This window comes from Thalassococcus sp., from assembly GCF_982780845.1.
Genome location: NZ_CEYADA010000004.1, coordinates 113,267 through 170,174, shown reverse-complemented (window position 1 = coordinate 170,174; position 56,908 = coordinate 113,267). Strand labels below are relative to the sequence as shown.

The 56,908-nt window shown below is 57.0% G+C and carries 57 protein-coding genes and 1 tRNA gene (2 of these 58 cut by a window edge); 23 read left to right on the top strand and 35 right to left on the bottom strand.

The genetic code is table 11. The annotated features are described in order from the left end of the window. The 3 genes from AC4FIA_RS06350 to AC4FIA_RS06340 form a co-directional block, all read right to left on the bottom strand. Positions 1-27, bottom strand: the 5' portion of a protein-coding gene (locus AC4FIA_RS06350; RefSeq protein ID WP_490365140.1) for a universal stress protein. 399 nt of this gene lie to the left of the window's left edge; 27 of the gene's 426 nt are visible here — the first part of the coding sequence; the start codon lies at positions 25-27; its stop codon lies off the left edge, out of view. A gap of 14 nt (positions 28-41) precedes the next feature. Beyond that, positions 42-2,678 (bottom strand): TRAP transporter permease, encoded by a 2,637-nt coding sequence (locus AC4FIA_RS06345; protein ID WP_490365139.1) that lies wholly within the window; start codon positions 2,676-2,678, stop codon positions 42-44. An 80-nt stretch (positions 2,679-2,758) separates the two neighbouring features. Then, on the bottom strand, positions 2,759-3,721 hold the full coding sequence (locus tag AC4FIA_RS06340; RefSeq protein ID WP_490365138.1) for a TAXI family TRAP transporter solute-binding subunit: 963 nt from the start codon (positions 3,719-3,721) through the stop codon (positions 2,759-2,761). A gap of 141 nt (positions 3,722-3,862) precedes the next feature. Between AC4FIA_RS06340 and AC4FIA_RS06335 the strand changes: the two genes are divergently transcribed. After that, positions 3,863-4,726 (top strand): MurR/RpiR family transcriptional regulator, encoded by an 864-nt coding sequence (locus AC4FIA_RS06335; RefSeq protein WP_490365137.1) that lies wholly within the window; start codon positions 3,863-3,865, stop codon positions 4,724-4,726. Between the two features lie 6 nt (positions 4,727-4,732). Here the strand turns inward: AC4FIA_RS06335 and AC4FIA_RS06330 are convergent, their stop codons facing one another. Together AC4FIA_RS06330 and AC4FIA_RS06325 are read right to left on the bottom strand one after the other, a co-directional pair. Further along, positions 4,733-5,845 carry a serine/threonine protein kinase gene (locus AC4FIA_RS06330; protein WP_488047935.1) on the bottom strand — a complete coding sequence of 371 codons (1,113 nt, stop codon included), beginning with the start codon at positions 5,843-5,845 and terminating at the stop codon, positions 4,733-4,735. A gap of 106 nt (positions 5,846-5,951) precedes the next feature. After that, on the bottom strand, positions 5,952-7,151 hold the full coding sequence (locus AC4FIA_RS06325) for an acyl-CoA dehydrogenase (protein WP_490365136.1): 1,200 nt from the start codon (positions 7,149-7,151) through the stop codon (positions 5,952-5,954). Between the two features lie 99 nt (positions 7,152-7,250). On the opposite strand from AC4FIA_RS06325, the gene AC4FIA_RS06320 reads away from it, so the two are divergent. Next, positions 7,251-8,162 (top strand): LysR family transcriptional regulator, encoded by a 912-nt coding sequence (locus tag AC4FIA_RS06320; protein ID WP_490365135.1) that lies wholly within the window; start codon positions 7,251-7,253, stop codon positions 8,160-8,162. Here AC4FIA_RS06320 and AC4FIA_RS06315 read toward each other — a convergent pair. The 5 genes from AC4FIA_RS06315 to AC4FIA_RS06295 form a co-directional block, all read right to left on the bottom strand. Continuing rightward, complete coding sequence (locus AC4FIA_RS06315) at positions 8,147-8,926, bottom strand: citryl-CoA lyase (RefSeq protein WP_490365134.1); 780 nt, start codon at positions 8,924-8,926, stop codon at positions 8,147-8,149. The two genes, AC4FIA_RS06320 and AC4FIA_RS06315, sit on opposite strands and share 16 nt — an antisense overlap. Then, positions 8,923-10,149, bottom strand: a complete 1,227-nt coding sequence (locus AC4FIA_RS06310; protein ID WP_490365133.1) for a CaiB/BaiF CoA transferase family protein — start codon at positions 10,147-10,149, stop codon at positions 8,923-8,925. Before AC4FIA_RS06310 ends, AC4FIA_RS06315 begins: the two co-directional genes overlap by 4 nt. After that, positions 10,139-11,653 (bottom strand): tripartite tricarboxylate transporter permease, encoded by a 1,515-nt coding sequence (locus AC4FIA_RS06305; RefSeq protein ID WP_490365132.1) that lies wholly within the window; start codon positions 11,651-11,653, stop codon positions 10,139-10,141. The genes AC4FIA_RS06310 and AC4FIA_RS06305 overlap by 11 nt, the downstream gene beginning before the upstream one ends. A 3-nt stretch (positions 11,654-11,656) precedes the next feature. Next, entirely contained in the window at positions 11,657-12,151 is a 495-nt protein-coding gene (locus AC4FIA_RS06300; protein WP_490365131.1) for a tripartite tricarboxylate transporter TctB family protein, read from the bottom strand. Positions 12,152-12,239: 88 nt separating this feature from the next. Beyond that, positions 12,240-13,223 (bottom strand): tripartite tricarboxylate transporter substrate binding protein, encoded by a 984-nt coding sequence (locus tag AC4FIA_RS06295; RefSeq protein ID WP_490365130.1) that lies wholly within the window; start codon positions 13,221-13,223, stop codon positions 12,240-12,242. 139 nt (positions 13,224-13,362) lie between these two features. Here AC4FIA_RS06295 and AC4FIA_RS06290 point away from each other — a divergent pair, with 139 nt between their 5' ends. The 11 genes from AC4FIA_RS06290 (at position 13,363) to AC4FIA_RS06240 (ending at position 24,973) form a co-directional block, all read left to right on the top strand. Then, the gene (locus AC4FIA_RS06290; RefSeq protein ID WP_490365129.1) at positions 13,363-14,031 is read left to right on the top strand and encodes a response regulator transcription factor; all 669 of its coding nucleotides are present in this window, start codon (positions 13,363-13,365) and stop codon (positions 14,029-14,031) included. Then, entirely contained in the window at positions 14,028-15,398 is a 1,371-nt protein-coding gene (locus AC4FIA_RS06285) for a sensor histidine kinase (RefSeq protein ID WP_490365128.1), read from the top strand. The genes AC4FIA_RS06290 and AC4FIA_RS06285 overlap by 4 nt, the downstream gene beginning before the upstream one ends. Beyond that, complete coding sequence (locus AC4FIA_RS06280) at positions 15,368-16,393, top strand: ABC transporter substrate-binding protein (protein ID WP_490365127.1); 1,026 nt, start codon at positions 15,368-15,370, stop codon at positions 16,391-16,393. Before AC4FIA_RS06285 ends, AC4FIA_RS06280 begins: the two co-directional genes overlap by 31 nt. A 123-nt stretch (positions 16,394-16,516) precedes the next feature. Continuing rightward, positions 16,517-17,614, top strand: a complete 1,098-nt coding sequence (locus AC4FIA_RS06275; protein ID WP_490365126.1) for an MHYT domain-containing protein — start codon at positions 16,517-16,519, stop codon at positions 17,612-17,614. Positions 17,615-17,753: 139 nt separating this feature from the next. After that, on the top strand, positions 17,754-18,584 hold the full coding sequence (locus AC4FIA_RS06270; RefSeq protein WP_490365125.1) for an FAD binding domain-containing protein: 831 nt from the start codon (positions 17,754-17,756) through the stop codon (positions 18,582-18,584). Further along, complete coding sequence (locus AC4FIA_RS06265; RefSeq protein WP_103909751.1) at positions 18,581-19,075, top strand: (2Fe-2S)-binding protein; 495 nt, start codon at positions 18,581-18,583, stop codon at positions 19,073-19,075. Before AC4FIA_RS06270 ends, AC4FIA_RS06265 begins: the two co-directional genes overlap by 4 nt. Further along, a complete protein-coding gene (locus tag AC4FIA_RS06260; RefSeq protein ID WP_490365124.1) occupies positions 19,072-21,486 on the top strand; it encodes an aerobic carbon-monoxide dehydrogenase large subunit in 2,415 nt (804 codons plus the stop codon). The genes AC4FIA_RS06265 and AC4FIA_RS06260 overlap by 4 nt, the downstream gene beginning before the upstream one ends. Before the next feature lie 66 nt (positions 21,487-21,552). Beyond that, positions 21,553-22,410, top strand: coding sequence for an AAA family ATPase (locus tag AC4FIA_RS06255; RefSeq protein ID WP_490365123.1), 858 nt, complete (start codon positions 21,553-21,555; stop codon positions 22,408-22,410). Then, positions 22,410-23,591, top strand: coding sequence for a vWA domain-containing protein (locus AC4FIA_RS06250; protein WP_490365122.1), 1,182 nt, complete (start codon positions 22,410-22,412; stop codon positions 23,589-23,591). The genes AC4FIA_RS06255 and AC4FIA_RS06250 overlap by 1 nt, the downstream gene beginning before the upstream one ends. A 6-nt stretch (positions 23,592-23,597) precedes the next feature. After that, a complete protein-coding gene (locus tag AC4FIA_RS06245) occupies positions 23,598-24,410 on the top strand; it encodes an XdhC family protein (protein WP_490365121.1) in 813 nt (270 codons plus the stop codon). A gap of 110 nt (positions 24,411-24,520) precedes the next feature. Further along, entirely contained in the window at positions 24,521-24,973 is a 453-nt protein-coding gene (locus AC4FIA_RS06240; RefSeq protein WP_103909746.1) for an SRPBCC family protein, read from the top strand. Positions 24,974-25,022: 49 nt separating this feature from the next. On the opposite strand, the gene glpK is transcribed toward AC4FIA_RS06240, so the two are convergent. After that, positions 25,023-26,507, bottom strand: coding sequence for a glycerol kinase GlpK (glpK, locus tag AC4FIA_RS06235; protein ID WP_490365120.1), 1,485 nt, complete (start codon positions 26,505-26,507; stop codon positions 25,023-25,025). A gap of 269 nt (positions 26,508-26,776) precedes the next feature. Between glpK and AC4FIA_RS06230 the strand changes: the two genes are divergently transcribed. Further along, on the top strand, positions 26,777-27,541 hold the full coding sequence (locus AC4FIA_RS06230; RefSeq protein ID WP_490365119.1) for a DeoR/GlpR family DNA-binding transcription regulator: 765 nt from the start codon (positions 26,777-26,779) through the stop codon (positions 27,539-27,541). 11 nt (positions 27,542-27,552) lie between these two features. On the opposite strand, the gene AC4FIA_RS06225 is transcribed toward AC4FIA_RS06230, so the two are convergent. The 13 genes from AC4FIA_RS06225 to iscR form a co-directional block, all read right to left on the bottom strand. Continuing rightward, positions 27,553-27,629: transfer RNA gene (locus AC4FIA_RS06225), tRNA-Arg, on the bottom strand. Between the two features lie 59 nt (positions 27,630-27,688). Further along, the gene (locus tag AC4FIA_RS06220; RefSeq protein ID WP_490365118.1) at positions 27,689-28,909 is read right to left on the bottom strand and encodes a cysteine desulfurase; all 1,221 of its coding nucleotides are present in this window, start codon (positions 28,907-28,909) and stop codon (positions 27,689-27,691) included. Further along, complete coding sequence (locus AC4FIA_RS06215; protein WP_103909743.1) at positions 28,902-29,492, bottom strand: Yip1 family protein; 591 nt, start codon at positions 29,490-29,492, stop codon at positions 28,902-28,904. Before AC4FIA_RS06215 ends, AC4FIA_RS06220 begins: the two co-directional genes overlap by 8 nt. After that, the gene (locus AC4FIA_RS06210; RefSeq protein WP_103909742.1) at positions 29,489-29,977 is read right to left on the bottom strand and encodes a YIP1 family protein; all 489 of its coding nucleotides are present in this window, start codon (positions 29,975-29,977) and stop codon (positions 29,489-29,491) included. The genes AC4FIA_RS06215 and AC4FIA_RS06210 overlap by 4 nt, the downstream gene beginning before the upstream one ends. Before the next feature lie 2 nt (positions 29,978-29,979). After that, positions 29,980-31,260 carry a Fe-S cluster assembly protein SufD gene (gene sufD, locus AC4FIA_RS06205; RefSeq protein WP_490365117.1) on the bottom strand — a complete coding sequence of 427 codons (1,281 nt, stop codon included), beginning with the start codon at positions 31,258-31,260 and terminating at the stop codon, positions 29,980-29,982. Then, the gene (gene sufC / locus AC4FIA_RS06200) at positions 31,260-32,015 is read right to left on the bottom strand and encodes a Fe-S cluster assembly ATPase SufC (RefSeq protein WP_490365116.1); all 756 of its coding nucleotides are present in this window, start codon (positions 32,013-32,015) and stop codon (positions 31,260-31,262) included. Before sufC ends, sufD begins: the two co-directional genes overlap by 1 nt. 34 nt (positions 32,016-32,049) lie before the next feature. After that, positions 32,050-32,661 carry a hypothetical protein gene (locus tag AC4FIA_RS06195; RefSeq protein ID WP_490365115.1) on the bottom strand — a complete coding sequence of 204 codons (612 nt, stop codon included), beginning with the start codon at positions 32,659-32,661 and terminating at the stop codon, positions 32,050-32,052. Beyond that, complete coding sequence (locus AC4FIA_RS06190) at positions 32,658-33,545, bottom strand: FkbM family methyltransferase (protein WP_490365114.1); 888 nt, start codon at positions 33,543-33,545, stop codon at positions 32,658-32,660. Before AC4FIA_RS06190 ends, AC4FIA_RS06195 begins: the two co-directional genes overlap by 4 nt. 9 nt (positions 33,546-33,554) lie before the next feature. Beyond that, complete coding sequence (locus AC4FIA_RS06185) at positions 33,555-33,869, bottom strand: heavy metal-binding domain-containing protein (RefSeq protein WP_490365224.1); 315 nt, start codon at positions 33,867-33,869, stop codon at positions 33,555-33,557. Between the two features lie 21 nt (positions 33,870-33,890). After that, a complete protein-coding gene (locus AC4FIA_RS06180; RefSeq protein WP_103909737.1) occupies positions 33,891-34,082 on the bottom strand; it encodes a hypothetical protein in 192 nt (63 codons plus the stop codon). Between the two features lie 39 nt (positions 34,083-34,121). Further along, positions 34,122-35,645 (bottom strand): Fe-S cluster assembly protein SufB, encoded by a 1,524-nt coding sequence (gene sufB / locus AC4FIA_RS06175; RefSeq protein ID WP_490365113.1) that lies wholly within the window; start codon positions 35,643-35,645, stop codon positions 34,122-34,124. A 35-nt stretch (positions 35,646-35,680) separates the two neighbouring features. Further along, on the bottom strand, positions 35,681-36,730 hold the full coding sequence (locus AC4FIA_RS06170) for a cysteine desulfurase family protein (RefSeq protein WP_490365112.1): 1,050 nt from the start codon (positions 36,728-36,730) through the stop codon (positions 35,681-35,683). Further along, positions 36,720-37,181 (bottom strand): Fe-S cluster assembly transcriptional regulator IscR, encoded by a 462-nt coding sequence (gene iscR / locus AC4FIA_RS06165; RefSeq protein ID WP_103909734.1) that lies wholly within the window; start codon positions 37,179-37,181, stop codon positions 36,720-36,722. Before iscR ends, AC4FIA_RS06170 begins: the two co-directional genes overlap by 11 nt. Before the next feature lie 169 nt (positions 37,182-37,350). Here iscR and AC4FIA_RS06160 point away from each other — a divergent pair, with 169 nt between their 5' ends. From AC4FIA_RS06160 to AC4FIA_RS06150, 3 genes are read left to right on the top strand one after another with little or no spacing between them, the layout of a single operon-like run. Further along, positions 37,351-38,004, top strand: coding sequence for an alpha/beta hydrolase (locus AC4FIA_RS06160; RefSeq protein WP_103909733.1), 654 nt, complete (start codon positions 37,351-37,353; stop codon positions 38,002-38,004). Between the two features lie 9 nt (positions 38,005-38,013). Then, entirely contained in the window at positions 38,014-38,250 is a 237-nt protein-coding gene (locus AC4FIA_RS06155; RefSeq protein ID WP_103909732.1) for a hypothetical protein, read from the top strand. After that, positions 38,247-39,416 (top strand): HD domain-containing protein, encoded by a 1,170-nt coding sequence (locus AC4FIA_RS06150; protein WP_490365111.1) that lies wholly within the window; start codon positions 38,247-38,249, stop codon positions 39,414-39,416. The genes AC4FIA_RS06155 and AC4FIA_RS06150 overlap by 4 nt, the downstream gene beginning before the upstream one ends. A gap of 190 nt (positions 39,417-39,606) precedes the next feature. Here AC4FIA_RS06150 and lpdA read toward each other — a convergent pair whose 3' ends face one another. From lpdA to AC4FIA_RS06125, 5 genes are all read right to left on the bottom strand, one after another. Then, positions 39,607-40,998 carry a dihydrolipoyl dehydrogenase gene (gene lpdA / locus AC4FIA_RS06145; protein ID WP_490365110.1) on the bottom strand — a complete coding sequence of 464 codons (1,392 nt, stop codon included), beginning with the start codon at positions 40,996-40,998 and terminating at the stop codon, positions 39,607-39,609. A gap of 68 nt (positions 40,999-41,066) precedes the next feature. Next, positions 41,067-41,642, bottom strand: a complete 576-nt coding sequence (locus AC4FIA_RS06140; RefSeq protein ID WP_287475069.1) for a DUF924 family protein — start codon at positions 41,640-41,642, stop codon at positions 41,067-41,069. A 109-nt stretch (positions 41,643-41,751) separates the two neighbouring features. Further along, positions 41,752-43,026: an MFS transporter gene (locus tag AC4FIA_RS06135; protein WP_490365109.1), complete on the bottom strand. Its 1,275-nt coding sequence runs from the start codon at positions 43,024-43,026 to the stop codon at positions 41,752-41,754. Between the two features lie 177 nt (positions 43,027-43,203). Continuing rightward, entirely contained in the window at positions 43,204-44,259 is a 1,056-nt protein-coding gene (gene queA, locus AC4FIA_RS06130; RefSeq protein ID WP_490365108.1) for a tRNA preQ1(34) S-adenosylmethionine ribosyltransferase-isomerase QueA, read from the bottom strand. Positions 44,260-44,266: 7 nt separating this feature from the next. Continuing rightward, positions 44,267-47,524: a YhdP family protein gene (locus tag AC4FIA_RS06125; RefSeq protein ID WP_490365107.1), complete on the bottom strand. Its 3,258-nt coding sequence runs from the start codon at positions 47,522-47,524 to the stop codon at positions 44,267-44,269. Positions 47,525-47,628: 104 nt separating this feature from the next. On the opposite strand from AC4FIA_RS06125, the gene AC4FIA_RS06120 reads away from it, so the two are divergent. The 5 genes from AC4FIA_RS06120 to AC4FIA_RS06100 all read left to right on the top strand — a co-directional run bounded on the left by AC4FIA_RS06120 (position 47,629) and on the right by AC4FIA_RS06100 (position 51,425). Further along, complete coding sequence (locus AC4FIA_RS06120) at positions 47,629-48,090, top strand: peroxiredoxin (RefSeq protein WP_287476564.1); 462 nt, start codon at positions 47,629-47,631, stop codon at positions 48,088-48,090. A 74-nt stretch (positions 48,091-48,164) separates the two neighbouring features. Further along, positions 48,165-48,980, top strand: coding sequence for a ferritin-like domain-containing protein (locus tag AC4FIA_RS06115; protein WP_287476565.1), 816 nt, complete (start codon positions 48,165-48,167; stop codon positions 48,978-48,980). A gap of 176 nt (positions 48,981-49,156) precedes the next feature. Next, the gene (locus tag AC4FIA_RS06110; RefSeq protein ID WP_488047903.1) at positions 49,157-50,467 is read left to right on the top strand and encodes a DUF5930 domain-containing protein; all 1,311 of its coding nucleotides are present in this window, start codon (positions 49,157-49,159) and stop codon (positions 50,465-50,467) included. Continuing rightward, positions 50,457-50,948 (top strand): bactofilin family protein, encoded by a 492-nt coding sequence (locus AC4FIA_RS06105; protein ID WP_103909724.1) that lies wholly within the window; start codon positions 50,457-50,459, stop codon positions 50,946-50,948. Before AC4FIA_RS06110 ends, AC4FIA_RS06105 begins: the two co-directional genes overlap by 11 nt. Positions 50,949-51,098: 150 nt before the next feature. Further along, positions 51,099-51,425, top strand: coding sequence for a hypothetical protein (locus AC4FIA_RS06100; protein WP_490365106.1), 327 nt, complete (start codon positions 51,099-51,101; stop codon positions 51,423-51,425). A gap of 82 nt (positions 51,426-51,507) precedes the next feature. Here the strand turns inward: AC4FIA_RS06100 and AC4FIA_RS06095 are convergent, their stop codons facing one another. The 4 genes from AC4FIA_RS06095 to AC4FIA_RS06080 form a co-directional block, all read right to left on the bottom strand. After that, on the bottom strand, positions 51,508-52,092 hold the full coding sequence (locus tag AC4FIA_RS06095; RefSeq protein ID WP_103909721.1) for an HNH endonuclease: 585 nt from the start codon (positions 52,090-52,092) through the stop codon (positions 51,508-51,510). A gap of 176 nt (positions 52,093-52,268) precedes the next feature. Continuing rightward, a complete protein-coding gene (locus AC4FIA_RS06090; protein ID WP_490365105.1) occupies positions 52,269-52,934 on the bottom strand; it encodes an alpha/beta hydrolase in 666 nt (221 codons plus the stop codon). Further along, positions 52,931-53,578: a DNA-3-methyladenine glycosylase family protein gene (locus AC4FIA_RS06085; RefSeq protein WP_490365104.1), complete on the bottom strand. Its 648-nt coding sequence runs from the start codon at positions 53,576-53,578 to the stop codon at positions 52,931-52,933. The genes AC4FIA_RS06090 and AC4FIA_RS06085 overlap by 4 nt, the downstream gene beginning before the upstream one ends. Further along, on the bottom strand, positions 53,557-54,261 hold the full coding sequence (locus AC4FIA_RS06080) for a precorrin-6A/cobalt-precorrin-6A reductase (protein ID WP_490365103.1): 705 nt from the start codon (positions 54,259-54,261) through the stop codon (positions 53,557-53,559). The genes AC4FIA_RS06085 and AC4FIA_RS06080 overlap by 22 nt, the downstream gene beginning before the upstream one ends. Before the next feature lie 88 nt (positions 54,262-54,349). Between AC4FIA_RS06080 and AC4FIA_RS06075 the strand changes: the two genes are divergently transcribed. Beyond that, complete coding sequence (locus tag AC4FIA_RS06075; protein ID WP_490365223.1) at positions 54,350-55,564, top strand: MFS transporter; 1,215 nt, start codon at positions 54,350-54,352, stop codon at positions 55,562-55,564. Between the two features lie 3 nt (positions 55,565-55,567). Here the strand turns inward: AC4FIA_RS06075 and AC4FIA_RS06070 are convergent, their stop codons facing one another. Together AC4FIA_RS06070 and cimA are read right to left on the bottom strand one after the other, a co-directional pair. Next, on the bottom strand, positions 55,568-56,353 hold the full coding sequence (locus tag AC4FIA_RS06070; protein ID WP_490365102.1) for a squalene/phytoene synthase family protein: 786 nt from the start codon (positions 56,351-56,353) through the stop codon (positions 55,568-55,570). 23 nt (positions 56,354-56,376) lie between these two features. Next, positions 56,377-56,908, bottom strand: partial view of a citramalate synthase gene (gene cimA / locus AC4FIA_RS06065; RefSeq protein ID WP_490365101.1) — the end only. It continues 1,082 nt past the right edge of the window; only the last 532 of its 1,614 coding nucleotides appear in the window; the start codon falls outside the window, past its right edge; it ends in the stop codon at positions 56,377-56,379.

Genomic DNA, 56,908 nt, shown 5'->3' with positions numbered 1-56,908 from the left:
AACGGGAAGCAGGATGGTCTTCGACATGTCTCAATTCTCCCTTAAAAGGCCGGCTTGGTCTGACGACGGCGCTGCATCACGATGACCAGCCCCAGCAGAAGCAGTGCGGGTAACCAGAAAATCTGTTTGGGCATACGGTCTGCCGGATGCAGTAAGCTAGCGACCTGAACGCGGTCTTCTCCGTAGAAATCAAAGCCCTGAAGCTTGGTTTGATACGGCGTGTCGAATCTGGGTTCATCCATGAACATCTGATCGCCTTCCGGCATCAAGAGTAGACCGGCGGCAGCGGCGCGTCCCGTCACCGGATCTTCAGCGGTGACCGTATGCACGATGGTCAAGGATGTCGGCTCACCCTCGATGAAATCCGGGCCTTCCACCACGAACCGCACGTTGTCGCCTACGGCAGCATTGTCGAACGCCTCAGCCAATTGGGTTGGAGGAATTTCCTCGAACCGTGGCTGAACGCGGTCCAACCAGAAGCCCGGAACGAACAATGTGAAAGCCACCAGCAGCAGTGCCGCGCTTTCCCAGTATTTGGAACGCGCAAGGAAATAGCCCTGTGTCGCCGCCGCGAACAGCAGCATCGCGATGGTGGCCACAATGAACACAAGGATCGCCTGAAGGATACCTGCGGTGGTTCCCAAATCGACGCCGTACAGGATCAGTGTCGGGTTGTAGATGAACAGGAACGGCAGCGCCACGGTCCGCATCGAGTAGAAGAACGCGGTGAAACCTGTCTTGATTGGATCACCGCCGGACACAGCCGCAGCCGCAAAGCTGGCCAGCCCCACAGGCGGTGTCACGTCCGCCATGATCCCGAAGTAGAACACAAATAGATGCGCTGCAATCAGTGGAACAATCAGCCCCTCTTGCGCGCCCAAGGCCACAACCACGGGTGCCATCAAGGTTGACACAACAATGTAGTTCGCCGTTGTCGGCAGCCCCATACCAAGGATCAACGAGAAGACGCCAACCAACAGCAGCATCAGCATCAGATGACCGCCGGACAGGATTTCCACCAGACCAGCCAGTTCGGTGCCGATCGGCGTTTTGGTCACTGTCGCTACGATGATACCGGCTGCGGCAGTCGCCACACCGATCCCGATCATGTTTCGCGCACCGGCGATCAGGCCCTCGATCAGATCATTGATACCGGCCTTAAGTGCCTCACCTGCATCTTCGCCACGGAAGAGTGCCTTCAACGGGCGCTGGGTCAAGATGATGAACAGCATGATCGCCACAGCGTAGAACGCGGACTTACCCGGCGACTGCATCTCGATCATCAGGAACCAGACAAGAACCAGAATGGGCAGGATGTAATGCAGACCCGTCGGGAACACCTGCGCAACGGTCGGCAGTTTAAAGTTCGGATCGTTCGGATCATCCAGTGTCAGGTCTGGGCGACGCGCTGCTGTGCGCACCATTGCGACGTAAGCCACCAAAATGGCGATCATGATGATCGGGCCAGACACTGCGGGCGCCATCGCACGCAGGCCGTTCACACCGTAGACCAACGCCGTGAAGCCAACCGCGGCCACAACGAAGCCCACGAAAATCTTCAGGAACATCTTGCCGAGGTTTGCAGCCTCACCCAATGCGGGCATGTCCCGTTTCAGCGCCTCTAGGTGCACGATGTAGACCAGCGCAATGTAGGAAATGACCGCAGGAATGAAGGCGTGTTTGATAACCTCGACGTAGGAAATGCCGACGAATTCAATCATCAGGAAGGCAGCCGCGCCCATAACCGGCGGCATGATCTGACCGTTGACCGAGGACGCAACCTCAACCGCGCCAGATTTCTCAGCGGAGAAACCAACGCGCTTCATCAGCGGGATCGTGAACGTACCTGTCGTCACAACGTTGGCGATGGACGAGCCGGAAATCAGACCGGTCATCGCAGAACCGACAACAGCCGCCTTCGCTGGACCACCGCGCAGCGCGCCCAGACCGGCAAAAGCGATCTGGATAAAGTAGTTGCCCGCGCCGGCCTTATCCAACAGCGCACCGAACAGAACGAATAAGAACACAAAAGCCGTCGAAACGCCCAGTGGGATGCCGAAGACACCCGTCGTATCCAACCACTGCGCATTGACGATCGCTTTGAACGACAGACCAGAGTGTTCGATAATGTCTGGGATCAGCCAGCCGGTGCCCATATAGGCATAGGCCAGAAAGATCGACCCGACGACTGTCAAAGCCGGACCAAGCGCGCGGCGCGATGCTTCTAGCAACAAAACAATGCCAATGCTGCCGATAACGATCTGCGGTGTTGTGGGCAGACCGGAACGGGCCGTTTCCGCCAGTTCGCGTGAGAATAAAAAGACGTAAAACGCACATCCCGAACCGACAATGGCCAACGCCCAATCAAGCAACGGAATGCGATTACGCGGAGATGACTTCAGGGCCGGATAGGCCAGAAACGCCAGTAGAATGGCAAATCCAAGGTGCACAGGGCGCGTCTGGGACGAGTTCAGAACAGGAACCCAAGCACCGAACCAAAGCTGCGGCTGAGCGATCCAAAGTTGAAACAAGGACCAGCACAAAGCGACACCTGCAAGAAACAGCGCCACCGTCCGGTTTGTCGGCGCACGACCGCCGGTATCTGTGCTGCTGACCAGATCCTGAAGGTCTTCGTCTGAATACCCTTGGGCCTGATCGGCCTTTGAAACATCACTCATTCTGGAAATCCCCCGTTTGCGGCCCTAACGCCATGGACCGCCCCATCGGGACGGTCCGTTTTTATCACAGGAACAAAACCTTATTCGATCAGACCTGCTTCACGGTAGAACTTCTCGGCACCCGGATGCAGGGGCGCGGACAGACCGTCGTTTGCCATTTGCTTGGGATCGAGGTTGGCGAATGCAGGGTGCAGACCACGGAAGGCGTCAATGTCTGTGAAGACGGACTTAACAAGGTTGTAGACCACGTCCTCGGGGACATCAGCGGATGTCACCAGAGTCGCGCCCACACCGAACGTATTGGTGTCCGTGTCGTTGCCACGGTACATGCCGCCGGGGATCGTCGCTGTGCGGTAGAACGGGTTGTCTGCAACCAGCTGGTCAACCGCCGCGCCGGTCACGTTGACCAGAACCGCGTCACAGGCTGTTGTTGCTTCCTGAATTGAGCCCGACGGGTGACCAACGGTGTAGACCATCGCGTCGATGTTGTTGTCGCACAGCGCCTGCGACTGTTCAGCCGCCTGCAGTTCGGATGCGACAGCAAAATCGTCCATCGTCCAGCCCGATGCTTCCATCAGAACTTCCATTGTGCCGCGCTGACCGGAACCGGGGTTGCCGACGTTAACGCGCTTGCCCTTCAGGTCTTCAAAGTTCGAAATGCCCGCGTCTGCGCGTGCCACAACAGTGAAGGGTTCAGGGTGGATCGAAAAGACAGCACGCAGACCTTCGAATTTGCCCTGCTCTTCGAATTTCGAGGAACCGTTAAACGCGTGGAACTGCCAGTCGGACTGCGCCACACCGAATTCCAGCTCGCCCGAGCGGATCGCGTTGATGTTGTAGACGGAACCGCCCGTGGACTCGACGGCACAACGGATGCCGGTTTCCTTGCGGGTTTTTGCCATCATCCGGCAGATCGCGCCGCCCGTCGGATAGTAAACGCCCGTCACACCGCCAGTGCCGATGGAAATGAACGTATCTGCCGCCATAGCCGGAGCTGCAACCGCCGTCATACCAGCCGCTGCGATGATTTTTGCGAATTTCACTTTCTTTCTCCCTAGGTAAAGCGGGGTTAGGCCCCCAATAATGCAAATGCTTTATCGATAAGAAACGAAGATGCAATTGTTTTATTTCTTTTTAAGCGCATATCTTTTATCCACATGGGAAAACACTGCGGATTCAAAGCTATGACATCAAACGAGGAAAGCGTTCGGAATAATCTTGCCGAACTTGGCCGCAGTGGTCCGCGGAAACTTGCTGCTTTTTCTCTGTGGATTCTGGACCATCTCGACGAAGTGGCCTTCTTGTCGATTCGAGGTTTGGCGGAAGCCGCAGGTGTCGATGCCAACCTTGCTCCGCGGCTGGCGCAAACCCTTGGGTATGAGGGATTCAACGATTTTCGCGCCGATATACGCAACATCGTCCAGAACCGTGGCAAGAGTTATGGCAAACGCGCCCGGGCCCTACGGTCGCGTCAAAGCTCTGGCATCTATGGCGAAGTCATCGAAGCCAATCAGCGCAACTTTGACAACATCACAGCACCGCTCAATATCGCCGACATCGACGACTGTGTTGAACTGCTGCTGGGTGCCGACAAGATCTACTCGATCGGCGTCAGAAGCTGTTTTTCCGTCGCGCATTATTTTTCCTATGTGGGCTCTATGGCGTTCGACAGTTTTGTCGACGTGCCGTCAATGCCGGGTGCCATTCTTGATCAGGTGTCCCGCGCGGGCCCCGACGATGTGGTGATTGCGATCACCTATGAACACTACTCCGCCGAAGTCGTGCGCGCCTGCCAGATTGCCCGCGAAAAGGACGCGCAGATCATCGCTCTGACGGATTCGAACGAAGCGCCGATCACCAAAGACGCCGTGAAAACCATCGTTATGCCGATGGCTGGTCCGCAATTGATGCCCTCGCTGGTCAGCGCGTTCCTAACGGTCGAGATGATCCTGGCCGCCATGGCCGCCCGCAGCGAACCCGCTGCCGAACGCATCGAGGCCTTCGAACAGCGGATCGCGGGGTTTGGCGGCTATATGCGCTACGACTAAGCGCGTTCAGGACAAGTTCGGGAAGTAATCTTCGCAGGTGCCTTCGCGATAGACATCGGCCGTACAGCAATGCAGGCCGCCACCGAACGCATACGCATCGCGCAATTCGACCTCGACCACTTCCATGCCCAGCTTGTCCATCTGTTCGGCCTGATAAACCTCGGACTTTTCGACGCAGACAGTTTTCGGATCCAGCACCAGCACGTTCATCGACAACCAGACAGAAGAATAGCACAGCGGCGGCGGCGCGTTGTGCGCAGGCTGGGCCGCATCCACGATTTCCCAACCGTTGTTTTCGAACATCTCACGCTGATCATCGGGCAGACGCCGGCGCGGGTTGTTCAGGATCAGGCCGGGGCGCAGCGGCGTAAAGGTCGCGTCGATGTGGATCGGATACGGATCACCGGGGAAATTGACAGCATGCACGCGGTGATCTCGGTAATGACGCCGCAGCCATTCGATGCCTTTCAGGTTTGTCGTGAAGCCGTGCTGAACGACCAAGTCCTTGCCAAAACGCAGAACGTCGGCTGCATCGAACAAAGGCTCTTCTTCGGTCGTGACAAAGAACTTGTCCGCCGTCCATTCCAGACGCTTTTCGATACCAATCTTTTCCGACAGGTAATCCGCGCGATAGTCCGCATCGGTCAGACGCGGTTTGGGTGCGCTGGCGTGGCGGAAATTCGGGTCCTCGTTGAAATACTGCTGCATCAGCGGGCGATAATTCAGATACTCGAACCAACGACACCGGTAAGACATCGTTGCCTCAAGCATTTCACTGCCCACAGTGAGCAGTACATCCCGCGGCGGCATACATCCGAACTGGCTGTCGGTGTGGAAATCCGGCGTTGTCACCGGCTGGGAATGATCGATGGGCGTTGGACGATCCACACGAATGCCCCGCGCCTGTAGCTGGGCCGCAAAGTTATCCAACAGCTCATTCGCGCGGTCGATGGTTTCCTGCGGGCGACGCCCCCACTGCCCGCGCATATCGCTGTCTTCCGGAACCTTCGCATCCAGCGCCGGCTCTTCGGGCGGGATGTGGCAATCATCGGCGCGACCGACAATCACGTGCTTTAGCGGGTCCCATTCGTTCCAGCTGTTAACGACTGTCTTTTCCATACCATTCCCTGTCCGTTTATTCTTCGCTTCGGAATATGTAACGGCAACGGGACAAAGCAAATGTCCCGTTTGCGACAGTTTTCTGTTCAGGGGTCCCTATTTCCGATCAGGCAAAGGCCTGAATGCCGGTGATCGCCCGCCCAAGTATCAACGCGTGTACGTCATGCGTGCCTTCATAGGTGTTCACGGTTTCAAGGTTCTGGGCATGGCGCATCACGTGGTAGCCCACCTGAATACCATTGCCGCCGTGCATATCCCGCGCCTGACGCGCGATATCCAACGCCTTGCCACAGTTATTGCGCTTTGCGATCGAGATCATCTCGGGCGCAAAGCGGCCCTCATCAAACAAACGCCCCAACCGCAGGCTGACCTGAAGGCCAAGCGCGATTTCGGTCTGCATATCAGCCAGTTTCTTTTGATAAAGCTGCGTGGCTGCCAATGGACGTTTGAATTGGTGACGGTCCAGACCATACTGACGCGCGCGGAAAAAACAGTCTTCCGCAGCCCCCATCACACCCCAAGAAATGCCGTAGCGCGCACGGTTCAAGCAGCCGAACGGACCAGAGATGCCTTCGACGTTTGGCAACAGCGCATCTTCGCCCACCTCAACGTTCTCCATCACAATTTCGCCCGTGATCGATGCTCGCAGCGACAGCTTTCCACCGATTTTCGGCGCAGACAGGCCTTTCATGCCCTTTTCAAGGACAAAGCCCCGCACCTTGCCGCCATGCGCTTCGGACTTGGCCCAGACGACAAAGACATCCGCAATCGGGCTGTTCGAAATCCACATCTTGGACCCGTTCAGAACATAGCCACCTTCGGTTTTCACCGCGCGGGTTTTCATGCCAGCAGGGTCTGAACCGGCGTCAGGCTCGGTCAGGCCAAAACAGCCGATCCACTCACCCGATCCAAGTTTCGGCAGATACTTCTCCCGCTGCTCCTCGGACCCGTAGGCATAGATCGGGTACATCACAAGCGAGCTTTGCACTGACATCATCGACCGGTAGCCGCTATCGATCCGCTCAACTTCGCGCGCGACAAGGCCGTAGGACACATAGTTGGCCCCCGCGCAGCCGTATTTCTCGGGTACTGTTACGCCCAACAGGCCATTCGCCCCCATCTCGCGGAAAATCTCGGGGTCGGTTTCTTCGTTCAGATAGGCGTTCTCGACCCGTGGCAGCAGCTTATCCGTGGCAAAGGCCTGCGCAGCGTCACGGATCATGCGTTCGTCTTCTGTCAATTGGTCATCCAACAGAAACGGATCATCCCAGTTGAACGATTGACCTTTGTGCGACGCATCTGACATCGGAATCCCCTAGCTTTCATGACTTTCGTGCAAGTTATGTGTTGTTCACGGTAGATAACAGCAGTATTTCCGAATGAACCCATTCCAAAACGGAATGAAATGAGACAGCGACGCTTTATACCCTCGACCCGCCTGATGCTGGCCTTTGACGCAGTGATGCGGCAGGGATCGGTGACGGCTGCAGCCGAGGAACTGAACCTGACACAAAGCGCGGTCAGCCGGTTGATCCTGTCTCTGGAAGAGCAGTTGGGAAAAGAGCTGTTCACCCGTATCAAGCGCCGGTTGGTTCCAAATGACACCGCGCACACCTACCACCAAGAGGTATCGCGCGCGCTTGATCTGGTGGAACGGGCCAGCATGCGCGTCGTGGCAAACCCACAGGGCGGCACACTGTCCTTAGCGGTTCTACCCACCTTTGCAACACGTTGGCTGGGCCCGCGTTTGGGCGACTTCATGGGCAATCATCCGGGCGTTGCGATCAACATGTCCACACGGATCGGTTGGTTTGACTTTTCCACGCAACCGTTTGATGCAGCTATCTATTTCGGGAACGGGAATTGGGTCGGCGGGCAGCAGATCAAGTTATTTGACGAACGCCTGACTGCCTGCGCTTCGCCGGATTTCGCAGCGCAGAATGCGTTGGAGAAACCCGAAGATCTCGCCAACCTCCCGCTTCTGCATCTTGAGGCACGTCCAACTGCATGGGACGATTGGTTTGCCGCCCAAGGCGCGGACAGTGTCAGCGCACGCACCGGTATGTTGGTGGATCAGTTTTCCATGATGATCCAAGCTGCAATCTCGGGCTTGGGCGTCGCGATCCTGCCGGACTATCTGGCGCAGATTGAGATTGAGGCCGGTCGTTTGGTGCCGGTCCTGAAACAGGCCGTCCCGATGCAAGGCGCTTACTGGCTGGTCTGGCCGGAAGGGCGCGACATCAGCGCGCCCCTTGCGTCATTCAAGGACTGGCTCGCAACGCAAAGCGCGCGGTTAGAAGATCACTCGCCCTCATAAGTCCAACGATAAGACGGCGGTGTCGGGCCCTTATTGCGTCCGCCTTGCTGCATCTGCTCCCACGAATGGGCCAGAATGCCGACAGAACGGGACAAGCCGAAAAACCCCCGCGCCAAGGGCGGCGGACACCCGAGTTCCGCATAGACCACCGCCGTGGCCCCATCGATGTTCATCGGAACAGGCTTGCCACGTTCTGCGGCCAGATGCGCCTCGATCCCGCGCCCGATATCAGCGAATTTGCCATCGACGACGCCCTCTTTCGCAGCCTCATCAATCAGGCCCAGCAGACGCGGCGCACGAGGGTCCACGGGTTTGTGAAAACGGTGACCGAAACCGGGAATGAACTTGCCATGTTCCGTGCGCCAGGCATCCAGAACCTGAGGCAAGGCACCCTGCCCTGAATCAGCAATTCTGGCATAAAGTTCAACGGCTTGCTCACCCGCGCCACCGTGTACATTGCCCAACATGTTCAGGCCGGTAGCCATTGCGCTTTGCAGACCGATGCCACAGGTCGCCGCCATACGGGCCGCCGCGATCGACGGCGCTTGCGGACCATGATCAACGGCGGCGACCAAGGCGGCCTCGAACAGCGCTGCGCGCGGGCCTTCAATGTCTTCGCCGATGACCAGAAGCCAGATCATCTGCGCAAAGCTACGGTTGCCGATCAGGTCCTGAATAGGATGCCCGCGCATCGCAATACGGCCCGGCTCCATGTCGATGATACTGGTGCGCCACCAGTCCGAGACATCATTCCTGTCGGTCATATTACGCCCTCTGCTTTGAATTCCGCGATCTCGTCATTTGAATAACCCAGATCCGTCAGGATCGTATTGTTGTCCTGCCCCAAAACAGGCGGCGGCGTTGCGACCGACGGGCGTTTGCCATCCACCATCGCACCGACCTTTACGATATCCACGTCACGCCCCAAACCGGGCACATCTTTGAAATGCGCGAAGAAATCGCGATCCGCGACTTGCGGATGCGCCAGAATATCCGGCACCGACATGACCGCACCGGCGGGAACCCCGATTGAGGAGAAATCATCGGCCCACTTTTGCGCCGGTGCGGTGGTCAATACTGTTTCAAGCTCGGCCTTCAGACGCAGGCGATTGGCCTTGCGATCCTCGCGTGTTGCGTATTCGGGGCGATCCAACAGGTCGTCACGCCCAAGGTGCCGCGCCAGCGCGACCCATTGTTCATCCTTATTGGCGGCGATGTTCACCAGACCATCGGCACATTGGAACGCGCCTGACGGGGCCGAGGTCGGATTTTCATTGCCATTCGCCTGCGGAACAACGCCACCGATCATGTAGTTCGACACGACCCAACCCATCGTTGCCAGAACAGAGTCCAACATCGACACGTCGATAAAGCAGCCACGATCCTTCGCATTCAAAGCGCCGCAAATCATCATCGCGGCTGTCAGCCCGCCGATGGTGTCGCCTATCGGATAACCCACGCGCGTCGGCGCGCTTGTGGCATCACCTGTCACTGACATAACGCCAGATACGCCCTGAATAATCTGGTCATATGCGGGGTGCTTCGACCACGGGCCGTCCTGACCAAATCCAGAAATCGCGCAGTAAATCAGCGTGGGATTGGCCTGTTTCAGAACCTCGTAATCCAATCCAAGACGCGCCATCACGCCGGGACGAAAGTTTTCAACCAAGACATCTGCTTTGGCGACCAGACGCTTTAACGCCTCTTTGCCGCGCGGGTCTTTCAGGTTCAGCGTGATCGACCGCTTACCCGGATTTTGCGCCAGAAAGCTGATGCCCATACCAGCGGCGCTTAACTCCGGATCGGCACCCAGATTGCGGGCCAGATCGCCACTGCCGACGGCCTCGACCTTGATGACATCTGCACCCATATGCGCCAACTGGTGGCAGGCAAAGGGCCCCGCTAGCACGTTGGTCAGATCAAGCACCACCACATCGGACAACGGGCCGCCAACTGGCGACCCGTTTTTGTTTTCATCAATCCCCATCTGCAACACCTTCGGCACGGCGACGGGCGCGTCTTGCACGGTAACTGGGCAACAACACCAGAACCGCCGCCAGCACCAGCAGACCCATGGTCATCGGACGTTCAAGGATGAAGTCCAGACCACGGTAAAGCTGCATCGAGCGGGCAAAGTTGTCTTCCAACATTGTGCCAAGAATGAACCCGATCAGCAGCGGTGCCAGCGGGTAATCCGCAAACCGCAGGATCGTTGCGACAACACCCAGACCGACAAGGATCAGCAGTTCTGTCGCATTGTTCTGGCCGATGTAGGCCCCCATCAGGGTAAAGAACAGAATGAACGGGATCAGGAAGGTACGCGGAACAGCAAGGATTTTCGCGATGTACGGGATCAGCGGCAGGTTCAGGATCAGCAGAACTAGGTTACCGATGAACATCGAGATAATGACAGCCCAGAAAATCTCGGGCGTGTCTGTCATCAAACGCGGACCCGGTGTGACGTTCAGGGCAATCAGTGCACCCAGCAGGATTGCAGTTGTCCCCGAGCCCGGAATGCCCAACGTCAGCAGCGGAACAAACGAACCTGTGCACGCAGCGTTGTTGGCGGTTTCCGGCGCGGCCAAACCACGGACAGATCCTTTGCCGAACTCGGCCTGTGCTTCGCCTTTGGCGATGTTGCGTTCAACCGCATAGCCAAGGAACGACGCGATGGTTGCACCCGCACCGGGAAGGACACCGATGAAGAAGCCCTGAACCGACTGGCGGCCAATGACGGGTGCCATAATCTTGGCCTCTTCTTTGGTGAAGCGCAGGTTCGAAATCTCACCGCTTTTGCCGGTGGCCCCGCGTGCAGGGTTCAGCACAAGGAACATCGCTTCGGGCAAGGCAAACATCGCCATCGCCAGAGTGATGAACGAGATGCCGGACTGCAGATCCATCAGGCCCAACGTGAAACGAGGCATGTTGAACAATGCGCCTTCGCCAACGGTGGCAAGGATCAGACCGAGGATCGTCATCATCAACGCCTTGGCCACCTGCCCCGTGCCAGCGAATGCCGCAATGGCAGACAGGCCCACGACCATCAGCGCAAAGTATTCGGCCGAATGGAACAACAAGGCGACGCTGGACAGCATGGGTGCAAAGATCATCAACAGGATCGCACCGATCGTGCCGCCTGCGAAGCTTGCCACAGCGGCGATGGTCAGCGCTTTGCCGGCCTCGCCTTTCAGCGCCATTGGATAACCATCGAAACTGGTAGCAACCGTTCCGGCAACCCCCGGTGCGTTCAACAGGATCGACGATGTCGAGCCGCCAAAGATCGCACCATAGTAAACGCCAGCCAGCAGGATCAGCGCCGCAGTCGGATCACCCAATGTGATAGCAACGGGGATCATGATCGCGATGATGGACATCGGGCCAAGACCCGGCAGCATCCCGATGAACGTACCGATCAAACAGCCCGCAATCACCATCAAAAGGTTCTGGAGAGAGAATGCGGCCGACAGGCCAATCATAATGCCTTCAAGCATGGCTCAGACCCCCATGAAGTACGGAAAGGGACGCAGGAAGATGCCCAGCACCTCTTGCACCAGATACCAGATCGAACCGGCTGCGATCAGCGCGACGGGGATCATCACATGCCACTTGCGTTCGCCCAGAACCAAGCTGCCTGCGACAAGGAACACGGACGTCGAGATCAGGAACCCTGCAGGACGCAGCGCCAACGCGTAGGCAACCATAAGCGCGATCAAAGCAAGCGCCTGACCCAGCTTGTATTCGTGCAAACGGCGGTAGTTGATATCGCTCGCCGAGGGTTCGTCCGCATTGTCAGACTTTTCCAAACCCAACAGCACAACCAGACCAACGACGCAGCCGCCAATTGCCAGAAGTTTTGGAAACGTGGATGGCCAAACCGGATTGCGCTGCATGAAAGGCGGCAAAAGGTGGTCCATAGTGAAGAAAGCTAGATATCCGTAGATGCAACAGAACACGACGAATACCAGCGCGATCCAACGATCAAGCGCCATGACGATCCCTCCCCAGGAATGTCGAAAGGTGTCTAGGTATTTTGGGGCAGCCTTTGCCGCCCCAAAACAGGTGTGAAACGATCAGGGCTTAGAGGAAGCCCAGAGTTTTCATCAGGTCGCCGATTTCTTTTTCCTGCTGTTCAAGGAACGTGCGGAAATCGCTACCGGGGTTGTAGATGTTGACCCAGCCGTTACGCGAACGAACTGCTTCCCATGCTTCTGTGTCGTACATCGCTTCCAGAGCCGAGATGTATTCACCCACTTTTTCGTCCGAAGTGCCGGGTGCCGCAAAGAAACCGCGCCAGTTCACAAACGATGTGTCGATGCCCTGCTCTTTGAAGGTTGCAGCGCTGTCATAGGCCGGAACGCGTTCGTCTGCTGTCACGCCAACGATGCGAACTTCGCCCTGCTCTGCCAGTGCAATCGCTTCCGAGAAGCCGGTGGACAGTGCGTCGATTTCGCCGGACAGAAGACCAGCCATCGCTTCACCACCAGCGTCGTAGGGGATGTAGTTGACAGCTGTCGGATCTTCGCCTGCTGCCTGCATCACCATTGCTGCAACAAGGTGGTCCATACCACCGGGAACAGAACCGCCGCCAACGGCAAAGTCAGGACCCTGCTCTTTGTATGCTGCCAGAAGCTGCTCCATGTTTTCGATCGGGCTGTCTGCCGGAACGACCAGAGCGGCGTAGTCACCGATGGTGCCTGCAACCAGTGTCAGGTCGCGGAACGACTGCGGGAACACGCCTGTCAGCGAACGGATCACGATCGGGGTCGAGTTGACCATCAGCGTGTTGTCCAGGCTTTCGGCGTTTTCGATCATGTAGGCAATCGCCACACCACCGCCGCCACCGGACATGTTTTCATAGCTGGCCGAGCCAACCAGACCGGAGTTTGTCAGCGCTTCGCCAGTGCCGCGCGCTGTGCCATCCCAGCCGCCGCCAGCGCCGCCCGGAATTACGAAGTGAAGCTGATCAAGGACCTTGTGTCCTTCGGCCTGCGCCATGCCACCAAATGCTACAGATGCTACCGCAGCCGCCATCGCGACCCGGCGGGTCATGGAAAATGTCATATTGGTTCCTCCCATTTGACAAGACGGTCCAGTGCCGCCCATGTTCCCCGTCTAGAAATGGAAGCTGACAAGAGCCTGACACGGGTTCGAAAAAGTTTTCACTGACGGCAAACCACGCCGTCACGAGGGAGAATTCGACGTGCGTTACCTTTTGGTTGAGGACAACCTTGAGCTGGCAGAAGCCGTGGTAAACCGGCTGGTTCTGGATGGTCACGCCGTGGACCATGCCGACTGTCTGGCAAGTGCCGAAGATTGCCTAGCAACTGCGCGTTACGATTTGATTTTGTTGGATGTTATGCTGCCTGACGGCGATGGCCGCGAATTCCTTGAACGCAGCCGCGCGCACCTTGAAACCCCTGTCATAGTGCTGACCGCGCGGGCGCAGGTCTCGGACCGTGTCGGCGCTTTGGATCAGGGGGCTGACGACTATATCACCAAGCCCTTCGATTTTTCCGAACTCGAGGCCAGATGCCGTGCCGTTTTGCGCCGTCGGGGTGGATCGGCAAAGAATCAGATCACTCTGGGCGATGCGATTTTCGATCCGTTGGCAGGCACAATCAGCCACAACGGGAACACCGTCGATCTGCGCAACCGCGAGATTCGACTGCTTGAGGTTTTTGCCAGAAACCCCGGACATATCCTGTCCAAAACCCAGTTGATGGACCGGCTTTTTTCCTATGACGCCGAAGTCACCGAGAACGCGATCGAGGTTTATGTAGGTCGCCTGCGCCGCCGCATCGAGGGCATGGGACTGCGTATCGAAACGGTGCGTGGCCTGGGCTATCGCATGGAAACGGGGCAATCGTGACGGGCACAGGCTCTATCGGGCGCAAACTGACGCTGCTTCTGGCGGGCGTGGCGGCGCTTTTGTCGTTGCTAAGTTGGGCTATGGTGAACGGGTTGGCCAAACAGGCCGCGGAACGGACGCAGGACAACGTGCTTGCCGCATCAGCCACGACGATTGCGGAAACGCTGCGCTCGGAACAGGGCGAAGTGCGGCTGGAACTGCCCTACTCGGCGTTTTCGATGCTGGGTGCGATTGGCGAGGATCGCGTGTTCTATCGCGTGACGGCAGGCGACCAGATGTTGACAGGCTATGAGGATTTGCCCCTACCCAGCGACCCGCCATCCCAAGGCCAAGTCGTCTTTGACACCGCACAGTTCAGCGGCGAAGCCATTCGCATGGCTTCTGTGTCGCGAGTGATTTTTGCAGGCGTTCAAGCCGTGCCTGTAACCGTCACCATGGCCCAAACCCGCAACGGCGTCAGCGCGATTACATCTGACCTGTCGCAACTCGCTGCGTTCCTGTCAGTGATGTTCTTCCTCGTTGCTGTGGCGATGTCAGCCTTTGCAGCCCAGACATCCCTAAAGCCCCTGAATGAAATTGCAGCCGCAGTGGCGCGGCGCGGCCCGTCTGATTTGCGCCCGCTGCGCCGCGAGGCTCCAACGGAACTTGCGCCGTTGATGACATCGCTTAACCGGTTGATGGACCGTCTGGGGCAATCGATCCGCCGCTCCGAGGATTTCATTGCAGAAGCCGCGCACCGTGTCCGCACACCATTGGCCACAGTCCGCGCGCAGGCTGAGGTCGCTTTGCGAACCACAGATGACGACGCTGAAAAACAGCGCCTGCGCCGGATCATTCGGGCGGTCGACGAAAGTTCGCGCTCTGCGGGGCAATTGCTGGACCACGCCACGGTCGCCTACCGCGCCGAGGATCTGTCACGCCATCCCACCGATCTGGCCGACATCGCGCGCAAAACCGTTGACGGGCTAGAGCCGACAGCCGCCATGAAAGACATCTACATCAAGCTCGACACCGCGCCCGCGACTGTGTCGGGCGACGCAGTGCTGCTGGAGAATGCATTCCGAAACGTTTTGGACAACGCCATTAAATATTCGCCCGAAGACACGACTGTGACTGTGCGTGTTTTCGTTGAAAACGGCTATGCCCGCGCGGCGGTTGCGGATGAAGGCCCGGGTTTGGGCGACGGCCCGGCCGAAAACCTGACCGAACGGTTCCGTCGTGGCCGCAATACCGAAGGCATCGTTGGTTCGGGCTTAGGGCTTACGATTGCGTCGGACGTGTTGCGCGCCCATGGCGGGCATTTGGACTTGGGACAACCCACGAAAGGAAAAGGCGCATGCGTTACGCTTGTCTTGCCCTCATCCTGACATTTCTGGCCGGTGTTGGCAGCGCGCTCGAGGTCGAAGATCATCGTCGGTATCCCGGCACAGGTAACGAAGAGTTACACGTCATATCGACCGCCGATCTGGAAGTTTTTGAGCCTTACCTTTTGGCGTTTCAGGCCGCACGACCGGATTTGACGATCGATTACACCGTGGCCTCATCGGCCGAATTGCACAGGGCCATCCGGAACGGTGCCGTATTTGATCTGGCGCTGTCGTCCGCGATGGACCTTCAGTTTCAACTGGCCAATGACGGCTATGCACAGCGCCACCAATCCGACCGAACGCTAGCCCTGCCCAACTGGGCCAAATGGCGGGATCTGATATTTGCTTTTACGGCTGAACCTGCGGTCATGGTTCTGTCCACCGAAAGATTCGCCGGTCTACCTGTGCCAACCACCCGTCAGGAACTGGTCGGCGTCTTGCGCCAACACCCAGACGTCTTCGCGGGCGCAATTGGCACCTATGACGTCCGCGAAAGCGGCTTGGGTTATCTCTTTGCCACGCAAGAGGCGCGATCCACAGATGCCTACTGGCGACTTTCCGAGGTCATGGGAAGGCTGGAGCCCCAACTTTATTGCTGTTCTGGCCAGATGATCGACGACGTCACCGAAGGTAAGCTTGCCTTGGCCTACAACGTACTGGGCAGTTATGCCGCTGACCGTCTTGCACGGGCGTCCGGCGGAAAGGTTCAGGTTCTGAGCATGCAGGATTTCGGCAATGTCATGCTGCGCACGGCTTTGATCCCGTCCAATGCGACAAACCCAGATGCCGCAGGCTTTATGATCGACATGCTGATCGACCTGGGCCTGCGCAGCACGCCAGAAAACTGGCCTTTGCCACCCCTGAACCAGGTGGGCATCGACCATGCGGCAGGCTTCAGCCAGATCAGGCTTGGCCCTGCCTTGATGGTCTATCTTGATCCGCTCAACCGACGGGCATTTCTCAGTGAATGGGAAAATGCGATGGTCCAGAAATAACTTTCATTTGAATAGGACCAATGCTCTGCTATCAAAAATAGCGTTGGCATTTGGGAGGATGTCAGGCTGTTAGACTACTCACACAATTTGTTCCTGGTTGGCGCTTCGCTGGCCATTGCGTTGATGGCCGCGTTCAGCGGGCTGACGTTGACGCGTGGCGCATCCAACCTTGCTGTCCGCGAACGCAAGATGATCGTCGTGATATCCGCGATTGTTTTGGGCGGCGGCATTTGGTCGATGCATTTCGTGGCCATGCTTGGCCTGCAGTTGCCCATTTTGTTCTTCTACGACGGTCTTTACACGCTGATTTCAGCCCTTTTTGCGATCCTGATGGTGGGGGCTGCGCTTTTGGTTCTGCACTTTCGGCAACGGACGCGCCCTACCCTGATCGCAGCTGGAATTCTTGTCGGCATCGGAATCGCGGGGATGCATTATATCGGCATGTTAGGGATGGAGCTCTGCCGTCCTATATTCGGTGTTCTGGGTGTTGCGATTTCTTTCGTGGCAGCAATCGTTCTATCCGTCATGGCGATCTGGCTAGCCTATGGTGCGCGCGCCAATAGCAACATTTTGTTGGGCACAGTGTTCTTTGGCTTGTCAGTCTTTGCCGTCCACTTCATCGCTATGTGGGGCACGGGGTTTGTGGCCCTCGAAAGCTCGCAGGCTGTGGGGCCTGCGCTGTCTAACGAAATTCTGGCGATGGGCGTGACCATCGCAGCCTTTGTCATTAGTGGATCATTTCTATTGGCGGGGGTTTCCTTTGTCGCCCCGAACGCAGATGCGCAGCATACGCCAGCCCCTGCTGTTGCCCCCATCCCAAGCCCGCAACCTCTGGTCAAGCAACCTGATCCCGTTGAACCAACGCCTTCCGATGCGGCGGCCCAACCATCGGCTACGCTGCCATACGAAAAAGAAGGGCGCACGTGGTTCATTGATCTTAGCAAGGTGGCTGCCGTCCGGGCCGAAGGCCACTACACGATCATCTACAGCGGTCAGGAAAAACTCTTTTGCCCGTGGTCCATTTCCGAGGTGGAAAACCGCTTTGGCGCGGCCGGTCTTTTACGGACGCACAGAAGCTATTTAATCAATCCGACCTTTGTGTCCGAATTCCAGCGCACCAAGGACACGGGTGCATGTTTTTTCGCGACAGTTGAGTCTCTGACCAAGGTTCCGGTCAGCCGGTCGCGCCTTTCAGAAGTGAAACTCGCGCTGGGTGTGTAATTCGCATCTCGTGCAACTCGTGCAGATAATTCGCATTTCGTGCACAGCCCCCTGCGTTTCATGGCTATATCGTTGGTGAACACCATCGCATACAGCACTCTTTCCCTACCAGCGAGACTACCGCTGAAGGGAGGACAACATGATACCAGCCGGGTTCGAATACCATCGGCCCGCCGACATCGCGTCGGCACTGTCGCTACTGCAAACGCATGGTGACGAAGCCCGTGTGATTGCAGGCGGGCATAGCCTTATTCCAATGATGAAACTGCGGATGGCTGATCTTAGCCATCTGATCGATCTTCAGGATATTGAAGGTCTGAAGGGCATCACCATTTCTGCTGACACCGTTACAATCGGAGCGATGACCACGCAGAACGAACTGATCACCAATGACGAACTGTCGCGCCGCATTCCGATCCTGCGCGAAGCGGCTTTGCTGATTGCTGATCCGCAGGTGCGCTATGTTGGCACCGTTGGCGGCAATGTCGCAAACGGTGACCCGGGCAACGACATGCCCGGCCTGATGCAGTGCCTTGGCGCGGTCTACACTCTGGAAGGTCCCGATGGCAGCCGCGCGGTTGCAGCCCGCGACTTCTATGAAGCAGCCTACTTCACAGCCCGCGAAGACGAAGAGATCCTGACACAGATCACGATCCCTGTGCCGTCGATGTCCGGCTTTGCCTATGAAAAGCAGAAGCGCAAGATTGGTGACTACGCCACAGCCGCGGCTGCGGTCATGGTTGGCGGCGGCAATGCATCCGTTGCGATGACAAACCTGTCCGACACGCCGATCTATTCGGCCGAGGCCAGCGATGCGCTTGCCAAGGGCGATGTGGATGGCTGCGTTGCAGCCGCTCTGGACGCGATTGATCCCCAAGAGGACATGCGCGGCCCCATCGCCTTTAAGAAACACGTGGCCGAAGTGATCCTTCGCCGGGCCATCGCCAAAGCACAGGAGCGTGCGGCATGAGCAAGATGCATGTAAAACTGAACGTGAACGGTCAGGAAGTCGAAGGGCTGGCAGAACCGCGCACCCTTTTGATCCACTTCCTGCGTGAAAACCTGAACATCACCGGCCCTCACATCGGCTGCGAGACGTCCCACTGCGGCGCCTGCACTGTTGATCTGAACGGCAAGTCGGTCAAATCCTGCACCGTGTTTGTTGCTCAGGCCAATGGCTCTGATGTGACAACGGTTGAAGGCCTGACCAACGACGACGGCAGCCTTGGTGTCATTCAGGAAATGTTCCGCGAACATCACGGGCTTCAGTGCGGTTTCTGCACACCCGGCATGATCACCCGCGCCCATCGCCTGCTGCAGGAAAACCCGAACCCGACCGAAGAAGAGGTCCGTTTCGGCATGGCAGGCAACCTGTGCCGCTGCACAGGCTATCAGAACATCGTCAAAGCGATCCTTGCGTCCGCTGACATGATGAACGCCCAGAAGGAGGCCGCGGAATGAAGGACGAACTGACACAAGACCAGCGCGCCGCCAACCTTAAGGGCATGGGCTCGTCGCGCAAACGCGTCGAGGACGTGCGCTTTACCCAAGGCAAGGGCCGCTACGTCGATGACATTAAACTCGACGGCATGCTGTTCGGCGACTTTGTACGTTCGCCCTATGCGCACGCCCGTGTGACGTCGATCAACACCGAAGCGGCCATGGCCATTCCCGGCGTTGTTGCGGTTCTAACCGCCAAGGACCTTGAGCCCCTTGGCCTTCACTGGATGCCGACCCTTGCGGGCGACAAACAAATGGTTCTGGCGGACGGCAAAGTACTGTTCCAAGGACAGGAAGTCGCCTACGTCATCGCCAATGACCGCTATGCAGCGGCTGACGGCGTTGAGGCGGTTGAAGTCGAATACGAAGAACTGCCCGTCATCGTTGACCCGTTTGAGGCGCTGAAATCCGACGTGGTTCTGCGTGAAGACCTTGAAGGTCAGACCGAAGGCGCGCACGGCCCCCGTAAGCACCACAACCACATCTTCACGTGGGAACAGGGCGACAAGGAAGGCACCGAAAAGGTTTTGGAAGAGGCCGACGTCGTTGCCGAGGAAATGGTCTACTACCATCGTACGCACCCCTGCCCGCTGGAAACATGCGGCTGTGTGGCATCTATGGATAAGGTCACCGGCAAGCTGACACTTTACGGTACATTCCAGGCCCCCCACGCGATCCGGACAGTTGTGTCCCTGATCTCTGGTATCGCGGAACACAACATCCGCGTGGTCAGCCCCGACATCGGTGGCGGCTTTGGCAACAAAGTTGGCGCATATGCCGGCTACGTCTGTTCCGTGGTCGCTTCGATTGTCACTGGCAAGCCGGTGAAGTGGGTCGAAGACCGCATGGAAAACCTGATGACCACCGCGTTTGCGCGCGACTATTGGATGCAGGGCAAGATTGCGGCGACCAAAGAAGGCAAGATCACCGGTCTGTGGTGCCACACCACGGCGGACCACGGTGGCTTTGATGCCTGTGCAGACCCGACCAAGTTCCCCGCAGGTTTCATGAACATCTGCACAGGGTCCTATGACATCCCGACGGCCTATCTGGCGGTTGACGGTGTCTATACCAACAAGGCACCGGGCGGCGTTTCCTATCGCTGTTCGTTCCGTGTGACCGAGGCGGCCTACTTCATCGAACGCATGATCGAGGTTCTGGCCATCAAGCTGAACATGGATGCCGCTGAACTGCGCCGGATCAACTTTATCAAATCCGACCAGTTCCCCTACCAGTCTGCACTGGGTTGGGAATACGACTCGGGCGATTACCATCGCGCATGGGACCAAGCACTGAACGCAGTTGGCTACAAAGAACTGCGCGAAGAACAGGCCCAGCGGATCGAGGATTTCAAAGCTGGCAAAACACGCAAGCTGATCGGGATCGGTCTGACGCATTTCACCGAAATCGTCGGCGCGGGTCCGGTCAAGAACTGCGACATCCTTGGATTGGGCATGTTCGACAGCTGCGAAATCCGTATCCACCCAACAGGATCGGCCATCGCACGTCTGGGCACGATCAGTCAGGGTCAGGGCCACGCCACGACCTTTGCACAGATCATTGCATCAGAGATCGGTCTGCCTGCGGATGACATCACGCTCGAGGAAGGCGACACAGACACCGCACCATACGGTCTGGGCACCTATGGGTCCCGTTCTACACCGGTTGCGGGTGCCGCCACAGCGATGGCTGCGCGTAAAATCCGTGCGAAAGCACAGATGATTGCGGCCTACCTGCTTGAGGTCCATGACGACGACGTCGAATGGGACGTGGATCGTTTCTCGGTCAAAGGTGCGCCTGAACGCTTCAAGACGATGAAAGAAATCGCCTTTGCCGCGTATAACCAGGCCATTCCGGGGCTCGAGCCCGGTCTAGAGGCGGTCAGCTACTATGATCCGCCGAACATGACCTACCCCTTCGGCGCGTACATCTGCGTGATGGAAATCGACGTTGATACAGGCGAGCATGAAATCCGCAGCTTCTACGCTCTGGATGACTGCGGCACACGCATCAACCCGATGATCATCGACGGTCAGGTGCATGGTGGCTGTACAGAAGGCTATGCCATCGCGATGGGTCAGGAAATTGCCTATGACGAAATGGGCAACTGCAAGTCCGCCACTCTGATGGACTTCTTTCTGCCGACCGCATGGGAAACGCCGACCTACACCACGGACTTTACCGTTACACCAAGCCCGCATCACCCGATCGGTGCAAAAGGTGTCGGCGAAAGCCCGAACGTAGGCTCTGTGCCCTGCTTCTCGAACGCGGTGCACGATGCGTTCCGTCCGTTCGGTCTGGTCCAAAGCCACATGCCGCACGATCACTGGCGAATCTGGAAGATCGCCAAGGATCTGGGTCTGCATAGCTGATCCAAACCCTAGGTACGGGGCGGTTCCCAAGGCCGCCCCTCACCCACCAACAGAATAGACAAGCCTATGACACCCTATCAGGAACTACAGTCCCGATTGGCCGAAACCGGCTATCTGGCAAATGACAGCACAGCCATGGCGCTGCATCTGGCGCAGGTTCTGGGGCGTCCTTTGCTGCTGGAAGGCCCCGCTGGCGTCGGCAAGACCGAGATCGCCAAGGCTCTGGCACAGGTACTGGACACAAACCTGATCCGACTTCAGTGTTATGAAGGTCTGGATGCATCGCACGCGATTTACGAATGGAACTACCAGCGCCAACTGCTGGCGATCCGCGCTGATGGCACCAGTGAAGAACAACTGTTTTCCGAAAAATACCTGCTGAAACGCCCGCTGTTGCAGGCGATTTCACAAGAGACACCCGCCGTTCTGCTGCTGGACGAAATCGACCGCGCGGATGAAGAATTCGAAGCCTATCTTCTGGAAATCCTGTCGGACTTCCAGATCACGATCCCTGAGCTGGGAACGATTCAGGCCAAGTCGCGCCCGCATGTCATCCTGACTGCCAATGGCACGCGTGATCTATCAGACGCGCTGCGCCGTCGGTGTTTGTATGTCTACGTCGACTATCCATCGCAGAAAGAAGAGTTGGCGATCCTGTCGGCCCGCATGCCCGAGATCGGCGCGACACTAGCCAATCAGATCGTTCACGTCGTACAGGAAATGCGCCGCGACGAGTTGGAAAAAAAACCCGGCGTGGCCGAGATGCTCGATTGGGCCGCAGCGCTGTCCGGTCTGGGCATCAATGACATGATCCAGAACCCCGAAGCCGTTCAGGCCACATTGGTTTGCCTGCTGAAAACGGCCACCGACCGCGATGCTGTGCCTGTCGAAGTGCTGAACCGCCTGTTGGGCAAGGTGGCATAATGCAGGTTACACGGTTTCCAGAACGCGCAAGCGGACCGACCGAGCGGATGGCGGGCTTTATCGCCCACCTGCGCATGAACGGCGTACCGCTTGGCCCGGCGGAAACCGGTGCCGCATTGCAGGCTTTGACGCATGTCGAGGCAACAGATGTAGATGAAACCCGACTGGCTTTGAAAACCCTTCTGTCACCTGATGCTGACGTCTGGGGGCAGTTCGACGATCTTTTCAACGCCTATTGGTTCAACAAGGGCGCGCAGAAGGCCGGTCATGCATCGGCCCATGTGCGCACCCAATCGGCCCGCCCCATGATGTGGAAAGACCATCTGGGTGATGGCCCTTCCGAGGATGGCAACGGGCCAGCTGACACAACGCCGGGGCATTCCGATGAAGATGCCGAAGGGGTCGATGGCCGCCTGATCGCCACGCAAAGCCGCAACCTGACGCGTCGTGATCTGCGAGAACTGTTTGACGAGGCCGATTTGCAGGCCGCTGAAAAAGCCGCCGAACGTTTGGCCCACGCCCTAAGGGATCGCCGGTCGCGTCGCCGCAAACAGGCCAAGCGTGGCGAACAACTGGATATGCGCCGCATTCAACGCGCCTCGGTGGCGCGCGGCGGAGAACCGCTGGACCTGTTCAAACGCAAACGCCCGGACCGCCCGATGAACATCGTCGCACTGACTGATGTATCGGGCTCTATGACCGTTTATTCGCGCGTCTTTCTGGCCTTTGTGCGCGGCCTGATTTCACGCGACACCACTGCCGAGGCATTCCTGTTCCACACCCGCCTGATGCGCGTCACCGATGCGCTACGCGAACGTGACACGTTGAATGCTGCCTCGCGCCTCAGCCTGATGGCCGAAGGGTTCGGCGGCGGAACAGACATCGGCGGATCATTGGCCAGTTTTGTCGATCAGTATTCCGCCCGCCTGAACAAACGCACCGTCGTTCTGATCCTGTCCGACGGCTATTGCACCGGCACGCCTGAAAAGCTGGGTCAGTCGCTGAAACGCGTCCGCCAAAAGGCTGGCCGCATCGTTTGGCTGAACCCGCTTCTTGGTTGGAAAGATTACGAACCGGTCGCCCGCGCCATACAAGAGGCCCTGCCCCATGTGGATGCGCATCTACCGGTCAACACCATCGACGCGCTCGCCGCGCTTGAACCCGAATTCGCCAGATTGTGAGGACACATGGGAAAGTTCGACATCTTTGACACCATCGACACTTTGCGCAAAAGCGGGCGACCATTTTGCGTGGCGACCGTGGTGCGCACCGCCGATGTGACCTCGGCCAAGGCAGGCGCCAAAGCCGCTGTCACCGTCGACGGTGAAATCATCGGCCACCTAGGCGGTGGTTGCGTGCAAGGCGCGGTGCGCAAAGCAGGTGCGCAGGCCATCGAGACAGGTGAAACCCAAGTGATCCGCGTGAAGCCCAGCGAAAAGGTCGTGGCGCTTCAGGATGATGACGGTGCGCAGGTGTTCAAAAGCGGGTGTCCGTCAGGTGGCACCGTCGATCTGTTGATCGAGCCCTATACCCTGCCCCCGATGCTGGTGATCCTGGGCAATTCGCCCATCAGCCGTGCCATTGCAGCCCATGGAAACATGGCGGGCTACCGCGTTGCGGTAACAGACATGATGGAGACCGACCACGCGACCCTGCGGTTCAGCGAAACCGATTTGTCCGAACTGTCCATCACGCCCCGTGACTTTGTCGTTGTCGCCAGCCAAGGGGCCAAGGACCTTGCCGCACTTCGTGCGGCGCTTGGATCGGATGCAGATCGCGTGTCAATGGTTGCCTCCCGCCGTAAGGCTGCCGCTTTGTGTGAAAAGCTGTCCGCAGAGGGCATGGATGCATCGCGCATTGCACGGCTGAAGTCCCCCGCCGGATTGGACATCAAAGGTGTCGATCCTCAGGAAATCGCTGTGTCTGTCATTGCCGAAGTGATCCTGTGGCGGAACACGGACCGTATTCGTCAGGAGGGATCCGATGAGCAGACTGCATAAACTTATTGCGTGGTTCAAACCCGACCCGAACGACACCGTATCGAACAGTGAAAAGGCCGATATCCTTCTGAAATCCTTCCCTAAATGTTGCTAATCAAGAGTACGAACACATGGAACTAAAAGACGAAGTCCGCATTCAGGCCCCGAAGCAGGTTGTTTATGATGCGCTGAATGATCCCGAAATTCTGAAACAGTGCATTCCCGGTTGTGAAGAGCTGACACAGCATTCGCCCACAGAACTTGAAGCACTGGTTGTTCTAAAAATCGGGCCGGTCAAAGCAAAGTTCGGCGGTAACGTCACGCTGGATACCGCTGGCGCACCCGACCACTTCAGCCTGACAGGCGAAGGCAAAGGTGGTGCCGCCGGTTTTGCAAAGGGCGGCGCGGATGTCACGCTGACCGAAGACGGCGATGAAACCATTCTGGCCTATGACGCGAAGGCCGAAGTTGGCGGTAAGATCGCCCAGCTTGGCAGCCGTCTTATCCAGGGTACGGCGAAAAAGCTGTCGGCTAAATTCTTTGACAACTTCGCTCAGGTCGTGGCCGAGAAGCAGTCTGCTTAACGAGTGTGGGGTGGCGCTTCCTTAGGGCTGCGGCACCCCGTTTTTTTGGTTAGAATGCCTGCGCCGCAGCTACGGCACGCTTCCACGCCGCGTATTTGGCGTCGCGCACCTCGGCCGTCATATCAGCGGTAAAGGTCTTTTCGACCGACCACGTTTCGGCAAAGCCCTCCATATCGGGATAAAGCCCTGCGCGTTGGCCCGCCAACCATGCAGCGCCCATAGCCGTTGTTTCCAGCACATGCGGGCGATCCACAGGGGCATCGATGATGTCCGACAAGAACTGCATCGTCCAATCAGACGCGCTCATCCCGCCGTCCACCCGCAGCGCGGTTTCACCGGAAGACGACCAATCCGCATGCATCGCCTCTAGCAAATCACGCGTCTGGTAGCCCACGGATTCCAGCGCAGCTTTGGCAAACTCGGCCGGGCCAGAATTGCGCGTCAGACCAAAGGCCGCCCCCCGACATTCGGCGTTCCAGTACGGCGCGCCCAACCCTGTGAAGGCAGGCACCAAAACAACGTCGTGCCCTGTATCTGCCGTTTCCGCCAAAGCCTGCGTATCCTTGGCGTTTTCGATGATCTGAAGTCCATCGCGCAGCCACTGGACCACGGCCCCTGCGATAAAGATCGACCCTTCAAGCGCGTAGGTCGTTTTGCCATCAAGACGGTAGGCAATCGTTGTCAGCAATCGGTTGTTCGACGTGACAGGTTCGTCACCTGTGTTAAGAAGCGCGAAACATCCCGTGCCGTAGGTGGATTTCATCATTCCCGGTTTGAAACAGGCCTGCCCGATTGTGGCCGCCTGTTGATCGCCCGCGATGCCAAGAATTGGGATTTCCGCGCCGAAAAGGTCGGCTTTCACCATTCCGAAATCGCTGGCACAGTCTTTTACCTCGGGCAGCATGGACATCGGAATGTCCAGCATGTCGCACATGGTTTGCGACCAGCGGTTTTTGCGGATGTCATACAGCAATGTCCGCGCAGCGTTCGTGGCGTCCGTCACATGGTTCTGACCGCCCGTCAGGTTCCAGACCAGCCAGCTGTCCACAGTGCCAAACAGCAGATCCCCCGCCTCGGCACGTGCCCTAGCACCATCAACGTTGTTCAACACCCAAGCCACTTTGGTGCCTGAGAAATACGGGTCCAGCAAAAGACCGGTCCGTTGGGTCGCGACCTTTTCATGTCCCTGCTCTTTCAGACCATGGCAGAACTCGGATGTGCGGCGATCTTGCCAGACAATCGCGTTGTAAACAGGTTCGCCTGTGGTCTTGTCCCAAACTACGGTGGTTTCACGCTGGTTGGTGATGCCGATGCCCGCAATGTCACCCGCCGCGATCCCTGCATCCTTCATCGCCGCACGGCATGTGGACAGAACAGTCATCCACAAATCGTGACAGTCATGTTCAACCCATCCGCTTGCCGGAAAATGTTGATCGAATTCCTCTTGCGCGGTGGCGACAACCTTCATGCCCTCGTCAAAAACAATGGCGCGGCTGGATGTCGTTCCCTGATCGATCGCAAGAATATAGCGCATGACTGTCCTCTCCCCTGTCAGGCCCTGTTGGCTGGCAGCAGAGTATCGCGCCATTCCCTTAGAGCAAGCTTGGAAACCGAAACCGGTCTCCGGATTTACGCGTAGGTATTCCGAATTTCAGCCGATAAGGAAAGATAAAAATGTTCGTTTACTTTCGTTTCTGCTGATTTTGGCCAAAACCATAGAGGTTTTTTAAGGGTGCGACCCCGGCAAAGGTTGTGACAGAACTTTTCAAATGTCAGATTGCAGGGACAACAACAGGCCCGCTTATGTCCCAAACATTCCGACATCCCGAAATTCTGGAAATCGCCCGCCGTGAAGGACGCGTCACAGTCGAGGGCCTGGCAGACCATTTCGGCGTGACACTGCAAACCATTCGACGGGATCTGACGGAGCTGTCCGATATGGGACGGCTGGAACGTGTCCATGGCGGCGCTATCCTGCCTTCTGGCACCGTAAACATTGCCTACGAAGAACGCCGCTCGCTGAATAGCGAAGCGAAACACGCGATGGCGCGCGCTTGTGCCGAACAAATCCCTGAAGATGCCTCGATCTTCCTGAACATCGGCACCAGTACCGAAGCTGTCGCGCAAAATCTGCTGCATCATCGCAACCTGCTGGTCGTCACAAACAACATCAATGTGGCCAACATCCTTATGGCGAATCCCGAGTGCGAGATTGTGCTAACCGGCGGCAAACTACGCCGCGCCGATGGTGGTTTGATCGGAAGCCTTGCGACACAGACGATCCGTCAGTTCAAATTCGATCTGGCCATCGTCGGCTGTTCTGCATTGGATGCAGACGGTGATATGCTGGATTTCGACCTGCAAGAGGTCGAAGTCAGCCAGACCATCCTAAGCCAGTCGCGCAAAACGTTTCTGGTCGCCGATCATTCCAAATTCCAGCGCTCGGCCCCCGTGAAAATCGCGTCTCTTTCGGAAATCGACACGTTTTTCACCGATGCGCCTCTGCCCACTGGACTGAGCGACAAGTGCGCCGAATGGGGCACGGACGTGCACTATTCTCAGGCGTAATCGGAGGTAAGTGGCGCACCCAAGAGGATTCGAACCTCTGGCCTCTGCCTTCGGAGGGCAGCGCTCTATCCAGCTGAGCTATGGGTGCCTAAGCCCGTGACTTAGGCCAACACGCCAAGCGGCGCAACGGCTTTTTGCACGGGCAGATTAACTGAACAACTCATGCGCCAGTTCAAGCGCGTCGATCAGAACATCGACTTCGGCCTTGGTGTTGTACATGGCAAACGACGCGCGGCATGTACCTGTCAGGCCCAGGTGATCCATCAAGGGACCGGTGCAATGCTGCCCTGCCCGCACGGCCACGCCCTTCTTGTCCAGAATGGTCGAGATATCATGCGCATGCGCGGCACCATCGATCGTGAACGAGAAGATCGCCGCCTTGTTCGGCGCGGTGCCCTGCACGTTCAGCCAGTTCAAACCATCCAATCTAGTGCGGGCATAAGCGCACAGCTCTTTTTCATGCGCCGCGATGTTTTCCATCCCGATGCCCATCATGTAATCCAGCGCAACGCCAAGGCCGATGGTCTGCACAATGCCGGGTGTGCCCGCTTCGAACTTCATCGGCGGATCGTTCCACGTCACTTCGTCCTTGTGGACCTCGCGGATCATATCCCCGCCCCCAAGGAACGGACCCATTTCGGCCATCCGCTCTTTCTTGATGAAAATCGCGCCAGAGCCTGACGGACCATAAAGTTTGTGACCCGTGATCGCGTAGAAATCACAGCCGATGTCCGGTACGTCGACAGGCATGTGTACCGCTGCCTGCGATCCGTCTACCAACACAGGAACGCCTTTTTCGCGTGCGCCCTCGCAGATGGATTTTACATCAACAACAGTCCCCAACACATTGGAAAGCTGAGTGATTGCGATCAACTTCGTGTTCGGACCAATCGCGTCCAACACCGCCTGCGGATCAAGCGCGCCAGTCGAATCTACATCCACCCACTTCAGAACCACACCCTGACGTTCGCGCAGGAAATGCCATGGCACAATATTCGCGTGATGCTCCATCACAGACAGGATGATCTCGTCGCCCGCCTGCAGGTTTTCCATTGCCCAGCCGTAGGCAATCAGGTTGATGCCCTCGGTCGTGCCGGATGTGAAAACGATCTCGTCTTCATCGGGTACATTCAGGAAACGGGCGATTTTGCCGCGCACGCCTTCATAGTTTTCTGTCGCAAGGTTCGACAGATAGTGCAGCCCGCGATGCACGTTTGAATATTCTTCAGCATAGGCTTTGGTGATCGCATCAATCACCACCTGAGGCTTTTGAGCCGACGCGCCATTATCCAGATAAACCAGAGGCTTACCATTCACCTCACGGGACAGAATTGGAAAATCTGCCCGGATTTTTTCAACGTCAAACATGACTCATCGTCCCCGTCGTCGAGATGCCCAGCATAGATATCACTACAGCCAGACCTAGTGCTACCGCCGTCATGCCCAACAAAAGCGCGAAGGCCGCTTTGGCAAGTGACGGAAAATTATGTGCCTCTGCAAGGAAATTCAGCACGATCCAAATGCCCGCAACCGACGCTGCAAGAGACAGCAAAGATGCGATCATGGGCATAATCAGTGCGGAAAACAGAACCACCGTTTGTGCGATTAACCGCAGAAATTGCAGCCAGATCAGCAAAGTCGCTACATTGCGAAAACTTGCCGTCCCCCCCAGAACGCGTCCGGCCCACGTCAGGGCCACTGCAACCCCGACAAGAATAGCGCCAAGGCCACCCACATAGATAAAGGGATTGGCCGCCAAGGGTGCGACCACCGGATTAAGCGGCAGCAGCGTATTGAAGAACGCTGTCAGCAAACCGTTCAGAACCAGAACAAGCGCAAAAGCCGTCAGCAAAACCCCATCGTCCAGTCGCAGATCGAACAACCACCGTGCAACGGCACGCGGTTCGGTCACGCTTTGAACCATCCGGTTTTTGATCGTGTCGGCGATCATGCAGGCCCGTCCGTTTCAGCAACCTTCAAAGACACCAACCAGATGACCATAAACGCGACGAACCAGACAAAGCCGACAAGCGTCAAAGCAGCGCCCGGCCCAACGAAGCCCGCGGTCAGGCCATTCAACAGCATCAACGGTGATGCCGCCAGAAACGCCCAGAACAGCGCAAGGCGTGCGCCAAACCAATCGCCCTTGCCCTTGAACAGCCGCGCCACCAGATGGCTCAGCGCCGCGATCAGGTAGAACATTAACGGCGCAATGAACAGCCATGCGAACAAAGCGCCACCCAGCATGGGATTAAGCTCTTCCCCTGTCAGATGTGCTTCGCGGGAAAGCCGTGGCAGTTGCGAGATAAACGCCAGAACGCAGCCTGCCATTAGCATCGCCAAAGCGCGGTCTTCGCGGGTGCCAGCAGATAACAGCCTGCGCATCACCTGCGCAGGCCGTCTGTAGGATGCCACGATATCAGTGGTGACCGGCATTATCAGCCAATCCTGCGATCAAGCCAGCCTTCGATGCGGTTCACAATGGCTTCGCCAAGTGCCTCGTCATCGATTTCGTCAACCGCTTCGGCCAGGAACGCCAAAGTCAGCAGGTTGGTCGCGATATCCGCAGGCACACCGCGCGAACGCAGATAGAACAGCGCCTCTTCGTCGATCGCACCAGATGTCGAGCCGTGCGAACAGGCCACGTCATCAGCGTAGATCTCAAGCTCGGGCTTGGCGAGGAACTGGCTGTCGCCATCCAGAAGCAGCGATTGGCTGATCTGGTAACCATCCGTCTTTTGCGCGTCCGGTTTTACAAGGATTTTACCTTGGAAAACGCCGGTCGCACCGTTGCGCAGAACCTTTTTGAATACCTGACGGCTTTCGCAGTTCACCGCATCATGCGTGATGAACACCGTGTCATCGTGATGGAATTCGCCATCACCAACACAAGCGCCAGCAACATGGGCCGTCGCGTCGTCGCCGGTCAGTTCCAGAACCACTTCGTTACGTGTCAGAACACCGTTCACGGTCAGCGTGAAGGATTTGAACACAGACTCAGTGCCCAGACGTCCGAACACATGCGTTGCCGCACGACGTTCGTGGTCACGGCCCTGCGCGCGCACGTGATGGAATTCGGCACCATCAGCGACGTCGACTTCCATACAGGTGTTGAAGCGTGCCGCTGCGGGACCGCTTTCCAACAGAGTAACGCTTGCGCCCTGCTCTACCTTCACCAGATGGTGCAGCATCGCGTCGGAATTTTCCGAGCGGTGGTGGTAGATCAGATAGATCGGCTTTTCGACCTTGCCGGTGACGTGGATCAGCACGCCATCATTCGCAAAGGCCGTGTTCAAGGCCGCCAAGGGGCGCTGAACCGGAGTCTGACCGTTGTTTTCAAGAACGCCGTAAAGATCACGCGCCCAGTGCAGATCGGCTGTGCTTTCTGCCAGACGTTCAATCGTCAGGTTCTCATCGCTCAGATCATCGGATTCAGCCGCGTCGAAAACGCCGTCAGTAAACACGATTTTCAGCGCGTCGATCTCTGCGAAGATCGGGCCATCGCCACCATCAAACAGCGACGCGGTCGGCGCATCAGCCTGAACCAGAGAACGCGGGTCGGTGTATTTCCAGTATTCGTCGCGCGTACCAGGAAGCCCCATGGCACGAACGCGCTCCAGCGCATCGCGGCGGGCGCCATCGGCCCAACCGCCCTGCGGCAGCTCAAGCGCCGCAATGCGGGCTTCAGTCGCGTCAATTTTCAGTTGGGGAAGTGCCATTACACGACCTCCGCCAGAATGTCTGCGTAACCGTTGTTTTCAACTTCCAGCGCCAGATCCGGGCCACCGGTTTTGACGATGCGACCATCATACATGATATGGACAACGTCCGGTTTGATGTGGTCCAGAAGACGCTGGTAGTGCGTGATGACCAAGAAACCGCGATCTTCGGAACGCAGCGCGTTGACGCCTTCGGACACCAGTTTCATCGCATCGACGTCCAGACCGGAGTCTGTTTCGTCAAGGATGCACATCTTGGGTTCCAGCATCGCCATCTGCAGGATTTCGTTACGCTTCTTCTCACCACCCGAGAAACCGACGTTGACCGGACGCTTCAACATATCGGCGTCGATTTTCAGTTCCTTCGCTTTGGCGCGGATCAGCTTGAGGAAGTCGGCTGCCGACATTTCTTCTTCGCCGCGGGCTTTGCGCTGCGCATTTACCGCTGTGCGCAGGAAGGTCATGTTGCCAACACCGGGGATTTCAACGGGGTACTGGAACGCAAGGAAGATGCCCGCCGCGGCGCGCTCTTCGGCTTCCAGCTCAAGCATGTCTTCGCCTTCCAGCGTGACCTCACCATCGGTCACCTCATAGCCGTCACGGCCAGACAGAACATAGGACAGCGTCGATTTACCGGAGCCGTTCGGGCCCATGATCGCGTGCACCTTGCCAGCTTCGACTGTCAGGTTCACACCTTTCAGGATTTGCTTGTCTTCTTCTTCAAGCTTGACGTGCAGGTTTTTGATTTCCAGCATTATTTGTCCTTCCTCATCTTTTTTCCCGCCGCAATCAGAGTGGGCGAGACATAACTTGAACAACCCGCATGAGTGATTTCTTATCAATTACTTGCGGGGTGACATTAAACTTAGCCATACGGCCGGTTATCTGCGGGGCGCCGAGGAAATCCTCGACCACGTGATAGGCTTTCCTGTCGATATAATCGTCGAACAGCAGTTCGACAGGCTTCTCGGTCATAAAGGCCGTTGCCAGCGCACAGCCCGCGCGGAAACGACCATCGACAAGGACGACATCCGGCTGCTTGAAGTGATTTTCATACCATATTTCAAGCGGATAGCGGGGATAGCGTTTCCATTCGGAATTGTCGGCAGGATGCCCCCAATCCTTGGTCGGGCCGATATCGGCCCAAATGACATCCACTTCGGTCCCTGACGCAGGCGGATTCTGGCGGAAAAAGTCCCGCATCATCGCCGCCCATTGCTGATCGGATTCAACGGAAAACACCGTCTTTCCAGTCATTTCCGAGGCCAGAACAGTCGACCCGCCTGACCCGTATTCCAAAATGACGTCCGCGCGACCATAGGCATCGCGCACCAACGCCGCTTCGGCGTCGGGCATCGTCAACTCGGGACGTGCAATGGTATGATCGGCGGCAAAACTCATTCGGCGGGCTGCGTTTCTTTCAGGTGATCAATGTACGTCGCGATATGACGACGACGGATCACATCGCGCTTCATCAGGATCGCAAGGCAACGCACGGTCAGATCGTGACTGAAGAAACAGCCATCCGCCAACAGCGCGAGATGCTTAAGGTCTTCGGTTTCCCACTGATCAGGATCACGCAAGTCTTTGATAAAAATCGCATCGCCGTCGACCAGCTGGCTGCTGACCTCTTGTCGCGGAAGCGGAATTTCAAAACCGGACCCCAGCGGAACCTGCTTTGCGAACGCGAACTTGTGCAGCATGAACCCCTGCTTGCGCAGTTCAGCCATCTGTTCGTCCAGCAGCGGCTGATCCTTGTAAAGCGGCATAAAGCCCACTTCGGTCATAACGGCCACAGCGTTCTTCAGCTTTTTCTTACCGTTTTTGAAAACGGTCAGTTCGCCACCCTGAATGTCGATCTTGAGCAGATCCATATGCTCGATCTCATCCAGATCATCCAAGCGATGCGTGGACATCGGGAAGGTTTCCAGAACGCGGCGCGCGCGGCCCCAACGGTTCAGATAGGCGAAAGAGGCCGGATCGGGTTCTAACAACGAAGTCAGACCGGGCGAATGGCACACGTTCAGAACCGAATCCTTACCATCGCCAATCGCGTACGGCAGATGGCGTTCGTGTTCAGATTCCTGTTCCTTCAGCTTCTCGTAAGCCGACGGCTGCGGTTCAAACCCTGTGACACGCGCGATGCCAGTGTTGACCATTTGCAGATAGTCCGGCGTGTTCATCGGATTTGATCCGACGTCTACGATCTCGGTCTTCCGCTCTGTATCCAGAATTTTGCTTAGATACGCGAGACGCCTGCGCGTCTTTCTTGGTTGTCTTGCCATGGCCCCACCTTACTCCAGAACAACTGCTGTTCCGGATACAGATACCATGAGCATGGTGTCTCCGACCACTTCATAGTCCAGATCAACACCGACAACCGCTGTCGCACCCAATTGCAGAGCGCGCGATTTCAGTTCGTTGATCGCCGTATCGCGCGCATCCTGAAGCTTGGCCTCATAGGCGCCAGACCGACCACCGACGATATCTGTGATGCTGGCAAAGAAATCGCGCACGATGTTCGCGCCCATGATGGCCTCGCCCACAACCAGACCTTTGTAAGCCAGAATTTTATGCCCTTCGACATTGGGTGTTGTGGTGATGATCATCATAGAAATTCCCTGCGCTGCTTAAAGAACCAAAGTAATCAAAGCGGCCACGAACCAGCCCAGCATTCCGGCCAGTACAGCCGTCTTCCAGACCGAGCCCTGAAACAGGCCGCTTGTTTTGCCGGCACGGGCGCGCAGACCGAAACCGATCAGCGACCCGATAAACAGACCCACGCCGATACCGGCGCTTTGATTGATGGCCTCTGCCAGCATAATTCCAACCCTGCCTTTGGTTCCCTGGGTGGTGGGCGATTAGCCCACCGACCCTTCAAGCGAGATCGCGACAAGCTGCTGGGCTTCCATCGCGAATTCCATCGGCAGCGCCTGAAGAACCTCTTTGGCGAAACCATTCACGATCAAGGCCACGGCCTCTTCTTCGTCCATGCCGCGCTGGCGGCAGTAGAACATCTGATCGTCATCCACCTTGGATGTGGTTGCTTCGTGTTCGACACGGGACGAGTTGTTTTTGACCTCGATGTACGGAACAGTGTGCGCGCCACACTTATCGCCGATCAGCAAGCTGTCACACTGGGTGTAGTTGCGGCTTTCCTTGGCTTTCGAGTGCATCGTAACCAGACCACGATAGGTGTTCTGCGCCACACCAGCCGAAATACCCTTGGACACGATGCGCGACTTGGTGCGCTTGCCCAAATGGATCATCTTTGTGCCTGTGTCAGCCTGTTGATGGTTGTTGGTGATCGCGATCGAGTAAAACTCGCCTTGGCTATCATCCCCACGCAGGATGCAGGACGGGTATTTCCACGTCACGGCAGAGCCGGTTTCGACCTGCGTCCACATGACCTTGGCACGGTCGCCACGGCAATCGGCACGCTTGGTCACGAAGTTGTAGATGCCACCTTTGCCGTCTTCATCACCGGGGAACCAGTTCTGAACGGTCGAGTATTTCACTTCGGCATCTTCTTCGACGACGATTTCAACGACCGCGGCGTGCAGCTGCGCTGTGTCACGCTGGGGCGCTGTGCAGCCTTCCAGATAGGACACGTAGCTGCCTTTGTCGGCGATGATCAGCGTGCGTTCGAACTGGCCTGTGTTTTCCGCGTTGATACGGAAATACGTGGACAGTTCCATCGGGCAGCGAACGCCCGGCGGGATATAAACGAACGAGCCGTCCGAGAAGACAGCGCTGTTCAGCGTTGCATAGAAGTTGTCGCTGACCGGAACGACCGAACCAAGGTACTTTTTGACCAGTTCGGGATGCTCGCGGATCGCCTCGGAAATCGAGCAGAAGATCACGCCCGCTTTTTTCAGTTCTGCTTGGAACGTCGTCCCAACAGAAACGGAGTCAAAAACCGCGTCGACGGCGACCTTACGGCCTTCTGCAGGCGCATCTTCTGCGCCCTCAACACCGGCAAGGATCATCTGTTCTTTCAGCGGGATGCCCAGCTTTTCGTAGGTCGCCAGCAACTTGGGATCGACCTCGTCCAGCGACTTGGGCTTTTCTTCCATGCTTTTGGGGCGCGCGTAGTAGTACTGATCCTGAAAATCGATTTCGGGATAGTTGACCATCGCCCAATCAGGCTCTTCCAGGCTCGTCCAGCGTTCAAACGCCTGCAGACGCCATTCGGTCATCCACTCGGGCTCTTCGTTCTTTTCCGAGATCAGGCGCACGATGTCAGGCGAAAGGCCCTTGGGTGCATATTCCATCTCGATCTCGGTTTCCCAACCGTACTTGTACTTGCCACCAAGGTTGCGCACCTTGTCGACGGTTTCCTGATCGACGCCTTCTTTGACTTCAACGGTGTCCATAGCGGTCATTTCAGAGCCTTCCATCTTTTTATCAGCAACCCACCTTAGGCGGCGCGTGCTTTGTGTTTTTCGTACTGACGCGCCCATGCATCGGCAAAGCGCGTGATTTCATCTTCTGTCGTTTGCGGCCCAAGGCTGACCCGAATGGCGCTTGAGGCGGTCGCAACGTCGTAACCCATTGCCGTCAACACACGGCTTGCTTTCACTTTCCCAGAGGAACACGCACTACCCGCACTGATCGCAAAGCCAGCCAGATCCATCTGCATGACTTGCGTTTCCCCCTTCCAGCCCGGAATCGCGAAACATGACGTGTTCGGAAGCCGCGCGCTGGATTTCCCGATAAAAATAGTTTCTTTCGCGCGGTCTGCAATCAGATTTTCTAGAACGTTTCTAAGTTTCTCGACTTCGCCCCAAATTCCGGCATCCAGATCGCGTTGTGCTGCCTCTGCGGCAGCGCCAAAACCGGCAATCCCTATCAGGTTTTCGGTGCCGGAACGACGCCCCATTTCCTGACCGCCACCTTTGATTTGCGACGCGATATCGGTGCCGCGCTTCATCACCAAAGCGCCAATTCCCTTTGGCCCACCCAGTTTGTGCGCAGAGATCAGCGCCATGGTGGCCCCACACCAATTGAAGGCGAACGGGATCTTGCCAAAGGCCTGTGTGGCATCGACCATCGCCAAACCTTGGGGAAGATCCTGCAATACACCGGTTTCCGAATTGGCCACCTGAAGCGCGGTTTGACCGGGCGCATCAACCGTGACGATTCCCTGCTCGGACACGCTTAAAACAGGATCGATCCACGCAGCGACCGCGTCATGTTCGACATCCGCGCCTTTTAGCCCGCGCCCCGCGCAAGCCAAAGCCGCAGCCTCGGTCGCACCGGAAACGAAAACAACATCCGCCCCATCCGCGCCAAAAGCGGTCGCAATCTGGCGACGCGCGGTTTCGATGACACGCTTGGCCTCGCGCCCTTCGGAATGGACCGAAGACGGATTTCCGACCACATCCATAGCCGCGATCATCGCCTCGCGCGCCTCGGGGCGCAGCGGTGCGGTCGCGTTCCAGTCAAGGTAAGCGCGATTACTCTTCATCGACGATATCGAACAAGGACGGCACCGCAGGACAGGGCACCATCGCGTTGCCCACAACATCCGACAGACGCGTCTGATGCAGGAACACATAGACATGTGCCGACAGACCCTGCCACAGGCGGTTCGACAACGACTGCGCCTTACTGCCAGACAGACCACCAGACGCACCGGCACCAGTGTGCATCGCATCAACGGTTTCATCGACCGCAGCCAAGATATCTACCACGCGGATTTCTGTTGTCGGGCGCGCCAGTTTGTACCCGCCACCCGGACCGCGCACAGATTGCACCAAATCAGCGCGGCGCAGTTTGACGAACAGCTGCTCAAGATACGGCAAAGACACGCTCTGTCGCTTGGAAATGTCCGACAGCGTCACCAGATCACCTTCGGGCTGCATGGCGATATCGACCAGCGCCACCATGGCGTATCGGCCTTTTGTGCTCAGCTTCATGGCAACACCCCCTTAGCCTTGATGCACTGGCTGATTGACCTTGAACGTTCAACCGCCTATCTGCGTTACGTGATTTCCGGCTTGGCCGGATTTAGAAACGTTCTAAAGTGCTTGAGGAATTTCGTCAACAATTCCCGTGCATATCGTCCTTGAAGGAGCGAACCGCCCTATGCCCGAGGTCATTTTTCCAGGACCCGAAGGCCGCCTAGAAGGCCGTTACCACCCGCAAAAAGATCGCGATGCGCCGATTGCAATCGTTCTTCATCCGCACCCGCAGTTCGGCGGCACGATGAACAACAAGGTTGTCTACAACCTGCATTATGCCTTTTATAACATGGGCTTCACGGTTCTTCGCTTTAACTTCCGCGGTGTCGGTCGCAGCCAGGGCGAATACGATCAGGGTGTTGGCGAGCTGTCTGATGCGGCAGCGGCGCTGGACTACCTTCAGTCGATGAACAACAGCTCCAAGCATTGCTGGGTCGCAGGCTTTTCGTTCGGTGCATGGATCGGCATGCAGTTGCTGATGCGCCGTCCCGAGATCACAGGATTCGTTTCCGTATCGCCGCCCGCGAACATGTACGACTTCTCGTTCCTGGCACCCTGCCCGTCTTCGGGCCTGATCATCAACGGAAGCGGCGACCGCGTCGCACCGCCGGCAGATACTGTCGCCTTGGTGAACAAACTGAAGGAACAGAAAGGCATCACGATCACCCACGAAGAAATTCAGGGATCGGGCCATTTCTTTGAAGAGCCGCACATGGACACGATGATCGATACGGTCACCGGCTATGTGAAGCGCCGCCTGACGGAAACCACACGATAAGGGCATCCCATGGCGTCTTTCATCGACGATCTTGCAGACAGTCTGGCCAAGGACACCATCAAAGCGATGGATAAACTCGGCGACGACCGTCTTTATGTAGAAGTCGGGAAAGTCATCGCAGCGGCCTCGACCACTTTGGAAGAGGCCTACCTGACCAACGTTCGCGTGCGGCTTGCCGAACGTCGCGGACGCGAGTTCTTGCTCGATTACGTCAAGAAGGCCGCCAGAGGCGAACTCCCAGAATGAGTTTATCCCGCCTTGACCAGCAAATGGCGTTTTTGGTTGAGGCGGATAAGCTGAAATCCATTGATAGATCGAACGTCCTGATGGACCTCAGTCGCCCCGAAAATGTGGGCGAACACAGTTGGCATTTGTGCCTTTACGCCATGACCCACGCGAATGACGCGCCGGAAGGCACTGATATTCTTCGCGTTATCACAATGCTGTTGTTGCATGATCTGGTCGAAATCGATGCAGGCGATATGCCTGTTTGGCAAAGTCATGATGCAGATCAGCACGCCCGGACCGAACACGCCGCTGCGCAACGCATCTTCGGACTACTACCAGACGACCAAGGCCAGCATTTCTATGATCTGTGGATCGAATTCGAGAACCGCCAGACACCCGACGCCATTTTTGCAAAGCAACTTGATCACTTACAGCCCATAATTCAAGTTTCCGACGCGCCGGTGATGGAGCCGACACACATCCCCATTGCGCATCACACCTTGACCGAAGGCCGCGCCAAGAGATTGGCACATGAATGGCCAGAGGCATTTGACTACGCGCTGAACAGAATTCTAAGAAATGAGCTGAAACCCTCTGATTTTGCTCAAAGAAAGCTGTTCCTGTCCGAAGCAGATCGCTTGAAAAACGTGACCCGTGCGACCACGCTTTGCGATGCTTCGAGGTATGAGAATTCCGCCGAACACAGCTGGCATCTGGCGCTGTACGCCTTGGTTCTGGCCGAACACGCAGAAGAGACTGTTGATCTTCTTCGGCTGATCGAAATGCTGATCCTGCACGACCTGGTGGAAATCGATGCCGGCGACGTGCCGGTTTTCGGCGATGGAAACGCCGATCAACAGGCCCAAGACGAAATCCGGGCTGCCGAGCGTATCTTCGGGCTGCTGCCAGAGCCTATCGGCCAACGTTTCTTTGACATTTGGAATGAATTCGAAGCCATTGAAACGCCCGAAGCGCGGTTTGCCAAATCTCTGGATCGATTACAGCCCCCCATGCAGAACCTGATGTCTGACGGCGTGTCATGGCGGGATTTCAACGTAACGCTGGATATCTTCCACGCTCGAGTCGCCCCGAAAATCGCGTCTGGCGCACCTACTCTTTGGAGGTGGTTATCCCCAAAGGTTGAGGAATGGTTTGTCGTTAACGTCGCGTCATCCGAAAAATAGCAATTCTAAACAGATACTTAGCAACACGCCGTTTGCGCAAGCTGACTATCCTTATGTGATATTTATTCAGGACGCCCTTCGCTTCATGCTTGTTAGCATAAGTAAGGTACTCAGTATTGTTCTAACAAGCTCTGGTGTCACGCAGCCCCCCCTTGATGGCACCAGAGCTGAACAATCCCTGCAAACATCCCTAAAAGTGAAGCGCGCGTCCCCAAGCATCCAGAACGCTTTCGTGCATCATTTCAGACAAGGTCGGATGCGGGAACACCGTCTCCATCAGATCCTGTTCGGTCGTCTCAAGCTTCTGTCCGATCACATAGCCTTGGATCAGCTCAGTCACTTCGGCCCCGACCATATGCGCGCCCAGTAATGCACCCGTTTTGGCGTCAAACACCGTTTTGATGAATCCGTCACCGGCCCCCAAGGCAATGGCCTTCCCGTTTCCAACATAGGGGAAGCGCCCCACACGGGTGTCATAGCCTTCCTCTTTGGCCTGCGCCTCGGTCAGCCCCACGCTAGCCACTTGCGGATGGCAGTAGGTGCAGCCCGCAATCGACTTGGGATCAACAGGATGCGGCGACTTTCCGGCAATGAGTTCGGCAACCATAACACCTTCATGGCTGGCCTTATGCGCCAACCAAGGTGCGCCAGCGAGATCACCGATGGCAAAAACGCCTTCAACACCCGTCCGACAATACGGGTCGGTCACAACATGGGTGCGATCAACTTTTATACCAGCCTCTTCCAGCCCCAAACCTTCAACGTTCCCGACAATTCCCACAGCTGAGATCATGGTATCGAACTCTTCTGTTGTGGATGCGCCATCCTGCGTCAGCGTCGCAACGATGCCGTCTTTGGAACGATCAACCTTCTCGACCAAGGTCTTTTCCAGAATACGCATGCCTTGGGACTGGAACGCTTTTTTGGCAAAGGCCGAAACCTCGGCATCTTCAACGGGCAGAATGCGATCCTGCACCTCGACAACAGTCACGTCGGCACCAAGCGTGTTGTAGAAACTGGCGAATTCCACACCAATCGCGCCTGATCCCAGAACCAAAAGCTTTTGGGGCATATGGGGCGGTGTAAGGGCGTGTTTGTAGGACCAGACACGATCTCCATCGGCCTCAAGCCCCGGAAGGTCCCGCGCCCGTGCCCCGGTGGCCAGAACGATATTTGCCGCCTCCAGCACTTGTTCGCCGTCCGCGCCCTTCACGGCCACTTTGCCCGAGCCCGCCAGACGCGCTTCGCCCATGATCGTCGTGACCTTGTTCTTTTTCAAAAGGTGCCCGACGCCCGAATTCAGCTGTTTCGCGATTTTGCGGCTGCGTTTGACGATGGCGTCCATGTCATAGTCAACACTGGACGCGCTCAGACCAAAGTCTTTGGCCGTCTTCATCAAATGGAACACTTCGGAAGACCGCAGCATGGCTTTGGTCGGGATACAGCCCCAGTTCAGACAGATCCCACCAAGGTGTTCACGTTCGATAACCGCAACCTTCAAACCAAGCTGCGCGCCGCGGATGGCGCATACATAGCCACCCGGCCCCGCGCCGATCACGATCATGTCGAACTTTTCTGCCATTGCTGCCTCCTGACCCTTTCGGATCAGGCTAATACTTTGGTCGCGAGGCGCAATGCCAAACCTGTGCGTTAGGCGCTCTGAAGCGCCCGCAAGGTGCTGCCGTAGCCGCCTTCATCGACGTAGGCCTGTTCGCTTTCCGTCATCTGGCGGTCCAGCGCTTCGTTCCGGTACGGGAACCGACCGAACAGGCGAATGACCTCGCGATGCGCTTTGGCATGGATCAGGTTGCTTTCGCCAGTCTCGGGCATCCGTTCCTTCATCAGACGAATGCAGCGTTCCTGATCGCACAGGTTTTCCGAATGCATCAGCGGAAGATAAAAGAATTGCCGCGCCGGTTCGTCGATCTTCAGATCCCAGCCGCGATGGATGGCCTGCTTGGCCACCGCCAGCGCCATCTTGTCGGAAGAAAAGGCCTTGGCACTGTCACGGAACATGTTGCGCGGGAACTGATCCGTCAAAATGATGTAGGCTAAAGCGCCCGATGGATATGTCAGCCAAAGACCCCAGCTGCCCTCCATCGCTTCGTTCCAGGTTGCCTCGAACTTTTCGACGATTTTCCGATCCAGATCATCATCTTGGATGTACCACTGTTTCTGGTCGACATCGTCCAACCAGAACTTCAAAACTTCATCAGGCCCCACCAACACAAGCTTTCCTCCACACATGTGCCACCGCTCAATGAAAATGGTGCATCACACTGGGATGAAATCACAATCAAAAATCATGTCGTGATTTTTCAGTGTCGTGAAAATGTTACGTTCCGGTGTTCTGCGCCTCTTCCTCGGCCGCAATTTCAGCAGCCTCGGTTGCATATTCCTGTGCAAATTCCATCGCAACGACCGTACCTGTGGGCGACATGGGTGCGAACACGCCCGTGTCGTCCGAAGAGATGGCCGGACGGCGGGTCATGCGCCAAATCGCGTAGGCTGCCAGCATTAACAGAGGAATGGCAAACAGCAGGAAAAACGCCTGCGGTCCGAAACGTTCCATCGCGACACCCGTGACAACCGGACCCGCCACAGCACCGAGGCCGTTGATAAACAACAAACCGCCGGACGCGCTGGCCATATCTTCGGGCTCAAGAAAGTCATTCGTGTGCGCAATCAGCAAGGCATAAAGCGGGTTGCCCATGCCCCCCATAAAGAAGGCTGCAAGCACGATCAGATAGAATTCAGTGCTGAAGAACGTCGCGATAAAGGCCGCCATGGCACCGATACCGGAAACGGCCCCGATCAGGATACGGCGATCCGACCGGTCCGACAGCCAGCCAATCGGGAACTGGAACACCAGTGCGCCGACGTAAAACGCGGCCACAAAGATCGAGATTTGCTGAACGTTCAAGCCAGCCTGCGCGCCGAACACAGCGCTCATGCCGAACTGGGCCGCGAACACACTTCCCGACAGCAACATGCCCACACAGCCCAATGGCGATTTGCGAAACAGATCGATCAACTTCATCGGCTTGGTCGCATCGAACGCGGGCGTCGGTGACACGGCCAGCAGGATCGGCGCGAAAGACACCGAAACCAGAACGGACGGAATAACGAACAGCAAGAAGCCAGAAGGATCGGGAATGTTCAAAAGCCCCTGCGCCGCGATAATGCCCACCATCTGGACGATCATATACAGCGACAGCGACTGACCACGGGTTTCATTGGTGGCGGCATTGTTCAGCCAGCTTTCCGCCGTCACATACACACCGCAAAAACAGAACCCGATCCACACGCGCCCCAGAATCCAAGCCAGCGGGTGAGGCACGGCAGGATAAAGGATGATCACAGCAGAAATAAACGACGCCAGCGCGGCGAACACACGGACATGGCCCACGCGGCGGATCATGATCGGCGTCACACGGGACGAAATCATAAACCCGACGAAATAGGCAGACATGATGAACGACATCTCGACCGCGGAAAATCCGGCGGTTTCACCGCGAACACCCAACAGCGAACTCTGAAGGCCGTTGCCCAGCATAAGAAGCATAACGCCCAGCAGAAGTGGCCATGAGTTGCGCAAAACCGTGATCATGTTTGCTCGCTTTTTTAGTCTTGAAGTTAGAAGGGGCAGCCTTGGGTAAAAACGCGGTTCTTCAGGCCGAGTTCCGCACCTGCCTGAAAAACAAACACGTAACTGGCTAAAAAACGACCCCTTTTCGGTCAAAAAAGAAAAGAAGGCTCAGACAGCGGAAAGTTTTGAACCGATCGCTCAGCCGTTAGGCAATAACAGTGATGCATCACCGTAGGAAAAGAAGCGGTACTTTTCGGCAACCGCATGATCATAGATGTCGCGGATCCGCTGTGTACCCGCAAAGGCAGAAACAAGCATCATAAGGGTCGATTTCGGCAGGTGGAAGTTTGTCATCAGACCATCGGCTACGTGGAACGTAAAACCGGGGTAGATGAAGATATCAGTCTCGCCACACCACGGCTCAATGGCGCCCGTATCCCGCGCTGCCGTTTCGATCAGGCGCAGCGCCGTAGTGCCAACAGGAATGACACGGCCGCCCTTTGATTTGGTCTCGGCGATCTCTGCGGCGGCCTGTTCTGTTACCTCGCCCCACTCGGCGTGCATTTTGTGTTTCGTTACATCGTCTACTTTGACAGGCAGGAACGTCCCTGCCCCCACGTGCAGCGTAACATGTGTAAAGCTTACGCCATGTTCTTTCAGGCGGGCCAACAAGGCGTCATCGAAATGAAGCGACGCTGTCGGAGCAGCCACGGCACCCGGCACACGGGCCCAGACCGTTTGGTAGTCTTTCTTGTCCTGCTCATCCGCGGGGCGTTTTTGCGCGATGTAAGGTGGCAACGGCATAGCGCCCGCCTGACCCAAGGCCGCGTCAAAATCATCCCCTGACAAGTTAAATTTCAAGGACGCTTGCCCATCCGCGCGCGATACGACTGCTGCCGCCAAATCGTCGGAAAACACGATGTCTTCGCCATCCCGCACCTTTTTCAGCGGTTTCACCAGCGCCATCCATGTGCCATCGGCCTGCGGCTCAAGAAGGGTCACTTCCATCTTGGCCTGCGTCGCACCCTCTGGCCCTTCACGGTGCCGTGCCCCGAAAAGCCGCGCGGGCAGCACTTTTGTATCGTTCAGAACCAGCCTGTCGCCGGGGCGCAGCCACTTGCAAATATCAGTCACCACGGCATCCGTAATCCCGTCAGGATCAGAGACAAGCAAACGCGCCGAAGACCGCGGATTTGCGGGCCGCGTGGCGATCAGATCGTCAGGCAGGTGAAAGTCGAAATCGTCAAGTTTCATTGTAACCCTATTGCGACGGCTGTGGTGGTGGCCTGCGAAAGATTTCGCGGAACATTCCCGGTGTGAACACCGAAAGCGGGTTGACTGCAACCGTCGGATTGGATGCCGGTCCGGTCAGATTGAAATTGAATCCGATCAATCCTTCGCCGCGACGTGTGAACAGGCTGCCGATGCCGTTCAGAATATAGATCGGCGAAAGCACGCCCTGCATATCAAGCTGTTTCGTACCCAGATTGTAATAGCCATCCATACTGATCCCCATGGAAGGCCCCGTTGCACTGGACTGACTAAGAATAAGTTCGTCCGGTGTTAGCCTGAAACGCGCCTCAACGTTCTGGAAATAGATGCCCGGCCCTTCAAGCTGGTCAATGATGCCCACAACGCTGATGGCATCCAGCAAGGACCCGATAGCAGGCGCGTCCTGCAGCCGCGTATCGATGACATCAAGCTGACCGTTATAGCTGCCTTTTTGGCCCCGCACCGGAACCAGTGATAATGTCATGTCTCCGCCAACAACGGTTTTCAGAATACCCGTCGCACGCAGCACATCGCCAAGACTTTTGGATTTAACCTGAACGGCCGTGCCACCTTTTCGCGGCTCGAGTGCGCCGGTCAGCTTTGCCTTGCCCATACGCGCCTGAAATTCACCGCTGACGCCCGAGCCGATGGTCAGGTTGCTGGTGACATCGGTCAGGCTGATGCCATTTGCAACATCCAGACGATCCAGCCGCAGAGAAACCGGCGTTTTCTGCCCGCCTCCACTGCCGCCGTCCCCCCCGAACTGGGCGCGGCGCATGTCAAGCGTTCCACCGTTAACCGTGATCCGCGGCGTCGTCCCTTTTCGTGGTTCAAGCGATACCTTCGCGTCCAGCCAGCCCCCCAACCGGACGCGATCAAAATCGATGCGTGACGCGGACCCATCATCGTTCAGGACGATATCAGCCGTGGTTTCCAATCCACCGGCCGAGAAACTGAGGCCATCAATATCGACAGGTTGGCCGAGCGTTCCCGAGATACGGAACTCACCGGTCGCCGAATTTGAAAGACCGTATCCTATGGCCGGAATGGACACCCCTAAACCCGCCAGATTTGAGCTTAAGGAAAAGCTCGGACGTGCGTTTTTCGGCAGGGTCACACTTAAAGCGCCGCGACTTTCGCCGGACAACAGCCCGTTTGGAAGGGAGACACCGAACTTGGCGGCATTTGCTGCAGACAAAACGACCTGCCCGTCAATCTGACCGGGGCCCGCGTTTGGCCCAATCTCTTGCGACCATTTCCCATCGAACGGCACGCCGTCCAACGTCGCCTTGCCCGAAACGGTGATCTGTTTCTGGGTGATGTCGATATCCAGCGCCTTCGCCCGAAGTTCGCGCCCTTTTACCAGCGTGCTACTGCTGGCGTTTGTGGCCGTGGCAGACAGGTTCATCTGCATATCCGGCAGCCTTACGCCCTTGACCAATGGCAACGACAGCGTTCCTTTGGCCTGCAGCTGTGCATCTACGAAATCCAAGGGCTGGCGAATTTTGGCAAGCAGGTTGATCGGCTCGGAATCCAGAAATGAAAACAGTGCCTTGGCCTGACCATTCGCAACCAGAGAAAGCTGCCCCTGCGCGGGTTTGATACGACCGTCCGGGATCACAAATTTGGATCCCGCTACTTTGATCGACCCGCCATCTTTGGGCTTTACCACGCCCTCGTCCACCACAACGCCCAATCGTCGGTCGAACAAGGTAAACTGGCCTTTCGCCGCGGTCACTGGCGGCAATGTTTTGGCAAAGCGCACCTGCGCGTCCTGAAACGCGAAATCCAGGTAGAACTTGGGTTTTTCGCCCTGCCGGAAACGTAGCGCCAGAACGCCGTTGGTGACGTTGCCGGATTGGACATTGGTCATGGCCCAGTTGCGCGTCTTGGGTGACACCTTAACCGGCCAGTAATTCAGAACCTCGGGTGCCTTGGCACGGCGTACGCGGCCGTCAATCCGCCCTTCCCAACCGGCCTCACCGACACTAAGCGACCCCTTTGCCGTCAAAGGCAGATTGGGATCCGCGACGCGAATGCGCCCCAGTTCAAGCTTGAAAGGTTGAAGACGCAACTGGGCGTCCACATCGACGCGCGACACGACCAGAGGAATATCAAAAACCCCTTCCGCGTCGGCGTTGACATCCGAGATCGAGAACTGACCGACAAAGGCATCAAGCAGATTATCATCGGTTAACGAGACAGAAACCTGCCCTTCGGCACGACCCGACCCACGTTCGGAGTCGACATAGATTTCTGTGAAATTCAGGCTCTGGCTGGCGGGCGCATAGGAAAAATACGTGCGGGCAGTTTTAAACGCCACCGGCGTCGCGCTATCGCTGGGCTGCAAGACACCTTCGGAAATGTTCAGCGTGGCATCCAGACCGCCCAATGCACCCTCGACGTCCAGATACCCGCGCAACGCCCCCGAGATCGGCGCGCGGATGGTATCGAGCCATGCCAACGCCGGACTTTGCGATGCGATATCCTCGGACGGAAGATCGGTCACCGAAACTCCGAAGCTCAGATCGCTCTGACCGATCTCGCTTTCTGCGCTAAGCGCAACAGTCGCAACGCCCGTGCCGCCGGTCAAAAGCGCCAGATCGCTGTTCAGGCGCAGGGTACCGTCGCGTCTGGAAATCGAAATCCGACCGCCATCCGCTGTCCATCCGCGCCGCGCGCGACGGTCTTCATATCGCAAGGTCACTGCATTGGCTTCGACCTGATCCAGTTGTGCAAACCGTGGATCGGAGAGCCACGTGTCGATCTGTGCGATCAGCGTCGGCAAATCGGGGCTGTTGACCGCACCGGAATTACCCGCAAAGGCAAATTTGCCATCCGCGCCACGCTCAAGCGTCAGGAACACACCGGTGACAGATGCGTCGACCAGCGCAATTTCACGGCGCAGCAACGGCAATGGCGCGACTGCAACTGACACTTCGCTAAGAATGACAGAGGCGCCCGAGGCCGGTTCACCGACTTCGACATTGGTCAGGGTCACACGGGCGACATCTTTTGGCGAAATACGGAAGATCACATCATCAAAGCTAAGCGGAATGTCCGGCGTGGCCTGTGCCACCTGAGCCGCAATCCTGTCCCGCAACCAGTCGGGCGCGACGATGGTCTTTCCGGAGAAATGCCACCCCAATCCTGCAACGGCGACGACCAGCAAAACCAGAATGCCCGTGACCCAAGCCAGTGGCCTGCCTTTTCTTCGGGTTTTGGTCGGTTCAGAGCCTTCGGTCACTGGAAGCCTTAATGGAAAAGATTATTCTTGCGAGAGCGATGGTAAATCACATTGCCCTGCATCTAAAACCATCTGACCTGATCGTGAACATAAAGGAAGCAACAATGCCGGAAATAGGCGAAAACGCACCGGATTTTACACTCCCCGTCACGGGCGGTGACCCTGTTACCCTGTCCGAATTGAAAGGACACAGCGTCGTTTTGTTCTTTTATCCCCGCGATGACACCTCGGGGTGCACACGCGAAAACGAAGATTTCACCGCGCTGAAGGACCAGTTCGAAGCGTTGGGATGTAAGGTTTTCGGGATTTCCAAGGACACGATTGCAAGCCACGACAAATTCATGGCCAAGAAATCGCTGACCATTCCCTTGTTGTCCGATGCAGAGGGTGACGTTTGCGAACGCTATGGCGTCTGGAAAGAAAAGAAGATGTACGGCAAAACGTTCATGGGCATTGAACGCAGTACGTTCCTGATCACCAAAGACGGCACCATTGCGCAGGTCTGGAGCAAGGTAAAAGTGCCTGATCACGCGGCTGCCGTGCTTGAGGCCGTGAAAGCCCTTTAAATCCGGAACTCCACTGGAAGCGGCGGATTTTATTGGTAAAACCGCCGCGACCAACGACGACTGAAAGACAGACAATGCCGCAGACACTTGCCGAAATGGCCGTAGACGTTTTGACAACTGCGGACGGGCGGGAAAAGACCCGCAAATCGCGGGCCTATGCGGCAGAATGGTTTGCGGCGCGCAAAGACGGTGGATCATTGCCCATCGGTCAGGCCCAGCCCCCCTTGCGCCCATCACGCCCCGAAAAGCCCGAACTTCTGGATCCACGCGACGTGCCCAAACGCAAGCCCGGTAGTCCACAGGGACGCATCGCGCTTTTGCACGCTGTGGCGCATATCGAACTGAACGCAGTTGACCTGCATTGGGATATCATCCCGCGCTTCACCGACACGAGAATGCCCGTCGGCTTCTATGATGATTGGGTAAAGGCCGCAGACGAAGAATCCAAACATTTCAACCTGATGTGTGATTGTCTTGAAGAAGAAGGCAGCCACTATGGCGCCCTTCCGGCCCATGCAGGCATGTGGCAAGCAGCCGAAGATACGCGTGATGACATCATGGGGCGTTTGGCAGTCGTCCCAATGGTTCTGGAAGCGCGTGGCTTGGACGTGACGCCGAACATGATCCAGCTTTTCAAAAACGCCAAAGCCACCAGCGCGGTTGAGGCGCTTGAAACCATCTATGCCGAAGAAGTCAGCCATGTCGCCTACGGATCAAAATGGTTCCACTTCCTATGCGGTCGCGACAATGTGGACCCCGTGCCACGCTTTCACGAATTGGTCCGGAAATATTTCCATGGCCCCTTGAAGCCGCCATTCAACGAAGAAAAGCGCGCCGATGCGGGCATGGCACCAGACTTCTATTGGCCCCTTGTTGATCAGTCGGCCTGACTGGAAAGTCCTTAAAATCGGCGGTTTTTTGCCATTTCAGCACAATCTGGCCTGCAATCGCGAATCACCCGCCTGAAATTGTTGCGAAACGTCAAAAACGCGGCTACCCCGTTGGGCAAGGTGCCGGATGGGGAACCGAGTACCACATTGGGACGGGTAAATAAGGGAAAGACAGGGTGAGAACGCGACTAGCGATCAAAACACATGCGCTGTTAGAGCGCTACCTGCCGGAACGTCGGCTATTTCTTAGATCAGACAACGATACACGCTTTATCCGCCTTCGGTCGGAAACCCAGTTGATCGCCCTCTTGGGCGGTTCTGCGGTTGTAGCGTGGACCATTATCGCAACAGCCATTTTGTTCATGGACTCGATCGGATCGGGCAACTTCCGTGAACAGGCGCGTCGCGACCAGATTACATACCAGCAACGACTGAACGATCTGTCCCACGAACGCGATCAGCGCGCCGCCGAAGCCGTTGCAGCACAAGAACGTTTCAACGTCGCGCTGGAGCAGGTTTCGCTGATGCAGTCGCAACTGCTGGAATCTGAAAACCGCCGCCGTGAATTGGAAACCGGTCTGGACATCGTTCAATCGACGCTGGCCAAGACCATGAAAGATCGCGAAGCGGCCAAAGAGCTGTACGCCGATCTGCGCAACCAGCTGGAAAATGACGGGACCGTTGTCGCGGGCGACGCAGCCTCTGACACAACCGTCGCCTTCCTGAGCGACGCGCTGGCCAAAACCGCCGAAGAACGCGATCAGGTCATTGCGAACGCGCAAGACGCGCTGATCCGCGCCGACGAAATGGCAACCGAAATCCGCCTGATGGAAGAGAAGAACGACCAGATCTTCCGCCAGCTGGAAGAAGCGATGACCGTTTCGGTCAAGCCGCTCGACAAAATGTTCCAGGCCGCTGGCATGAGTCCGGACCGCCTGCTTGATCAGGTGCGTCGCGGCTATTCCGGCCAAGGTGGCCCGCTGACGCCTCTATCGTTCTCGACCCGCGGTGAAGAACCCAGCGCCGATGCCGAACGTGCCAATTCGATCCTGACGCAAATGGATCGCCTGAACCTCTACCGTATCGCCGCCCAGAAAGCGCCCTTTGCATCTCCGCTGAAGGATCCGTTCCGCTTTACATCCGGCTTTGGTCGTCGTTGGGGCCGCCTGCATGCAGGTACAGACTTTGCCGCGCCGCATGGCACTCCGATCTATTCAACTGCCGATGGTGTGGTTGTTCACGCCGGATGGCAGTCGGGCTATGGTCGTCTGGTCAAAATCCAGCACGAATTCGGAATTGAAACGCGCTACGCGCATATGTCGAAAATCCGCGTGAACGTTGGCCAAAGGGTCTCGCGCGGGGAACGCATCGGTGATATGGGGAACACCGGACGGTCAACTGGCACACACCTTCACTACGAAGTTCGTGTCGGAGGAGAAGCCGTGAACCCAATGACGTTTATCAAGGCTGCAAACAATGTTTTCTAAAAGCAAAATCAACGATCCGGCACCCAAGGCCGACGAAACAAAGACGTCTGCTCCTGAAGCGCCGCGCACGCCTGCAGCGCCTGAATTCAAGCCGTCTGCACCCAAAGCAAAACCGCCGGCATCGGTTCTGTCCTCTGACCTGCACGTTGTAGGTAATCTGAAGACAACCGGTGACATTCAGGTCGAAGGCACCGTCGAAGGCGACATTCGTGCCCACCTGCTGACCATCGGTGAAAGCGCCACAATCAAAGGTGAAGTGACAGCTGACGACGTCGTCATCAACGGTCGCATCATCGGTCGCGTGCGTGGCCTGAAAGTCCGTCTGACCGCGACAGCCCGCGTCGAAGGCGACATCATCCACAAGACAATCGCGATCGAAAGCGGCGCCCACTTCGAAGGTTCCGTACAGCGTCAGGACGATCCTCTGACAGGCGGCGCCAAGAAAGCACCGGCCGCAGCAGCGAAAGACGCAGCCAAGTAATCTGGCCCATTCGAATGTGAACTGAAAAAGCCGCCTATTTAGGGCGGCTTTTTTGTTTGGGGTTGTTCACAAGTCGTGTTGGTCTGATGTGAAACCAAACAACACGTCAGTTAGTTGACTTCCATGGGTACTATTATCACTAATTGAACAATGAAAATCGCCACCCCTAAAGTTGATATCCACCGGCTACGCGAAATTGGCTGGTCTCAGTGGGGCCCAATCGGATTGCTTGGCGTGACCGAAAGCTGGAGTGGTCAGCCTTATGAAGACGAGTATGACAGGTATTTGTATAAAGCTGCTCAGATGTTGAAGAATGATTGTAGCGTCGAAGAAGTCGCGGACTATCTCTTCGTCGTTCAATCACAAGCTATGCAAATCGGTCCCAAGAAGGTTGATGGCACAATCCGCACCGAACTTATTGGTGTGGCGCAGGCGATTTCGGACGTTGTCTTAATTCGAAAGAAGTCCGAAACTTAGTTAAGCATCTCACTCCATGAATGGCCGAAATGTCCGCTTTTCCGACCAACACGACCTGCGGACACCCCATTTTATTCCGGCGTTATGCCTGCAGTTCAGCGTCCCAATACAGGAAATCCATCCAGCTTTCGTGCAGATGGTTCGGCGGGAATTTCCGGCCCATGTTCAGCAATTCCTGCGCGCTCGGTGGCCGTGGTGGTTTGCGGAGCGACATGCCGCACTGACGAAGGCTTTTTGATCCTTTGCGCAGATTACACGGTGCACACGCGGCCACCACGTTCTGCCAGCTGGTGATCCCGCCCGACGCGCGCGGAACCACGTGATCAAAGGTCAGATCGCCTTTTGATCCGCAATACTGGCACCGGAATTCGTCCCTTAGAAATAAATTAAAGCGCGTGAAGGCCACGCGCTTTTGGGGTTGGACAAAATCTTTGAGGACGACAACACTGGGTATTCGGATGACCATGTTCGGGCTGCGAACCACCTCGTCGTATTCCGCAACGATATCCACGCGATCAAGAAACGCAGCCTTCACAGCATCCTGCCATGGCCAGAGGCTAAGCGGATAGTATGACAGCGGTCGATAGTCCGCGTTCAGCACCAAAGCCGGATGCTGACGCAATGCGCTGGGTTCGCGTACAAAGTTCGTTCTGAAATTACCGTCCATTCGGGGAATCGTCCTTCGCCCTGTCTGCTCACTTCAAAGCACCAGAGCGGGAGCCCCGCTCCAGCATGCTTAACACTATATATCGGGCAAACCATCTGGCAAGCCCAACTATATGATGTATGCGAACAGACGTAGCTGGCGAATGTGACAGCCTAATGAACAGGCAGTCGGGACGATTACAGCCCGCACTTGTCCCGCATGAAGGCCAGCGCAACCGAAAGGCCATCTGGCGCGATGCCATGTGCGGTGCCTTTCATGACGTGGGCATAGACCTCTTTCCAGCCGGCCTTTTGCAGCGCATCGGCAGCTTCAGGCAGGGATTGCGGCGGCACCACATCATCCATGTCGCCATGAATCAGGATGACCGGCGGACGGCTGATGACCTCGTCTTCCAGCAGTTCCGGTTGAAGCAGACGTCCCGAGAAAGCGACGATACCGGCAACGGGGTCTTCACGACGGGGTGCGACGTGCAGGCTCATCATCGTGCCTTGGCTGAAGCCGACCAGCACGACCTGCTCGGGCAGCAGATCTTCGTCCACCATGACCGCATCCAGAAAGGCGTTCAGATCTTCGGCAGCGGCACGCAGGCCAGCTTCGGCCTCTTCTTCGCTGGAGCCATCGATCCACGGAATGGGGAACCACTGAAACCCCATCGGTGAACCGGCGCAGGCCTCGGGCGCATCAGGCGCGATGAACAACGTATCAGGCAGGTGTTCGGCCAAAGGATCGGCCAGCCCCAGAAGATCGGCACCGTTCGCGCCATAGCCGTGCAGGAAGATGACCGCAGAGCGCGTTTCCCCCGACAAAGGTTCTTTCCGTCCAGCCTGCAAAACACGTGTCATGCGATACCCTCCCGATCTTTGGCTACATGGTAGTAGGCCCACAACAGCCGCGCTGCAACCGCTCTCCATGGGGACCAGGCCTCGGCCAGTTGTCGCAGCTCTTTTTCTTTGGGGCGATCGGGCAGATCGAATAAAATTCGGGCAGCTTCCTGAAGCGCGAGATCACCTGGCGCGAAGACATCGGCGCGGCCAAGGCTGAACATTGCATAGATTTCCGCTGTCCAGACACCGATGCCGGTGACTTGCGTCAGTGTTTTAATCACTTGGCTGGTCTCGGTGTCCCGTAGGGCTTCATAATCAATCCGCGCCTCTGCCAAGGAACGCGCATAGCGGGCCTTTTGGCGGCTAAGACCCAGTGATCTGAGATGTTCATCATCCACCGACAGGATCGCATCCGGTGTGTTCATACCCGCGTCCGTCAGACGCTGGCGAATGGCACGGGCCGACGCGACGCTAACCTGCTGGCTGATGATCGCCCGCAGCAATTCGTCGAAACCGTCCGGGCTACGACGGAGAGGCAGCGGACCCGTTTCTTTCAAAGCGGTCGCAAAACGCGGTTCGATCCGACACAGATAGGACGCGCCTTCCGCGACGCAGTCGTCCGTTTCGACAATCCGGCCGATCACAGCGTCTTTTCGATCCATTCCATCACCTCATCCACCGATCCAAGCACCGGCCCTTTTAGCGGCTTGGGGCGATCGATCATGGCAACCCGAATACCCAACCGCCGTGCCGCTTCGATCTTGGGCCAAGCACCCTGCCCGCCTGCATTGCGCACCACCAGCCAGTCAATCCGAAGCTTGCGGAAAAGCGCCATTTCGCCTTCGACGGTGAACGGGCCTTCTGCCGGTAAGACATGCGAATTTCGCAACGGCAGGGTTACCCTTTCATCGCCCACACTGCGCCAGAAAACATGCGCGTGCAGAGGCTTGAACGCATTCAATTCCTCGCGGCCAGTGGCTGCAAACAGACGCGCGCCGTTCGGAATAACACGATGCAATGAACAGCCCCGATCGATTTGCACCCAATGATCGCGGGGTGATTGGGCCCAAGCCGAACGCAGCAAACGCACGTAGGATATTCCGACAGAGCCAGCTGCCCGCACTGCCCGATAATGTGACGCGATATCAAATGGATGACATGCATCTACCAAAAGAGAGGCGCCAGTCTGACGCAGTGCATCAGCCGTTAACGCACCGGCGTTTTCAGGGCCACCGCGTGTGTCGATTGCGCGGATAAACTGCGCGTTGGGCAGCATATCAGCCAATCGTTTGGCTTCAGCTGTGCCGCCTTGGATCACCACATTTGCGCCGCTCGGTTTGCTCATGCATCTGACATATCCCGACCATGTCCCGTCGCGCCAGATTGAATTCGCGACGCTTGTAACTTTGCAGGAACGGTCCTACCGATTACGCATGACAGATTCATCGCATAGCACCGCCAAGCGTAACGTGGCCGTACTGGTCGCAGCGCAGGCAATTCTGGGCGCGCAGATGCCCATGATTTTCACCATTGGCGGGTTGGCGGGGCAAAGCCTTGCGTCTAACGTCTGCTTTGCGACCCTGCCCATTTCGATGATCGTTCTAGGGTCCATGCTGACCGCCACGCCGATTTCCAGCTTTATGCAGAAATACGGCCGCCGCGCAGGCTTTGTCGTGGGTGCGCTTGGCGGTGCCTTGGGCGGTGTGGTCGGAGCCTATGGCCTTTATCTGAACTCTTTCCCTGTCTTCCTGTTGGGAAGCCTTCTGACCGGCGTCTATATGTCGGCGCAGGGGTTCTACCGATTTGCTGCGGCGGACACAGCATCAGACGCGTTCCGCCCCAAAGCGATTTCCTATGTGATGGCGGGCGGTCTGGTGTCTGCCATCCTTGGCCCGCAATTGGTCAAGTTCACCGCCGATGCCTATGTGGTGCCCTTCCTCGGCACTTATGTGGCGGTGATTGCGGTCAACCTGATAGGTTCACTGCTGTTCTTCTTCCTCGACATCCCGAAACCACCGGTGCCGTCCGAGGACGCCCCAAAGGGCCGGTCGCGGATGGAGCTTTTGAAAACGCCAACCATCGCTGTCGCTGTCATCTGTGCGATGGTGTCCTATGCCTTGATGAACCTTGTGATGACATCCACGCCCTTGGCCGTGGTTGGCTGCGGCTTTGACAAGGCCGACGCGGCAGACGTTGTGACTCTGCACGTTCTGGCGATGTTTGTGCCCTCGTTCTTTACCGGTCATCTGATCGCGCGCTTTGGCGTTGAAAAGATCATGGGTCTGGGTCTGGCTATCCTGGCCGCTGCCGGTGTGGTCGGTCTTGCCGGCGTCGAGCTTGAGAACTTCTACATCGCTCTGGTTCTGCTGGGTCTTGGTTGGAACTTTGGCTTCATCGGATCGACAACCCTTCTGGCCAGTGCGCATGAACCGCATGAACGTGGCCGGATGCAGGGCATGAACGACCTGATCGTCTTTGGCGGCGTGACCTTTGCGTCGCTGGCGTCCGGCGGATTGATGAACTGTTCCGGTGGCTCGGCGGTTGAAGGATGGACCGCGGTCAACCTTGCGATGGTACCGTTCCTGACCATGGCTGGCGGTGCATTGATCTGGCTGGTGCTGAACCAGCGTGCGGTGGCTAAGGCGTAAGCCTTACCAACGCCCGCTGAGCGACGACCAACTAAGCATCGCCGTCTCGGAAAGACCGGACAGACCAAGTGCGCCTTCAGCCACCAACGACGGCGTTTTGACCACCTGTTTCAGCACCTTCTCGGCCTTACGCGCGCCAAGAAACGCAGGTCTTGCATTAGCTGGAACGGCCGAGCTTTGCGCACGTGCACGTTTCAACCGTGCCAGACCGTCCGCTGCCAAGGACCCAATCGCCTCGGGCCGTCCATCGACCAAGGGTTTGCGTCCTTGATTTTCCAACTCTGGAATAGCAGCGAAATAGCTGGCCAATCCCATGGCATAACCCGCATCAATTGCCACATCGCGCGGGGCGGTGCCCAATGCGCAGGCTGCTGCATAAGTCAGATGACCTGCGGTTTCTTCCAGATACTGAGTAAAGTGCGCCGCATCCTCGAACGGGTCGCGATAGATGTCCCATCGACGGGCGGCGACAAGACGGTCCAGATCATTCGCCAACTCGGGCGTCAGCACTTGCGCCAAGGGTGTCACCACCTCGTGCCGCCGCACAATGCCACGGTCCGAAATTTCGCCTAACGCATCGCGCCACCACTGAAGGCGCATTTCCGCGATCATTGGTTCTTTGGTCAGCCACGGTGCGCGGGCCACTTCGACGTTAAACGCATAGATCGGAAACAGAACCGCGCGGGCCGAAACAGGGGCCGCCATCGCATAGCGGAAACGGTCTGGATCGCCCTTTTGCACCAAGGCGGCGCAGGCGTTCAGATCGTCTGAGAACTCGGGCTTGCTCATGCTAGCGGATCCTGCGGGTGCGTTCAGGCGGTGTCGCGCACCAGTTTCCAGCGCACCGCATCAAGCAGCGCCTCGAAACTTGCATCAACTATGTTCGCACTCACGCCAACGGTGGACCAACGGCGCCCCTGCCCGTCTTCGCTGTCGATGATAACACGCGTGACCGCTTCGGTGCCACCCTGGGTGATGCGCACCTTGAAGTCGACCAGACGCATGTCTTCGATCAATTCCTGATACTGCCCAAGGTCTTTGGCCAAGGCTTTGGACAACGCGTTCACAGGACCACGGTCCGATCCGGTTTCATCCATGCTTTCGCTGACCGACAGCTTCTTTTCGCCATCGACTTTCAAAACAACGACCGCTTCGGACAGTGACACCATCTTGTTGTGTTTGTTCTTCCGGCGCTCGACCGTCACACGGTAGCGTTTGACCTCAAAGAAATGCGGCAGTTGACCGATTTCTTCGCGCGCCAGCAATTCGAACGACGCCTGAGCCGTGTCGTAGGAATAGCCCTCGGCCTCGCGGTTTTTGACAACCTCGAGGATACGCGCCAAA

Coding starts and splice junctions, on each gene's coding strand:
- AC4FIA_RS06070 (WP_490365102.1), bottom strand. CDS start 56,353: ATGAGCAAGCCCGAGTTCTCAGACGATCTGAACGCCTGCGCCGCCTTG.
- AC4FIA_RS06295 (WP_490365130.1), bottom strand. CDS start 13,223: ATGACATTTTCCATGACCCGCCGGGTCGCGATGGCGGCTGCGGTAGCA.
- AC4FIA_RS06320 (WP_490365135.1), top strand. CDS start 7,251: ATGAGACAGCGACGCTTTATACCCTCGACCCGCCTGATGCTGGCCTTT.
- AC4FIA_RS06115 (WP_287476565.1), top strand. CDS start 48,165: ATGCCGCAGACACTTGCCGAAATGGCCGTAGACGTTTTGACAACTGCG.
- sufB (WP_490365113.1), bottom strand. CDS start 35,645: ATGACCGCTATGGACACCGTTGAAGTCAAAGAAGGCGTCGATCAGGAA.
- AC4FIA_RS06275 (WP_490365126.1), top strand. CDS start 16,517: ATGGCCGCGTTCAGCGGGCTGACGTTGACGCGTGGCGCATCCAACCTT.
- iscR (WP_103909734.1), bottom strand. CDS start 37,181: ATGAAGCTGAGCACAAAAGGCCGATACGCCATGGTGGCGCTGGTCGAT.
- AC4FIA_RS06195 (WP_490365115.1), bottom strand. CDS start 32,661: ATGAGTTTTGCCGCCGATCATACCATTGCACGTCCCGAGTTGACGATG.
- lpdA (WP_490365110.1), bottom strand. CDS start 40,998: ATGGCAGAAAAGTTCGACATGATCGTGATCGGCGCGGGGCCGGGTGGC.
- AC4FIA_RS06255 (WP_490365123.1), top strand. CDS start 21,553: ATGACACCCTATCAGGAACTACAGTCCCGATTGGCCGAAACCGGCTAT.
- queA (WP_490365108.1), bottom strand. CDS start 44,259: ATGAAACTTGACGATTTCGACTTTCACCTGCCTGACGATCTGATCGCC.
- AC4FIA_RS06310 (WP_490365133.1), bottom strand. CDS start 10,149: ATGGGGATTGATGAAAACAAAAACGGGTCGCCAGTTGGCGGCCCGTTG.
- sufD (WP_490365117.1), bottom strand. CDS start 31,260: ATGGCACTTCCCCAACTGAAAATTGACGCGACTGAAGCCCGCATTGCG.
- AC4FIA_RS06095 (WP_103909721.1), bottom strand. CDS start 52,092: ATGGACGGTAATTTCAGAACGAACTTTGTACGCGAACCCAGCGCATTG.
- AC4FIA_RS06330 (WP_488047935.1), bottom strand. CDS start 5,845: ATGGAAAAGACAGTCGTTAACAGCTGGAACGAATGGGACCCGCTAAAG.
- AC4FIA_RS06210 (WP_103909742.1), bottom strand. CDS start 29,977: ATGCCGGTCACCACTGATATCGTGGCATCCTACAGACGGCCTGCGCAG.
- AC4FIA_RS06230 (WP_490365119.1), top strand. CDS start 26,777: ATGTCCCAAACATTCCGACATCCCGAAATTCTGGAAATCGCCCGCCGT.
- AC4FIA_RS06090 (WP_490365105.1), bottom strand. CDS start 52,934: ATGACACGTGTTTTGCAGGCTGGACGGAAAGAACCTTTGTCGGGGGAA.
- AC4FIA_RS06150 (WP_490365111.1), top strand. CDS start 38,247: ATGAGTTTATCCCGCCTTGACCAGCAAATGGCGTTTTTGGTTGAGGCG.
- AC4FIA_RS06100 (WP_490365106.1), top strand. CDS start 51,099: ATGAAAATCGCCACCCCTAAAGTTGATATCCACCGGCTACGCGAAATT.
- AC4FIA_RS06075 (WP_490365223.1), top strand. CDS start 54,350: ATGACAGATTCATCGCATAGCACCGCCAAGCGTAACGTGGCCGTACTG.
- AC4FIA_RS06155 (WP_103909732.1), top strand. CDS start 38,014: ATGGCGTCTTTCATCGACGATCTTGCAGACAGTCTGGCCAAGGACACC.
- AC4FIA_RS06080 (WP_490365103.1), bottom strand. CDS start 54,261: ATGAGCAAACCGAGCGGCGCAAATGTGGTGATCCAAGGCGGCACAGCT.
- AC4FIA_RS06300 (WP_490365131.1), bottom strand. CDS start 12,151: ATGGCGCTTGATCGTTGGATCGCGCTGGTATTCGTCGTGTTCTGTTGC.
- AC4FIA_RS06315 (WP_490365134.1), bottom strand. CDS start 8,926: ATGACCGACAGGAATGATGTCTCGGACTGGTGGCGCACCAGTATCATC.
- AC4FIA_RS06105 (WP_103909724.1), top strand. CDS start 50,457: ATGTTTTCTAAAAGCAAAATCAACGATCCGGCACCCAAGGCCGACGAA.
- AC4FIA_RS06260 (WP_490365124.1), top strand. CDS start 19,072: ATGAAGGACGAACTGACACAAGACCAGCGCGCCGCCAACCTTAAGGGC.
- glpK (WP_490365120.1), bottom strand. CDS start 26,507: ATGCGCTATATTCTTGCGATCGATCAGGGAACGACATCCAGCCGCGCC.
- AC4FIA_RS06325 (WP_490365136.1), bottom strand. CDS start 7,151: ATGTCAGATGCGTCGCACAAAGGTCAATCGTTCAACTGGGATGATCCG.
- sufC (WP_490365116.1), bottom strand. CDS start 32,015: ATGCTGGAAATCAAAAACCTGCACGTCAAGCTTGAAGAAGAAGACAAG.
- AC4FIA_RS06265 (WP_103909751.1), top strand. CDS start 18,581: ATGAGCAAGATGCATGTAAAACTGAACGTGAACGGTCAGGAAGTCGAA.
- AC4FIA_RS06240 (WP_103909746.1), top strand. CDS start 24,521: ATGGAACTAAAAGACGAAGTCCGCATTCAGGCCCCGAAGCAGGTTGTT.
- AC4FIA_RS06345 (WP_490365139.1), bottom strand. CDS start 2,678: ATGAGTGATGTTTCAAAGGCCGATCAGGCCCAAGGGTATTCAGACGAA.
- AC4FIA_RS06085 (WP_490365104.1), bottom strand. CDS start 53,578: ATGGATCGAAAAGACGCTGTGATCGGCCGGATTGTCGAAACGGACGAC.
- AC4FIA_RS06135 (WP_490365109.1), bottom strand. CDS start 43,026: ATGATCACGGTTTTGCGCAACTCATGGCCACTTCTGCTGGGCGTTATG.
- AC4FIA_RS06250 (WP_490365122.1), top strand. CDS start 22,410: ATGCAGGTTACACGGTTTCCAGAACGCGCAAGCGGACCGACCGAGCGG.
- AC4FIA_RS06190 (WP_490365114.1), bottom strand. CDS start 33,545: ATGGCAAGACAACCAAGAAAGACGCGCAGGCGTCTCGCGTATCTAAGC.
- AC4FIA_RS06245 (WP_490365121.1), top strand. CDS start 23,598: ATGGGAAAGTTCGACATCTTTGACACCATCGACACTTTGCGCAAAAGC.
- AC4FIA_RS06160 (WP_103909733.1), top strand. CDS start 37,351: ATGCCCGAGGTCATTTTTCCAGGACCCGAAGGCCGCCTAGAAGGCCGT.
- AC4FIA_RS06215 (WP_103909743.1), bottom strand. CDS start 29,492: ATGATCGCCGACACGATCAAAAACCGGATGGTTCAAAGCGTGACCGAA.
- AC4FIA_RS06305 (WP_490365132.1), bottom strand. CDS start 11,653: ATGCTTGAAGGCATTATGATTGGCCTGTCGGCCGCATTCTCTCTCCAG.
- AC4FIA_RS06180 (WP_103909737.1), bottom strand. CDS start 34,082: ATGCTGGCAGAGGCCATCAATCAAAGCGCCGGTATCGGCGTGGGTCTG.
- AC4FIA_RS06335 (WP_490365137.1), top strand. CDS start 3,863: ATGACATCAAACGAGGAAAGCGTTCGGAATAATCTTGCCGAACTTGGC.
- AC4FIA_RS06120 (WP_287476564.1), top strand. CDS start 47,629: ATGCCGGAAATAGGCGAAAACGCACCGGATTTTACACTCCCCGTCACG.
- AC4FIA_RS06270 (WP_490365125.1), top strand. CDS start 17,754: ATGATACCAGCCGGGTTCGAATACCATCGGCCCGCCGACATCGCGTCG.
- AC4FIA_RS06185 (WP_490365224.1), bottom strand. CDS start 33,869: ATGATCATCACCACAACACCCAATGTCGAAGGGCATAAAATTCTGGCT.
- AC4FIA_RS06280 (WP_490365127.1), top strand. CDS start 15,368: ATGCGTTACGCTTGTCTTGCCCTCATCCTGACATTTCTGGCCGGTGTT.
- AC4FIA_RS06220 (WP_490365118.1), bottom strand. CDS start 28,909: ATGTTTGACGTTGAAAAAATCCGGGCAGATTTTCCAATTCTGTCCCGT.
- AC4FIA_RS06170 (WP_490365112.1), bottom strand. CDS start 36,730: ATGAAGAGTAATCGCGCTTACCTTGACTGGAACGCGACCGCACCGCTG.